63 protein-coding genes and 1 pseudogene (1 of these 64 cut by a window edge) are annotated in these 55,642 nt (G+C 47.3%); 39 read left to right on the top strand and 25 right to left on the bottom strand.

All coding sequences use genetic code 11. The features are described 5' to 3' along the window. On the bottom strand, nt 1–112 hold the 5' portion of the coding sequence (locus ACMHKJ_RS05670) for a hypothetical protein (RefSeq protein WP_067366504.1). The gene continues 71 nt to the left of window position 1, outside the view; the window shows 112 of its 183 coding nt (coding positions 1–112); its start codon is at nt 110–112; its stop codon lies beyond the left edge, outside the window. A 118-nt stretch (nt 113–230) separates the two neighbouring features. Between ACMHKJ_RS05670 and ACMHKJ_RS05665 the strand changes: the two genes are divergently transcribed. Both ACMHKJ_RS05665 and ACMHKJ_RS05660 read left to right on the top strand, forming a co-directional pair. Further along, entirely contained in the window at nt 231–686 is a 456-nt protein-coding gene (locus tag ACMHKJ_RS05665; RefSeq protein ID WP_413492521.1) for a regulatory protein RecX, read from the top strand. 187 nt (nt 687–873) lie between these two features. Then, nucleotides 874–2,151: an APC family permease gene (locus ACMHKJ_RS05660; protein ID WP_413492520.1), complete on the top strand. Its 1,278-nt coding sequence runs from the start codon at nt 874–876 to the stop codon at nt 2,149–2,151. A 107-nt stretch (nt 2,152–2,258) separates the two neighbouring features. On the opposite strand, the gene pgtP is transcribed toward ACMHKJ_RS05660, so the two are convergent. After that, entirely contained in the window at nt 2,259–3,653 is a 1,395-nt protein-coding gene (pgtP, locus tag ACMHKJ_RS05655) for a phosphoglycerate transporter PgtP (RefSeq protein WP_413492519.1), read from the bottom strand. A 528-nt stretch (nt 3,654–4,181) separates the two neighbouring features. On the opposite strand from pgtP, the gene ACMHKJ_RS05650 reads away from it, so the two are divergent. The 10 genes from ACMHKJ_RS05650 to ACMHKJ_RS05605 all read left to right on the top strand — a co-directional run bounded on the left by ACMHKJ_RS05650 (nt 4,182) and on the right by ACMHKJ_RS05605 (nt 18,165). Next, nucleotides 4,182–5,441, top strand: a complete 1,260-nt coding sequence (locus ACMHKJ_RS05650) for an ABC transporter substrate-binding protein (protein WP_413492517.1) — start codon at nt 4,182–4,184, stop codon at nt 5,439–5,441. After that, entirely contained in the window at nt 5,438–7,450 is a 2,013-nt protein-coding gene (gene pgtB / locus ACMHKJ_RS05645) for a two-component system sensor histidine kinase PgtB (RefSeq protein WP_413492516.1), read from the top strand. The genes ACMHKJ_RS05650 and pgtB overlap by 4 nt, the downstream gene beginning before the upstream one ends. Continuing rightward, a complete protein-coding gene (gene pgtA / locus ACMHKJ_RS05640) occupies nt 7,443–8,693 on the top strand; it encodes a two-component system response regulator PgtA (RefSeq protein ID WP_413492515.1) in 1,251 nt (416 codons plus the stop codon). Before pgtB ends, pgtA begins: the two co-directional genes overlap by 8 nt. A 405-nt stretch (nt 8,694–9,098) precedes the next feature. Then, nucleotides 9,099–10,256 carry a porin gene (locus tag ACMHKJ_RS05635; protein WP_413492514.1) on the top strand — a complete coding sequence of 386 codons (1,158 nt, stop codon included), beginning with the start codon at nt 9,099–9,101 and terminating at the stop codon, nt 10,254–10,256. 1,943 nt (nt 10,257–12,199) lie between these two features. After that, nucleotides 12,200–12,745 carry a fimbrial protein gene (locus ACMHKJ_RS05630; protein ID WP_413492513.1) on the top strand — a complete coding sequence of 182 codons (546 nt, stop codon included), beginning with the start codon at nt 12,200–12,202 and terminating at the stop codon, nt 12,743–12,745. Nucleotides 12,746–12,885: 140 nt separating this feature from the next. Next, on the top strand, nt 12,886–13,566 hold the full coding sequence (locus ACMHKJ_RS05625) for a fimbrial biogenesis chaperone (protein WP_413492512.1): 681 nt from the start codon (nt 12,886–12,888) through the stop codon (nt 13,564–13,566). 83 nt (nt 13,567–13,649) lie between these two features. Continuing rightward, on the top strand, nt 13,650–16,205 hold the full coding sequence (locus ACMHKJ_RS05620) for a fimbria/pilus outer membrane usher protein (RefSeq protein ID WP_413492511.1): 2,556 nt from the start codon (nt 13,650–13,652) through the stop codon (nt 16,203–16,205). Between the two features lie 22 nt (nt 16,206–16,227). Then, the gene (locus ACMHKJ_RS05615; protein WP_413492510.1) at nt 16,228–17,283 is read left to right on the top strand and encodes a fimbrial protein; all 1,056 of its coding nucleotides are present in this window, start codon (nt 16,228–16,230) and stop codon (nt 17,281–17,283) included. A 14-nt stretch (nt 17,284–17,297) separates the two neighbouring features. Further along, on the top strand, nt 17,298–17,846 hold the full coding sequence (locus ACMHKJ_RS05610; protein ID WP_413492509.1) for a fimbrial protein: 549 nt from the start codon (nt 17,298–17,300) through the stop codon (nt 17,844–17,846). 34 nt (nt 17,847–17,880) lie between these two features. Continuing rightward, nucleotides 17,881–18,165 (top strand): helix-turn-helix domain-containing protein, encoded by a 285-nt coding sequence (locus tag ACMHKJ_RS05605; RefSeq protein WP_413492508.1) that lies wholly within the window; start codon nt 17,881–17,883, stop codon nt 18,163–18,165. A gap of 211 nt (nt 18,166–18,376) precedes the next feature. On the opposite strand, the gene ACMHKJ_RS05600 is transcribed toward ACMHKJ_RS05605, so the two are convergent. Further along, complete coding sequence (locus ACMHKJ_RS05600; protein WP_067366536.1) at nt 18,377–18,940, bottom strand: tyrosine-type DNA invertase; 564 nt, start codon at nt 18,938–18,940, stop codon at nt 18,377–18,379. 654 nt (nt 18,941–19,594) lie between these two features. On the opposite strand from ACMHKJ_RS05600, the gene ACMHKJ_RS05595 reads away from it, so the two are divergent. The 19 genes from ACMHKJ_RS05595 to ACMHKJ_RS05505 all read left to right on the top strand — a co-directional run bounded on the left by ACMHKJ_RS05595 (nt 19,595) and on the right by ACMHKJ_RS05505 (nt 37,207). After that, nucleotides 19,595–20,122 carry a fimbrial protein gene (locus ACMHKJ_RS05595; RefSeq protein WP_413492507.1) on the top strand — a complete coding sequence of 176 codons (528 nt, stop codon included), beginning with the start codon at nt 19,595–19,597 and terminating at the stop codon, nt 20,120–20,122. 68 nt (nt 20,123–20,190) lie between these two features. Continuing rightward, on the top strand, nt 20,191–20,748 hold the full coding sequence (locus ACMHKJ_RS05590; RefSeq protein WP_413492506.1) for a fimbrial protein: 558 nt from the start codon (nt 20,191–20,193) through the stop codon (nt 20,746–20,748). A 21-nt stretch (nt 20,749–20,769) separates the two neighbouring features. Beyond that, the gene (locus ACMHKJ_RS05585; protein ID WP_413492505.1) at nt 20,770–23,412 is read left to right on the top strand and encodes an outer membrane usher protein; all 2,643 of its coding nucleotides are present in this window, start codon (nt 20,770–20,772) and stop codon (nt 23,410–23,412) included. Beyond that, the gene (locus tag ACMHKJ_RS05580) at nt 23,409–24,164 is read left to right on the top strand and encodes a fimbria/pilus periplasmic chaperone (protein WP_413492504.1); all 756 of its coding nucleotides are present in this window, start codon (nt 23,409–23,411) and stop codon (nt 24,162–24,164) included. Before ACMHKJ_RS05585 ends, ACMHKJ_RS05580 begins: the two co-directional genes overlap by 4 nt. A 17-nt stretch (nt 24,165–24,181) precedes the next feature. Then, nucleotides 24,182–24,721 (top strand): fimbrial protein, encoded by a 540-nt coding sequence (locus tag ACMHKJ_RS05575; RefSeq protein WP_413492502.1) that lies wholly within the window; start codon nt 24,182–24,184, stop codon nt 24,719–24,721. 8 nt (nt 24,722–24,729) lie between these two features. Beyond that, nucleotides 24,730–25,236, top strand: coding sequence for a fimbrial protein (locus ACMHKJ_RS05570; RefSeq protein WP_413492501.1), 507 nt, complete (start codon nt 24,730–24,732; stop codon nt 25,234–25,236). Between the two features lie 10 nt (nt 25,237–25,246). Further along, on the top strand, nt 25,247–25,789 hold the full coding sequence (locus ACMHKJ_RS05565) for a fimbrial protein (RefSeq protein ID WP_413492500.1): 543 nt from the start codon (nt 25,247–25,249) through the stop codon (nt 25,787–25,789). A gap of 18 nt (nt 25,790–25,807) precedes the next feature. Further along, nucleotides 25,808–26,623, top strand: a complete 816-nt coding sequence (locus tag ACMHKJ_RS05560) for an MrpH family fimbial adhesin (protein ID WP_413492499.1) — start codon at nt 25,808–25,810, stop codon at nt 26,621–26,623. 140 nt (nt 26,624–26,763) lie between these two features. Then, a complete protein-coding gene (locus ACMHKJ_RS05555) occupies nt 26,764–27,123 on the top strand; it encodes a helix-turn-helix domain-containing protein (RefSeq protein WP_413492497.1) in 360 nt (119 codons plus the stop codon). Further along, nucleotides 27,104–27,664: a tyrosine-type DNA invertase gene (locus ACMHKJ_RS05550; RefSeq protein ID WP_413492496.1), complete on the top strand. Its 561-nt coding sequence runs from the start codon at nt 27,104–27,106 to the stop codon at nt 27,662–27,664. The genes ACMHKJ_RS05555 and ACMHKJ_RS05550 overlap by 20 nt, the downstream gene beginning before the upstream one ends. A 562-nt stretch (nt 27,665–28,226) precedes the next feature. Beyond that, nucleotides 28,227–28,766, top strand: coding sequence for a fimbrial protein (locus ACMHKJ_RS05545; protein WP_413492495.1), 540 nt, complete (start codon nt 28,227–28,229; stop codon nt 28,764–28,766). Nucleotides 28,767–28,829: 63 nt separating this feature from the next. Continuing rightward, a complete protein-coding gene (locus tag ACMHKJ_RS05540) occupies nt 28,830–29,369 on the top strand; it encodes a fimbrial protein (RefSeq protein ID WP_413492494.1) in 540 nt (179 codons plus the stop codon). Beyond that, nucleotides 29,369–31,969 (top strand): outer membrane usher protein, encoded by a 2,601-nt coding sequence (locus ACMHKJ_RS05535; protein ID WP_413492755.1) that lies wholly within the window; start codon nt 29,369–29,371, stop codon nt 31,967–31,969. The genes ACMHKJ_RS05540 and ACMHKJ_RS05535 overlap by 1 nt, the downstream gene beginning before the upstream one ends. 153 nt (nt 31,970–32,122) lie before the next feature. After that, the gene (locus tag ACMHKJ_RS05530; protein ID WP_413492493.1) at nt 32,123–32,881 is read left to right on the top strand and encodes a fimbria/pilus periplasmic chaperone; all 759 of its coding nucleotides are present in this window, start codon (nt 32,123–32,125) and stop codon (nt 32,879–32,881) included. 27 nt (nt 32,882–32,908) lie between these two features. Continuing rightward, nucleotides 32,909–33,433 (top strand): fimbrial protein, encoded by a 525-nt coding sequence (locus ACMHKJ_RS05525; protein ID WP_413492492.1) that lies wholly within the window; start codon nt 32,909–32,911, stop codon nt 33,431–33,433. 34 nt (nt 33,434–33,467) lie between these two features. Continuing rightward, nucleotides 33,468–34,070 (top strand): hypothetical protein, encoded by a 603-nt coding sequence (locus ACMHKJ_RS05520; protein WP_413492491.1) that lies wholly within the window; start codon nt 33,468–33,470, stop codon nt 34,068–34,070. A gap of 11 nt (nt 34,071–34,081) precedes the next feature. After that, complete coding sequence (locus ACMHKJ_RS05515) at nt 34,082–34,597, top strand: fimbrial protein (RefSeq protein WP_413492490.1); 516 nt, start codon at nt 34,082–34,084, stop codon at nt 34,595–34,597. Between the two features lie 9 nt (nt 34,598–34,606). Next, nucleotides 34,607–35,557, top strand: coding sequence for a fimbrial protein (locus tag ACMHKJ_RS05510; RefSeq protein ID WP_413492489.1), 951 nt, complete (start codon nt 34,607–34,609; stop codon nt 35,555–35,557). Between the two features lie 3 nt (nt 35,558–35,560). After that, nucleotides 35,561–37,207 (top strand): O-antigen ligase family protein, encoded by a 1,647-nt coding sequence (locus ACMHKJ_RS05505; RefSeq protein ID WP_413492488.1) that lies wholly within the window; start codon nt 35,561–35,563, stop codon nt 37,205–37,207. A gap of 19 nt (nt 37,208–37,226) precedes the next feature. On the opposite strand, the gene ACMHKJ_RS05500 is transcribed toward ACMHKJ_RS05505, so the two are convergent. After that, nucleotides 37,227–37,778, bottom strand: a complete 552-nt coding sequence (locus tag ACMHKJ_RS05500) for a tyrosine-type recombinase/integrase (RefSeq protein ID WP_413492487.1) — start codon at nt 37,776–37,778, stop codon at nt 37,227–37,229. A gap of 374 nt (nt 37,779–38,152) precedes the next feature. On the opposite strand from ACMHKJ_RS05500, the gene ACMHKJ_RS05495 reads away from it, so the two are divergent. After that, entirely contained in the window at nt 38,153–38,482 is a 330-nt protein-coding gene (locus tag ACMHKJ_RS05495; protein ID WP_413492486.1) for a helix-turn-helix domain-containing protein, read from the top strand. Between the two features lie 102 nt (nt 38,483–38,584). On the opposite strand, the gene ACMHKJ_RS05490 is transcribed toward ACMHKJ_RS05495, so the two are convergent. Next, nucleotides 38,585–38,920 carry a zinc ribbon domain-containing protein YjdM gene (locus ACMHKJ_RS05490; protein WP_413492485.1) on the bottom strand — a complete coding sequence of 112 codons (336 nt, stop codon included), beginning with the start codon at nt 38,918–38,920 and terminating at the stop codon, nt 38,585–38,587. A gap of 23 nt (nt 38,921–38,943) precedes the next feature. Here ACMHKJ_RS05490 and ACMHKJ_RS05485 point away from each other — a divergent pair, with 23 nt between their 5' ends. Next, nucleotides 38,944–39,156: a hypothetical protein gene (locus ACMHKJ_RS05485; RefSeq protein ID WP_413492484.1), complete on the top strand. Its 213-nt coding sequence runs from the start codon at nt 38,944–38,946 to the stop codon at nt 39,154–39,156. A gap of 101 nt (nt 39,157–39,257) precedes the next feature. On the opposite strand, the gene ACMHKJ_RS05480 is transcribed toward ACMHKJ_RS05485, so the two are convergent. Continuing rightward, nucleotides 39,258–39,503, bottom strand: coding sequence for a DUF2543 family protein (locus ACMHKJ_RS05480; RefSeq protein WP_413492483.1), 246 nt, complete (start codon nt 39,501–39,503; stop codon nt 39,258–39,260). Between the two features lie 156 nt (nt 39,504–39,659). Beyond that, nucleotides 39,660–40,242: pseudogene (locus tag ACMHKJ_RS05475) on the bottom strand (transposase); the annotation flags it as partial. A gap of 139 nt (nt 40,243–40,381) precedes the next feature. Between ACMHKJ_RS05475 and ACMHKJ_RS05470 the strand changes: the two are divergent. Next, nucleotides 40,382–40,585: a hypothetical protein gene (locus tag ACMHKJ_RS05470; protein WP_413492482.1), complete on the top strand. Its 204-nt coding sequence runs from the start codon at nt 40,382–40,384 to the stop codon at nt 40,583–40,585. Nucleotides 40,586–40,717: 132 nt separating this feature from the next. Next, nucleotides 40,718–40,852, top strand: a complete 135-nt coding sequence (locus ACMHKJ_RS05465) for an integrase (RefSeq protein ID WP_413492481.1) — start codon at nt 40,718–40,720, stop codon at nt 40,850–40,852. Nucleotides 40,853–41,198: 346 nt separating this feature from the next. On the opposite strand, the gene ACMHKJ_RS05460 is transcribed toward ACMHKJ_RS05465, so the two are convergent. From ACMHKJ_RS05460 to ACMHKJ_RS05380, 17 genes are all read right to left on the bottom strand, one after another. Next, nucleotides 41,199–42,047 (bottom strand): DUF4942 domain-containing protein, encoded by an 849-nt coding sequence (locus tag ACMHKJ_RS05460; RefSeq protein WP_046051758.1) that lies wholly within the window; start codon nt 42,045–42,047, stop codon nt 41,199–41,201. Between the two features lie 79 nt (nt 42,048–42,126). Next, complete coding sequence (locus tag ACMHKJ_RS05455; RefSeq protein WP_046051757.1) at nt 42,127–42,330, bottom strand: DUF957 domain-containing protein; 204 nt, start codon at nt 42,328–42,330, stop codon at nt 42,127–42,129. 29 nt (nt 42,331–42,359) lie between these two features. Next, nucleotides 42,360–42,851 carry a DUF5983 family protein gene (locus ACMHKJ_RS05450; RefSeq protein ID WP_046051756.1) on the bottom strand — a complete coding sequence of 164 codons (492 nt, stop codon included), beginning with the start codon at nt 42,849–42,851 and terminating at the stop codon, nt 42,360–42,362. Then, nucleotides 42,848–43,225: a TA system toxin CbtA family protein gene (locus ACMHKJ_RS05445; protein WP_046051755.1), complete on the bottom strand. Its 378-nt coding sequence runs from the start codon at nt 43,223–43,225 to the stop codon at nt 42,848–42,850. The genes ACMHKJ_RS05450 and ACMHKJ_RS05445 overlap by 4 nt, the downstream gene beginning before the upstream one ends. A 51-nt stretch (nt 43,226–43,276) precedes the next feature. Next, nucleotides 43,277–43,639 (bottom strand): type IV toxin-antitoxin system YeeU family antitoxin, encoded by a 363-nt coding sequence (locus tag ACMHKJ_RS05440; protein WP_046051754.1) that lies wholly within the window; start codon nt 43,637–43,639, stop codon nt 43,277–43,279. Nucleotides 43,640–43,662: 23 nt separating this feature from the next. Further along, entirely contained in the window at nt 43,663–43,884 is a 222-nt protein-coding gene (locus ACMHKJ_RS05435; RefSeq protein WP_046051753.1) for a DUF987 domain-containing protein, read from the bottom strand. 20 nt (nt 43,885–43,904) lie between these two features. Further along, nucleotides 43,905–44,384, bottom strand: coding sequence for a RadC family protein (gene radC, locus ACMHKJ_RS05430; RefSeq protein WP_046051752.1), 480 nt, complete (start codon nt 44,382–44,384; stop codon nt 43,905–43,907). A gap of 11 nt (nt 44,385–44,395) precedes the next feature. Then, on the bottom strand, nt 44,396–44,875 hold the full coding sequence (locus ACMHKJ_RS05425) for an antirestriction protein (protein ID WP_046051751.1): 480 nt from the start codon (nt 44,873–44,875) through the stop codon (nt 44,396–44,398). A gap of 16 nt (nt 44,876–44,891) precedes the next feature. Then, nucleotides 44,892–45,146, bottom strand: a complete 255-nt coding sequence (locus ACMHKJ_RS05420; protein WP_080342193.1) for a hypothetical protein — start codon at nt 45,144–45,146, stop codon at nt 44,892–44,894. Further along, complete coding sequence (locus ACMHKJ_RS05415) at nt 45,146–45,964, bottom strand: DUF932 domain-containing protein (RefSeq protein WP_046051750.1); 819 nt, start codon at nt 45,962–45,964, stop codon at nt 45,146–45,148. Before ACMHKJ_RS05415 ends, ACMHKJ_RS05420 begins: the two co-directional genes overlap by 1 nt. Nucleotides 45,965–46,053: 89 nt before the next feature. Beyond that, complete coding sequence (locus ACMHKJ_RS05410; RefSeq protein ID WP_046051749.1) at nt 46,054–46,587, bottom strand: DUF4234 domain-containing protein; 534 nt, start codon at nt 46,585–46,587, stop codon at nt 46,054–46,056. A gap of 60 nt (nt 46,588–46,647) precedes the next feature. After that, nucleotides 46,648–47,004: a hypothetical protein gene (locus tag ACMHKJ_RS05405; protein WP_231854914.1), complete on the bottom strand. Its 357-nt coding sequence runs from the start codon at nt 47,002–47,004 to the stop codon at nt 46,648–46,650. A gap of 81 nt (nt 47,005–47,085) precedes the next feature. Continuing rightward, nucleotides 47,086–47,397: a hypothetical protein gene (locus ACMHKJ_RS05400; protein WP_046051747.1), complete on the bottom strand. Its 312-nt coding sequence runs from the start codon at nt 47,395–47,397 to the stop codon at nt 47,086–47,088. 12 nt (nt 47,398–47,409) lie between these two features. Beyond that, entirely contained in the window at nt 47,410–47,676 is a 267-nt protein-coding gene (locus ACMHKJ_RS05395; protein WP_080342192.1) for a hypothetical protein, read from the bottom strand. A 55-nt stretch (nt 47,677–47,731) separates the two neighbouring features. Continuing rightward, nucleotides 47,732–48,235 (bottom strand): hypothetical protein, encoded by a 504-nt coding sequence (locus ACMHKJ_RS05390; protein ID WP_231854913.1) that lies wholly within the window; start codon nt 48,233–48,235, stop codon nt 47,732–47,734. Further along, entirely contained in the window at nt 48,232–48,960 is a 729-nt protein-coding gene (locus ACMHKJ_RS05385; RefSeq protein ID WP_046051746.1) for a helix-turn-helix transcriptional regulator, read from the bottom strand. The genes ACMHKJ_RS05390 and ACMHKJ_RS05385 overlap by 4 nt, the downstream gene beginning before the upstream one ends. Before the next feature lie 449 nt (nt 48,961–49,409). Continuing rightward, nucleotides 49,410–50,294 carry a GTPase family protein gene (locus tag ACMHKJ_RS05380; protein ID WP_046051745.1) on the bottom strand — a complete coding sequence of 295 codons (885 nt, stop codon included), beginning with the start codon at nt 50,292–50,294 and terminating at the stop codon, nt 49,410–49,412. Between the two features lie 572 nt (nt 50,295–50,866). Between ACMHKJ_RS05380 and ACMHKJ_RS05375 the strand changes: the two genes are divergently transcribed. Together ACMHKJ_RS05375 and ACMHKJ_RS05370 are read left to right on the top strand one after the other, a co-directional pair. Next, nucleotides 50,867–51,496, top strand: a complete 630-nt coding sequence (locus ACMHKJ_RS05375) for an inovirus Gp2 family protein (protein WP_046051744.1) — start codon at nt 50,867–50,869, stop codon at nt 51,494–51,496. 121 nt (nt 51,497–51,617) lie between these two features. After that, entirely contained in the window at nt 51,618–51,830 is a 213-nt protein-coding gene (locus ACMHKJ_RS05370; RefSeq protein WP_080342191.1) for a helix-turn-helix transcriptional regulator, read from the top strand. A 611-nt stretch (nt 51,831–52,441) separates the two neighbouring features. Here the strand turns inward: ACMHKJ_RS05370 and ACMHKJ_RS05365 are convergent. Continuing rightward, the gene (locus ACMHKJ_RS05365; RefSeq protein WP_413492480.1) at nt 52,442–54,202 is read right to left on the bottom strand and encodes a YfjI family protein; all 1,761 of its coding nucleotides are present in this window, start codon (nt 54,200–54,202) and stop codon (nt 52,442–52,444) included. A 40-nt stretch (nt 54,203–54,242) separates the two neighbouring features. Between ACMHKJ_RS05365 and ACMHKJ_RS05360 the strand changes: the two genes are divergently transcribed. Next, nucleotides 54,243–54,791: an inovirus-type Gp2 protein gene (locus tag ACMHKJ_RS05360; RefSeq protein ID WP_046051742.1), complete on the top strand. Its 549-nt coding sequence runs from the start codon at nt 54,243–54,245 to the stop codon at nt 54,789–54,791. A 102-nt stretch (nt 54,792–54,893) separates the two neighbouring features. Continuing rightward, nucleotides 54,894–55,508 (top strand): DUF2913 family protein, encoded by a 615-nt coding sequence (locus tag ACMHKJ_RS05355; protein ID WP_314732606.1) that lies wholly within the window; start codon nt 54,894–54,896, stop codon nt 55,506–55,508. Nucleotides 55,509–55,642 lie beyond the last annotated feature (134 nt).

The following is a 55,642-nucleotide window of genomic DNA, read 5'->3' as shown; positions in this document are numbered from 1 at the left end:
GAATTTTTTCATCCAGCTGATGCACCAGAAATTCATCACTGTTCATATTATCCATCCGCTGCATTGCGAGATTATCGACATACATTTTTTCTTCGGGTGTAAGGTTTGTCATGGTTTTTGTCTCTCTGTATCGGAGGTCCGCCGGCAGGCTGGTTCGCCGGAGTATCAGTAATAATGGTATTATAAAGGTATGTTAGCACGATTTTAACGGATAACACGCAGGAGTCATTATGGATGAAAAACAACTTTATCAGTATGCGGTATGGCTGCTGGGACGGCGTGAATATGCCGGTGCTGAACTGTCACGGAAGCTGAAACGAAAAATTTCAGAAAAACAGGAAACATCGCCGACAGATGAAACCGTTCTGCCCCGGGTTATGGTTCGACTGACCGAATCTCAGTATCTGGATGATTCGCGCAGTATTTCACTTTTCTTTCAGGCGGGTGTACGTAAATTACACGGCCCGGTGCGTGTCCGCCAGGAATTACGGCAGAGAGGGTTTGCCGGTGAGCTGATTGACTCGGTTTTTGTCGCGCAGGCAGTGGATTGGTTTGAGCTGGCACAACAGGCAAAAATAAAAAAATTTGGTGAATCCGTTCCGGCGGATTATAAAGAAAAGCAAAAACAGATGCGTTATCTGCTTTACCGTGGATTTACCTCGGATCAGATTTACGAATTATATTGAATGACGTTGGGTATACACGGAAACATAAATCCGGCTGATGTCTGAATTCAATCCGGAAACCGGCGGTAAATAGCCGGTTGTTCAGAAAAAAGACATAATCGGTTGCGTGTCATTACTTATAATAGTGATAAGTGGTATTTTTATGTTCACCCGTAATCGCGGCTATATGCCGGACAGGTATCTTCCCATGAAATCTGTGTCATCTGAAAAACCGTTAACATTATTACAGGTAGTTGCATTAGGAATAGGGGCAATGGTCGGGGCGGGGATCTTTGCTCTGCTGGGACAAACTGCGCTTATCATGCAATCTGCGACATGGCTGGCATTTTCCTGCGGGGGCGTTATTGCCTTGTTCGCCGGATATGCTTATGCCAGGCTGGCCGCCCGTTACCCAACGCAGGGCGGAATTATTGATTTCTTCCGTTTGTCATTACCTTCCGTTCTGACTATCGCACTCTCATTATTGTATCTGGTGACGCTTATCCTGACGATCGCAATGGTCGCGCGGGCGTTCGGTGCATATGCGGTTCAACTTTTTCATCAGGGGAGCGGGCATCCTCTGTTACCGGAGATGTATACGGCCCTTGTTATTATTGCTATCGGGCTGCTCAATATTGTCAGCAGTCATGCGGTTGGTAAAATTGAAGTGCTGCTGGTGGGGATTAAGCTGACTATTATTATAGTTCTGATAATCACGGGGCTGATTACGATGGATGCCAGCAAACTGGAAATACATACTTTTTCCGGTGATGCGCTGTTTTCTGCTGTTGGACTGACTTTTTTTGCCTATGCAGGGTTTGGCATGATGGCGAATGCCTCAGACAAAGTGGCAGAGCCTGAACGGGTGATGCCGAAAGCATTTATGATAGCCATTTTATTTACCATTGTGCTTTATATCAGTTTGTCTCTGGTACTGCTCGGTAATTTGTCCCCGGCTGTTTTAGCCCGCTATGCAGATACGGCTGTGGCACAGGTGGCTTACCCGATTTTCGGGCAGACCGGATTTACCATTGTGGCAATCGGGGCCTTGCTGGCGACAGCTTCGGCAATTAATGCGACCTGTTTTTCTGCATTTAATATCCTCGACAGCATGAGTCGTTCCGGATTACTTCCCCGTACATGGGGGAACGTGGTGTGCGGTCAGGGAACCCGTAGCAATATCCTGATGATCCTGATAACACTGGTATTCTCGCTGATGCTGAATCTCAGTGACCTGGCGAATGTTGCCAGTTTTACCTTTCTTTTATGTTATCTGATGGTTCTGGTGGTTGCATGGCGGTTAAGCCGGATTATCCGTGCCTCAAAAATCATTATTGGCTTAGGTATCATGGTGATCCTGGCCGTATTAACCGGGTTTGTAGTGACATTGTTTAATCAGGGGATTATTGCTGTCGGTATTATTTCCGGTGCACTGATTGTCTGTCTGGCGATTGGCTGTCAGCGGCGGCGGAGTCTGGCGGAGTAACCGGGCTCCTCTGCAAACAATGCAATAAAAAACCCCCGGAACCAGTCCGGGGGTTTGCTTATTTTCCTGATGTCAGCACATGAGTGCTAAAAAAATACAGAGTGAAATTAGTTTGCCGCAGTAGATTTATTGTCTGTTGCTTCGTCTGACAGTATTTTTTGACGGTTACGTTCCAGCTCCAGCGCACCGAAGTGAGAGAGAATACAGAAGATGATGCAGCAGACGATACCGCCTAACAGAAGGTAGAATCCGCCGTGCCAGCCCATACGGTCAACAATGAAACCGAACAGCGTGGTACCCAGGGTAGCACCCAGAATGTAGCTCATGAAACCACGCAGACCAACCGCAGAACCTACCGCAAAGCTTGGTACGATTTCCATGGTCTGAACTGATGCCAGGAACTGAGGGACATAAATCAGGCAACCAACAATGGCGGCGAAGAAGGTGACCATCGCCAGTGACTGACTCTGCCAGTAACCAATCAGACAGAAGAAAATCAGTGTCATACATACGATCGCCAGCGGCATTCTGCGGCCTTTGAACAGTTTGTCTGTCAGCCAGCCTGCCAGCAATGTTGACGGAATCGCTGCCCATTCGAAGAACAGGAATGCGACACCCATCTGATCTTTGGTAAAGTGTTTTTCGGTCAGCAGGTAAATCGGCAGCCAGCTGATGATCCCGAAACGAACCATGTAAACGAAAACATCAACAAAAGAGATATACCAGGCATTTTTGTTTTTCAGTACATACGTACAGAAAATCTGGAATGCGGTCATATTTTCCGGAGACTGCTCTTTCTGAGCGGCGGTTAAAATAACTTTCTCTTCAGGCATCATTTCAGCAAGAGACGGCAGACCTTCCTGTGCAGGCGATCCTTTACCCAGGAACAGAACAACAACCGCAAAAACAACTGCGATAACAGCCGGAACAGCATAGCTTGCAGCCTGCCAGTGCTCTGTGCCGAGGACGGCAAAAGCGGCACCCACGATAGGAGCGACAATACCGCCGCCGACGTTATGGGAGATATTCCAGAACGCCCCGATACGACCACGCTCACGGCGCGGGAACCAGTTTGCAATGGTAATAAAAGAAGGACCGACACCCATACCCTGGAATAAACCGTTCAGTGCAACGAAGCCGACGAATAACCAGAAGGCGCTGCTGAAACCCATACCGAGGTTAACAACGGCGCAGAGAATAAGACCAAAGGCCATAAAGGCTTTCGGGCTGGCTTTATCGGCCAGGGTACTCATAATTCCTTTACTGATGCCGTAAGTGATCAGCATGCAGCTGGTTAATAACCCGATTTGTGTTGTGGTCAGATCCAGGTTTTCTTTCAGATACGGTGTGGAGAGCGTAAAGTTATTACGAACAATATAATAAGCTAAATAGCCAAGAAATACGCTGAGCAGTGCCTGAACACGATAACGTTTGTAGGTTTCAGGTACTTTCTCAGGCGCGATTTTATTTTTTGCCATAGCAGGCTTTAAAAATGACAGCATAATTTCACCTGTAGAAATGTATTTTTAAAATAGGATTACTGTATGTAGTCGTCGTTTTTTTTCTGACAGCGTTATCATGTTCCGCCTGAATAAATATCTCAACATGATGGAATTGAGTCATTTTTGACGCAATATCAAAAACAAATGACATAAACTGACACAAACAGGTTTGTTTGTATGGCTGATGTGTATCATTATGAAATTTAAGAAAAATAATTAATGTATATTGATGAGCAAAAATGAATTAATAGCTTTTATATTGAACTGTAAGGATTTTATACTTATTTTGTCGTTGAGATAATTTATTGCTATTATTACTTCCTGCAATGTTATCGTCTATTTCCGGTGACGCTCTGATTTTTTACATACATTTCCATTCCCTTTTGTTATTTCCCTGAATACCTGCGACGCGGATGCCGGTAAACAAACGGGTAAAATTTGCCCCAAACGGGCTTTTACGACAAACTGAAGAAAATATCATTTTTTTGATGTGAGTCACATCCGGTGAATAAATACAGAAGTCTGCCTATGTCACGAATCCGAATCTGCCGTTTAGCGGCATCTCTTATTACTGTAATGACTGTGCTGGTTCTGAGCCTGTCTGCTGCGGCAAAACAGGATGAACTGGTGATTGCCACCACGCTCTCCCCGGAAGCGACTGCCCATATTATCAGCAGTTGGCAGCAGCAGCCGGGTGCGGTTCGTGTCCGGACAATCAACCGCACCAGTGCGGCACTTGAGCGTTTGCTGGATACACCGGCACTGGAAAATGTCGATCTGGTGGTGACCTCGTCGCCGATGCTGTTACAGCATTTACAGGAGCATGACCGCCTGGCTGAGTTACCGGGACTGCCGGATGTTTCTCTGAGACTGGTTCCGTTGCGCCTGAGAGATAATGTGGCGGCGGTGGCATTTTCCGGTTATGGCGTGCTGGTGAACAAGCGGCGGATGACAGAGAACAATCTGCCGGTGCCCGCATCCTGGGATGCGCTGGCAGACAGCCGTTATCAGGGATTACTGCTGATGAGCAGCCCGTCGCGCTCTGATACTTATCATCTGATGGTTGAATCACTGTTGCAGCAGCGGGGCTGGGATGAGGGCTGGCGTCTGCTGCTGAATATCTCAGGTAATTTAGCCACTATTTCCTCACGCAGTTTCGGGGTGGCAGATAAAATCAAAGCCGGACTGGGTGGCGCGGCACCGATTATTGATAACTATGCCTGGTTGTTGCTGAGTGACCCGGAGCTGGCATTTAATTATTTACCGGACTCCGCAACCTCCCCGACATTTGTGGCGATTATCAGCCACAGCCTGAATAAAGAGAATGCCCGCGCATTTATCCGCTTCCTGCTCAGTGAGCAGGGGCAGTTAGTTCTGGCTGACAGCAATACCGGAAAATACCCTGTCACACCTCTGCCGGCGGATAATCCCAGAGAGCCGGAGCAGCGCCGTTTGCTGAATTCCCCGCAGCCGATGGATGAAAACCTTGTGCTGAAACGCCAGCGCATGGTGCAGCAACTTTTTGATACCGCGATTACATTCCGCTTAACGGAATCAAAAGATGCATGGCGTGCGCTTTATACAGCAGAAGCCCGCGTTAAGCGCCCGCTGCCGCATGTCCGTGCATTACTCACCGCAATGCCGGTTTCCGCACAGGAAAGTGTGGACCCGGTATATTACACGCGTTTTGAAGACAACCGGAAAGCAGAAGAAGAATATATCCGCTGGCAGCGATTTTTTCAGGAGCAGCAGCGTAAAGCCATTGCTGAGCTGGAAAAAGTCAGATGAAACAAAGAATTGCTCACTATATCGGTCGTTTCAGTATCAGCGGAATACTACGCGCTGCCTTTATTGTCGGGACATTGATGACGCTGATCGTCAGTTGTGTCAGTTTCTATGCCTGGCAGGCACAAAACAGGCAGATCCGTTATGCACTGGGGGATTATTTTCCCCGTATTCAGGCTTCGTTTCTGATTGAAGGCCAGCTGAACGGGATAGTGGATGAACTGAACGAGTTCCTGAAAGCTCCGGATACCGTAGCCCGTTTGCAGTTGCGTAACCGGATTACCACACATCTGGCGCAGATTGACACTATTAACCAGAAATTGACCGGGCAGGATCAGTCGCAGATAACCGCCATTGTGAAACAAGGAAAGATATTACTGCAACGCCTTGATAATTCACTTTATACCTTATTTTTGGCACGGGAAAATGTTAATACACTGTCAGCGCGGATAGCCTGGTTACATGATGATTTTAATACAGAGCTGAGTTCGCTCTCACAGGATATCAGCTGGCAACAGGGATCGCTGCTGGATCAGATAGAGCAGGACCCGTCGCGGGCGACCGCGTTGCAGGGCAGCCTGCGTAAAGTTCAGGGAGAGTTACAGCTGATCTACACCCTGGCGCGTCTGGAAGGGCAGATAATGGATGACCTGACCGGGCGGCTGCGTGATGAACAAAACGACAGCAGCAGCACTAACAGCAATCATGACCCGCGCAGTTATGTCCGCTACCTCAACTATCTGAAGTCCGGCGTACAGGCGAATGAAACGGTGCAGGATATGTACCCGAGTACAGTGACATTGCGCCAGACTATTGATGAGCTGCTTGATATCGGCTTGTCTGACAGCAAAATGCCGGGCGTTCTGAACAATTACCGGGCAGCAAGGGCAGAACTGGCGGCAGCAACGACGGAAAAAGATCGCATCCTTGAGCGGTTTCGCACTCAGCTGGATGTCCAGCTTGATAACAGCCACAGTCAGTTGCAGACACTGAATCATCATCTGTCCAATATCATGAGCTACAGCGGAACTATCATTATTATTACGGCGCTGCTGGCATTATTACTGGCGGTACTGTTTAACCACTATTTTATCCGTTCGCGGCTGGTGAAGCGTTTTACCGCACTGAATAAAGCGGTCGCGCGGATTGGACACGGTGATTTGACGGCAGAAATACCGGTCGACGGGCGGGATGAAATTGCCCGCGTCGCCACACTGTTGCGCCAGACTCTTAATCAGATTAACCGGCAAAAAATTCAGCTGGAACAAGAGATTACTGACAGAAAAGGCATTGAGGATAATCTGCGGGCGACTCAAAATGAGCTTATCCAGACTGCCAAACTCGCGGTTGTCGGGCAGACAATGACGACACTGGCACATGAAATCAATCAGCCGCTGAATGCGTTATCGATGCACCTTTATATGGCAAAACGGGCGCTGGCAGCTGACGAAAATAATACAACAGCCGTTAATGCACTGAGTAAATCCACCCAATTGGTCACCCGGATAGACGGGATAATCCGTTCTTTGCGCCAGTTTGCCCGCCGCCGGGATGACGGGGCTCAGCTTCAGCCGATTGATTTACATCAGAGTATTCAGGACGCCTGGGATATTCTGGCATTACAGAATAAGATGCGGGATGTGACATTGCATCAGCCGGACAGGCTGCCGCTGGTGCAGGGGGATGCTATCGGCATCCAGCAGGTTTTGGTCAATCTGCTGGCGAATGCGCTGGATGCCTCACCGGCAGCGGCAGATATCACCATTGATTACACGGAGTCCGGTGATGATATCACCCTCTTTATCAGTGATAACGGCTGCGGCTGGCCTCTGGCTCTGGCTGATTCACTGATGAAACCGTTCACTACCAGTAAAGAAATCGGTCTGGGGATCGGGCTGTCTGTCAGCAGTTCTATTATGCAGCAGTTAGGGGGCGGGCTGCGCATTGCCTCCACGCTGACCCGTAACGGATGTGTGATTCTGAGTTTTAAAAAGGTAACTGAACATGCTTGATGACCATTACGATGTTTTATTAATTGATGATGACACGGATGTCCTGGAAGCGTATTGCCTGCTGTTGGAACAGGCAGGATATCGTGTGTATGCCTGTCATGACCCGCTGGTGGCAAAAAATCTGGTTCACCGCGACTGGTGCGGCATCGTATTGAGTGATGTTTGCATGCCGGGCTGCTCCGGAATGGATTTGATGGCGCTTTTCCTGGAAAAAGATAAATATCTGCCGGTTCTTCTGATCACCGGTCACGGTGATGTGCCGATGGCAGTCGAAGCGGTGAAGCAGGGCGCATGGGATTTTTTACAAAAACCGGTGGACCCGGAACACCTGCTTGATCTGGTGGACAACGCACTGGCTGCGCGTAAACAGCGGGTTATTCAGCGGCGCTGGAGCAGTGAACAACTGACCCTGAATTTTGTCGGACAAAGTGAATGGACTGAGCATGTCCGCCGGCAGCTTCAGGGATTATCAGAAACACATGCAGGCGTCTTTCTGCACGGAGAGCTGGGCAGCGGGCGCACTTACCTTGCCCGCTATCTGCATCAGATAAGTAATAACAAACGCTCACCGCTGGTTATCAAAACACTGTTTAATGATAAAGAGGATATTCCGCTGGATGCCTGGCTGGATGAAGTGGCAGACGGCACATTAGTGATAAAGAACATTGACCTGATGCCACTGAATCAGCAGCGCTGGCTGGTACAGCATATCCGTCAGGAGCAGCGGACATTTCGTCTTGCCGGTATCTCTGATACTCCGCTTATCATGCTGACAAAGCAGCAAAAAATTATTGCAGAGCTCTATTATTGTTTCTCCATGACCCAAATTGCCTGTCTGCCATTGGCACAGCGCAAAGCGGATATTGCACCACTGTTTCATCACTATCTGGATCAGGCCTGTCAGCGGCTGAATCTCCCGTCACCGACGCTTGCGGAACCTCTGATAAAAAAACTGACCCGCCGCCACTGGCCGGGAAATGTCAGTGAACTGGCTAATGCCGCAGAACTGTATGCTGTCGGGATTATGCCTATGGGTGATACAGCTAATCCGTTGCTGCCGTCCGTTGTCCCGACCGCACTGGATCAGCGCGTGGAAAGCTATGAGCGGCAGATTATTACGGAAGCGCTGAATATTCATCAGGGCCGGATTAATGATGTTTCAGAATATCTGCAAATTCCGCGTAAAAAGCTCTATTTACGGATGCGAAAATATGGGCTGGATAAGCATCATTACCGTATATAACATTAATGTTGTTTAATCATTCACATGTGTTTTTTCCGGTTCCTGTTAATAGAAAAAGAAACCGGTTTCTTTATTTGGCCATGGTTTTTTTATTAAATAATTTGAATGATTTATTTAATGCATTTAAAATACTATTTTTATAATATATTATCCATTATCACTATCCAGCTAATTGAGATTAGCTATTTGTGCTACATTTTTGTCTTGTTTTTAACTAAAAGTGCGGTAGTCCTGAAACTATTTGTAATGTTTATCATGCAATAAATGCGTTTTTTGACATATCTTGCTATCAGAGTAGTCCCGGGGCTGTTTAAGTGTTGTAATATGCGTTATCAGGGTGAATAATCTAAAAGATTTTATATCAATAAAGTCAGAGAGTAGTGGTTAATATAATAGGAATATAAAATGAAAAAGACATTATTAGCTGTATTAGTCCCGCTGGTTGCATTAAGCGGCGCTGCAAGCGCGGCAGAAGTTTATAACAAAGACGGCAATAAACTGGACCTGTACGGTAAAGTTGATGTTCGTCATTTATTCAGTAGCAATGACAATAACAGTAATGCCGGCAGCCAGGACGGTGATGACTCCCGTTTCCGTATCGGTATCAAAGGTGAAACTCAAATCACTGATCAGTTAACCGGTTTTGGTCGTTTCGAAAACGAAATTAAAACTAACGGCACTGAAGGCGAAAACGACAATAAAGTTCGTTTAGCTTACGCAGGTCTGAAATTCGCTGAGTTCGGTTCACTGGACTACGGCCGTAACTACGGTGTTATTTATGACACCAACGCATGGACCGATGTTCTGCCAATCTTTGGTAATGATACCATGACGCAGACTGACGTTTACATGACTGGCCGTGCAGCAAACCTGCTGACTTACCGTAATACTGATTTCTTCGGTTACGTTGATGGTCTGAACTTCGCATTACAGTATCAGGGTGCGAATGATGATAACTCTATCGCAAACCGTGGTACTCATGACACATTCAATGATACTTACAGCTACGACAACACCGCAAACGGTGACGGTTTCGGTTTCTCCACAGCGTATGATCTCGGCTGGGGCGTAAGCGTTGGTGGTGCATACTCAAGTTCTGCACGTCCGCAGGGTCAGAAAGATAACCTGGCAAGCGGCGCCTTGGGTGACCGTGCAGAAGCATGGAACGTCGGTGCGAAATTTGATGCTGACAACCTGTACCTGGCAGCAGTTTACGGTGAAACCCGTAACATGACTCACTATGGTAACAATGACAGTGACGAAGCCCGTACTGCAAACAAAACTCAGAACATCGAGTTAGTGGCTCAGTATCAGTTCGACTTCGGTCTGCGTCCGTCCATCGCTTACCTGCAATCTAAAGGTAAGAGCCTGAACAATAGTGGTTTCGGCGATGACCAGGACCTGGTTAAATATGTTGATTTAGGTGCGTACTACTACTTCAACAAAAATATGTCAGCTCTGATCGACTATAAAATTAACCTGTTAGACGAAAACGACTTCACCCGCAGTGCCGGTATCAATACTGACAACGTGGTTGGCTTAGGTTTAGTTTACCAGTTCTGATTTTATTTCAGACCGTATTCAGACAGTAAAAAAGGAGGCGAAAGCCTCCTTTTTTTATATCTTAATAACCTGAAATAACTAATATCGAAAACGTGTTATTTCACGCGGGTATTATATGGTTTTTTTTCAGATGGTAAAAAAGGAGGCGGCTGCCTCCTTTTTTGGCTTATTGCTTGTAATTTGAATCGACACAGACAAATCACCAATAAGAATTCGTTCGAACACCATTATAATAGCTGATGTAGAAATAAAAGATTTAACGTTTCATGTGATTTACCTGTTTTATTTCATTTTTTTTAGTGCGAAAAACTATTTTTTGTCAAAATGTAATATGAAGAAAATAATTGTTTTAATAAATATTTTTGTCTTGTTGTTTTCAAGTGATAAATTAAGCTTTTTAATGAATTGTAAGGTGTTTACGAAAGCCGGTTCGACAGGGGCAGGGGCTGAACAGTACGCGACACCTTGCTTTCCTGCGTGACCGCCCCGCACATCTGAATCGCCTCTTTTACATTGTCTGCAATCTGTGGTGCAGGAGAGCGCTGTTACTTTATTTGTCAGCCCGTCAGCCGGAGCGGGATCATTATATTAAGCGGACATGCATTATCATGATGGCTCCGGCTATTGGCTGTGTACTGTGCCAATGATTGAATGTGGGATCGTTAATGTCGGGGATGTGATTGTTTGACCCTGTAAATAATTTTGCGTCTGATTACCCAAAACGACTGTCACTCTCCATCATTTCATCCCGGAATTGCTGTAAGCGGCAGTTGCGTGATGACATCATCATGTGCGGAATTGCTGTCAGTCATCATTTTTCCTGCCCGTTTTTCTATTTTTTTGTCCGTATAAATGAATAAATCCCGGCAAGTTGCTGTTCATGTAATACCGGGTGAGCCGGAAAACCCACAAATTTCGTGAAAATTGGATCTTAAACGGAAATAAAACAGTTACATTTAGGTGTCATGAAATGATTAGTTTAGTTTCTCATTATAATTGTTACTGATGTCACCTCTCCGAAACAATACAAGTTATCTAATGATAAAGTTAATTGTATTTGATTGAAATTACTGAATATTAATTTTATTGCATAGAATAATCATAATAGTTGTATTTTTATTAATAAATATAATTGATTTTTCCACTTGTGGCCGACTGCTTTTTCATTGGGTATTTATTGTTTAATAACAGCGTGTTAAGTTATATTGTTGATTTTTTTTGTTTATTTCACATATTGACATATTATTCGTTCAATAATCAATCAATATAACGTATTGATTTTGTTGTTTTTTATAAATTAAACCTTATTGTATTATTGAGTTAATTTATTAATGTATTTTTAATTAATTGAAATTAAAGAAATTAATTTTGTATAAATTATGTTACTTTCTTTTTTAAGGGTATATGAAGTATTTTTGTGTTTTATTTTGTTACACTCATGAGTTTGTGGAGTTATATTTAACAAAATGACTTTTATTCATTGTGTTTAATCTTAATTTATTATCATAATATGAGTTTTAAAGAATATCCAGCTGCCATTCGCTATTTTGAGTGAAATGGCGATTAATGTAACCCATTGATTTTTAAGTGTATAGATTTTGTCATTAAGGAAGTAACAATTACAAAAAAAGACATTTATCAAAATCTGATTAATTGACAGTTAACAGAGTCAAATCGATAATAATTGCCATCAGGACATGAGCGACATTAAATATAAACGTTAGATTACCGGATAAATAAACAAAAAATTATCTCAGGTGAAAATGTTGCCTGAATAATATTAATTATTTTTTCAAGTAATATATGAAAATGGTTTATTAATGGTTTAGGTTCATGTTTATACATGATACACACATTAGTGCATTAAATTTATCAGCCCCTATTGAATAATAGCATTATTAAACGATGTTATTTACGGGCAAAACTCACTTTAAGGATTAATTATGAAACTCAATAATATCTTACTGGCATCATCTGTTGTGACTGCACTGTCTTTATCTTCATTTGCTAATGCAGGTCCGTTAAGTGATACCGCAAATATTAAATTCAGCGGTTCTTTTCAGGATGAAACTTGTACTATTGAAGTCGATGGATATGATGCAGAAAAAGCAACAGCGAATGTCTTATTAGGTAGTCACAAAGGTTCCGATATGAAAGATGTTTCTTCTGTAACGCCGGCGGTTAAGTTTTCTATGAATTTTGCAGCATGTGGTGGTATTTCTGTTGCACAGGTGAAATTTGTCGGCGGACAAAGCACTGCAGGTATTTTCGATGTGGCAGATAAAAATAAATCTGTCGTTGGTATCGGATTAAGTAAAACTGCAGATAGTGTTGATTATTTCCAGACGGGTTCTGTTGTTGACCGTGTAGATATTAAAGACGGTTCAGCGATGAAGGATTATTTTGCCCGTTTCGTAAAACTCTCTGATGCAGAGATTGAAGACGGTAATACCAGTGCAACTGTTCAGGTTGATGTGACCTACGGCTGATATACCCTTATTCATTCAAACTACAGGTTCGTTGGCGGAACTATGCCTGCCTGAATCTTGAATGACGTTGGGTATACACCACATAAGATGAGGGGGCTAATCACCGTTAGCCTCATCCTTTCTCTCATAAGGCGAAGATAATGCGTAAATTATTTCCTGTTTTACTGACGGCTATGTTCTCATTTATTTCAGTGTCATCTCATGCAGGCGTAACACTGAGCGGTACCCGTATGGTATATGACGGCAAACAAAAAGAATCTTCCGTCACAGTGAATAACCCGGATAAAACACCTTATCTGATTCAGTCATGGATTACGGATGCCGGTAAAGAGCAGGCAGCTCCGGAGTTTGTTATCACGCCGCCGTTATTTCGCCTCGATGGTGAGAAAAAAAATGCATTACGGGTTGTGCTGACGAAAGACACATTAGCGCAGGACCGCGAAACACTGTATTGGTTAAATGTAAAAGCCATTCCGGCATCTGATCCCAATGCCAAAGATTCATTATTAATTTCAATTAACAGCCGGATTAAACTGTTTTACCGTCCTGCGGGATTAAAGGATTCAGATGCAGAAAGTGCCTATAAAGAGGTTACATTTTCTGTTCAGGGTAATCAGTTAACCGCAAAAAATCCGACACCTTTTTATATTAATCTGGCAGAGCTGAAAATCGGAAATAAAGAGATTGAAGACGCAGGTGTTATTGCCCCTTTCAGTACTGAAAACTGGACGTTATCCGGTCATGCAAAATCAGGCGCAGTAACCTGGAAAGCGATTAATGATTTCGGCGGAAAAACTGAATCAAAAAGTGTGACACTATAAATACAGTATACATTCTGTATTAATAAAAATATTAATCACTCCGTTACGTTATCCATTAATTTAGTCAGATTGAAATAAATAAAATGAAAAAACAATTAATGACATTACCGGAAAATAAAACCCGGATGGGTAGCGTGCCGGGTAAAGCACGGTTCTTATTAAACCCGGTGGCCCGTTTTATTACTGTGACTATTGCAGTGCTGATCACCACAACGCACTTCGCACAGGCAGATGACTATTTTAATCCGGCGGCATTAAATAATGTCAGTGATGAGAATGTTGCTGATCTTGTCAGCCTGGAGCAGTTTTCTCAGTCAGGAACACAATTGCCCGGTGATTATTACGTCACGATTGTAGTAAATAACCAAAATATGGGCAGTACCACAGTTCGCTTTATTCAGAATGAACAAACGCAGGTATTAGTGCCGGTCGTGACGAAAGCAATGTTAAAAGAGTGGGGCGTGAAAACAGATGTTCTGCCCGCATTTAAAGAATTATCCGATGATGAAGAAATTTCGGATACGGATACCCGTATTCCGCAGTCACAGGCGCATTTCGTCTTTGAGCAGCAGCGCTTAAACCTGAGCATTCCGCAGGCGGCGATGAGTCAGGAAGCCCGCGGGTTTACCGATGAATCACAGTGGGATCAGGGCTTACCGGCATTTTTGCTCAACTATACTGTTAATGGCGCGAAAACCTGGTATTCCCGTAGTAACAAATCGCAGGAAAACCAGTTTGTCAGCCTGCAAAGCGGCGTCAATCTTGGCGCATGGCGTGTCCGTAATTTCTCGACATACAGCCGTAACGGCGGAGAGAGTAACTGGTCGAATGTGAAAAACTATGTTGAGCGCAATGTTGAGTCTCTGCATTCCCGCCTGACCCTGGGTGATACGGCAACATCCGGTGATGTGTTCGAATCTGTCCCTTTCCGCGGAATACGGATGTCATCTGATGATGCGATGCTGCCGGCCGGTCAGCGTGGTTTTGCCCCGGTTGTCCGTGGTATCGCGCAGAGCAGCGCGCAGGTCACTATCCGTCAGAATGGCTATGTTATTTATCAGACCTATGTGGCTCCCGGTCCGTTTGAAATTGCAGATCTGTATCCGTCTTCATACAGCGGTAATCTGGATGTGACAATTGAAGAAGAAGATGGTCGTGAGCGCACATTTGTGGTGCCGTTCTCTTCATTAGCCATGATGCAACGTGAGGGCAGCCTGAAATATTCCCTGAATCTCGGTGAGTACCGCACCGGTACGGAAAATACCAAAGAGCCGATCTTTTTTGAAGGCTCAGCTGCATATGGTATGCCGCTTAACACCACATTGTACGGCGGCACGATTTATTCGACTGATTATCAGGCGTATTCCCTGGGCGCCGGTCTGAATTTAGGTCGCTTCGGTGCATTATCTGTCGATGCGACTCACGCTGTTACCACCCAGACAGCGCGTGATGAAAAAGAAAAAGGGCAGTCATACCGCTTTCAGTACTCGAAAAGTATGATGCAAACCGGCACAACGCTGGCACTGGCGGGATATCGCTACTCAACGCAAGGGTATTACGACTTTGCAGAAGCGAATGAAAATAATGGATTAAGTGCCCGTTATAACAAGCGCACCCGTATTCAGGCCGATGTCAGCCAATCCCTGGGTGATGCAGCCGGCAGCCTGTATTTCTCTGCATACCAGCAGAATTTCTGGGGGCAGGACGGGGAAGAGCGCACGATTAACACAGGTTACAGCAATTCATTCCGCCGGGTGAATTACAGCGTTGCATACACCTATACAGATACACCGGCAACGGATAAAGCGGACCATCAGTTTGCCGTGAATATCAGTATTCCGTTGGGTGGCAGCAATAATTATTCGCTTATCAGCAGTATGACAACGTCCCGCGATGGCGGAACCACTGCGATGGCAGGTTTCAGCGGCAGCGCACTTGAAAATAATGCACTGAGCTACTCGGTTCAGCAGGGTTATGACTTCCGTCAGCACAATAACAGCGGAAATGCCGGGGTCTCTTATCGCGGAGAAAAGGGTTTTATGAATGCCGGTTATAACTACGGAGACAACAGTCAGCGGGTTAATTACGGTGTGCAGGGCGGTGTGGTGGCTCATCCGTACGGCGTGACACTCTCTCAGCCACTGGGTGAAACCATTGCTCTGGTCCGGGCACCGGGCGCTGCGGGTGTTGCTGTTCAGAATAAAAATGGTGTTAAAACAGACTTCCGTGGCTATGCGGTTATCCCGTCAGTTACTGCCTATACAAAGAATGATGTTGCATTAAATATTAACGGAATGGATGAGAACGTTGAACTGCTGAATAACAGTACAACAGTTGTCCCGACACGCGGTGCGGTTGTATTAGCGGATATGCAGACCCGTATCGGCTCACGCCTCCTGCTGAAACTGACGCGTCAGGGAAATATGTTGCCTTTCGGTGCGATAGCTTCAGATGCAGGCAGTGATAACAGCGGCATTGTGGATGAAAACGGTGTTGTTTACCTCAGTGGTATGCCGGACAGCGGTAAGGTTACTGTGAAATGGGGGGCGCGTCCCGATGAGCAATGTACGGCGGATTATGTATTGCCTGCCGATCAGGCGGCACAGGTTGTTAAGCAAGTCCCGGCGCAGTGCCGGTAATTCTGAAACAGGAAAAACACAGATGAAAGCAATGCGTAATAACAGAATAACAACTCTGCTGCTGGCCGCCGCCGTTATGATGACAGGCGCGGGAACCGGGGCGTTTGCGGCAGGACAATCAGTGACACTGAATCTCGGAAACTACACATTTGAAGCCGGTGATGTCGGTAATTTACAGAACCGTTTTTTAACCGACTGGGCAGAAGGCGGAACCGATACTAATATCTGCACGACTGACGGACAATATCAGAAACCTATTCAGGCCAGATTTAAGCGGGCTGATAACGCAGGAACAATCGCTGATCCGGTAACCGGTAAAACACATACTATTCAGAAAACAAATATTGATGGGATCGGGCTGATTGCCTTTACCGATGCGGCGTATGGCGCGGGTAACCGCAGCAGCCGGACGAATTCACCGGTAGGCAGTGCCTGGACGGATATCAGTAGTGTACAAAATGGCGCAGAAGCTAAAGAGGGTTCACTGACCCGCTGGGGTTATCGTCTGGTGACAATTCCGGGGAAAGCAAAACTCGGCACATACAGCCTGAACCGTGATTTTAGTGAAGTTGCTGTTGCCTGTAACGGCTCTCAGGGAACGGATACCGGCACTGTTCAGCTATCAGGCAAAGTCACTGTCCGTGCGCCGACTTGTACGTTTCCTCATATTTGGGGCAGTACTGATGTGAGAATGAAAGAAGTTGACTGGGAAGAAGCGAATAAAACAGGAATCAACGGAACCTTTGCTCCCAGGGATGAGACCTGGATAATTAACTGTGATTCGGAGGCTCTGCCTAAAGTGACATTTACGGATAAAAATAAGCCCGGTAACCGAAGTAATGTTATTACGTTGACAAATCCGACGGCATCAACGACGGCAAAGGGCATAGGCTATCAGGTCGGTCTGCAAGGCGGGTATTTCGCCTACGAGATGGGAAAATCTGTCAATGTCGCCGGTTCACCAAACCCGCAGGGTAATCATGTCATGCCGTTAACATTCCGATATATAAAAACGGCAAGTGAAATCACGCCGGGAGCAGCTAATGCGATTCTTGATATGACGGTAACTTATCAGTGAAAGGGAGAAGCAGGGTGACGGTTATAAAAAAAATAAGCATATTATTCATTCTATTTTTTGTCGTGGTATATACCGTAGCCAAAAGCCGGGCAGAAACAGTTGAAGTCCGGATCAATGGTCGGCTCACCATTAATACCTGTGAGCTGAAAACACCGGATACTCATGTTCAGCTGGGGCATTGGTTTACACATAGTCAGAGCGGGATTGGCAGCGGTATTGATTCTGTTTCACCGGCAGTCCCTTTTGCACTGGAATTCAGTTGTCCTTCCGGCGCTGGTGTGAAAGCAAAACTGGACGGAAACCGCTATTCGTCTGCAAGTCCTTATTATATCGGATTAGACAAAGGTGAAAACTCAGCAAAAGGAGTCGTTATTGAAGTTCATCATGAAAAATCACCGGGAAGCTGGCAGTCAATTCATTACGACTCGGCGGTATCCCTGATAAGTAAAAGTTCTTCAGGAACAAATAAAGCCGGGATGAAGGCGTTTTATCGCCAGGTTGCTCCTCAGATTACCGGCGGAAGCGGCAACTCCTCAGTCACAATGACACTGGAATACCAGTAAAATACAATCTTAAAAAATAACATTGGTTAATATTATGATGAATAACACAACACCAAATGAACTCTATACAAATATACTGGCAGGGGAACTGCTCAGACAGCACCGCCGGACTGCCGGTTTGACCGGCTGTGAACTGGCAGCCCGTTGTGGCATCAGTCAGCAGCAGGTTTCCCGCTATGAGCGGGGTATTACTCAAATTACAGTTGAAGCTTTTTTGATGTTTTGTGCAGCACTAAAAATTGAACCTGGTTTATTTTTTCAGACATTGCAACAGCTTAGTACGACAGATAATCAACTGGTCAAATACATGAAAAAATAACAGTTTATTTAATGAACAGTTATGAATAATATCGATCGGTGGTAAAACCATAACCAATCAATATTAATCATTGCTCAGAGTTATGGTTTAAGAGAAAATATATAAAAAAAGATAAGTGAATAAATAACCGGATAGCTATTCTGTGCTTATTTGTGAATAAGTCATCTTGATTGGTACTGAAAATAATAGACTTGTTTATTTTATCGGCAGATTATCCACGGAGAGGATCCCAGATTTGCTGAAACCGTTTTGAATTGCTTGCGGTATAAATAACCGTGTGCGAAATATTACGATGCCCCAAATAATCCTGTATTAACCGGGTGTCCCGTCCTAAATCTGCCAGTGAATATCCGCAGGCATGACGCAGCATATGTGGATGAGGTTCGACAGATATACGTGCATCTTTTCCGTATTTCTTTAACAGAGTATGCACCTGCTGCCGGGAAATAGCTCCGGTTTTCTGCGATAAAAATACCCATTCTAATTCCTGATTACGCCAGGTTTCTCTTTTAGCCAGCCAGGCTGTCAGCGCATCATATTCAATATCGATAAGTGGTTGCGTGGTAGATAATCCTCCTTTCAGACGCCGGACATAAATAAGGCGGCTCTCTAAATCAATATCAGAAAGAGAAAGATTACATAATTCGCTGACGCGGAAGCCATGCAGGTAACACATTAAAATCATACAATAATTTCGTTCGGCGTAACGACTTTTTTTTGCTTGTTCCAGGATGGCATTAACTTCAGAACGGGTAAGAAACTTACGTTTATTCATGATCATTCCTGCTTATTGTCCGATAAAATTATAAAAACCAGAGCTATCACTATAGCAAGTAATAAATATGAATAAAGACAACAGACAGGATGATAATGGCTACATGATGTTTACATATTGACAATATATTCATAAAGATTAGTCGGAAATTTGTCTTTTTAGCCTGATAAATTGATTTTTTCAGGCAATAAGTCAGACGTTAATACCACCTATTTATAAAAAGACAAAATACATCAAACTGTTTGTAATTATTACTAAAGGCTTCCCCTTAGTCAAATATTGATGCTCCCGCCTGATTTGTGGTGTATAAGTCATTAATTTTTAAAAGAATGATATTTTATTCTGCAATCTGATAACGTCAAGTTCAGAGGCAGATAATTATTTTGACATCATTCAAGAACTCAGATAGGTAGAAATACGTTATTAGTCTGTTTATTCATTCAAATAAGAGTTATTAACTATTATTTTCTTTATTTTTAGCTGTTAACTCCTAATGGAACAATTTGATGTATTTTGTTCCGTTTTGATTCATTTCATAACGGCACAAATATATTCATCAAATAACAATAATGTGGCTGCGGGTTCTCTATTGGCTCATATATATGGCGTACTACGCATTATTTTTAAAAATAAATTGTAATTATAGGAAATAACATGACTTTTAATAAATTGGCATTAATTCTGGGCTTTGGTTTATCTGTGGTTGCCGGCTCTGCATCTGCGGCTGATCAGGGTCACGGGACTGTCAAATTTACCGGCTCAATTATTGATGCACCTTGCTCAATTACGCCTGATACAGAAAATCAGACCGTTCCGTTAGGTCAGATTTCTACTGCGGCATTAAAAGATGGCGGCCGCAGTAATTCCCGTGATTTTAAAATCGGGTTAGAAAATTGCACAACTGAAACCTATAAAACGGTACAAACCACATTTACCGGTTCTGAAGCGGCGGATATTTTAGCCGGTTCCCTGGGTATTGAAGGCATCGCAAAAAATGCAGCGGTTGTTATTACCGATGCGGGCGGCAAGCAAATCAAATTAGGTACAGCAAGTGCGGCACAGGCACTGCGTGATGGTAACAATGACCTGAATTTTGCGGCTTACCTGCTGGGTTCTTCCGCTGTAGCTGCGGTTCCGGGTGATTTCTCTGCTATCGCTACTTTCGCTCTGACTTACCAGTAATCAATTCCTGCACAGATCACGGAAGATCTGTGCAGGTTTTTAATTGTGCGCTTTTAGCGGAGACGGAAATGGGTAGCAACATAATGCCCCGGGGGCTGCTGATAATTATTGTGTGTTTTTCTGCTCAGGTACCGGCGGGTGAAACCAAACAAGATGCAAAAACCAGCCTGCGGTTCGGCGCAGTTCAGATGCAGGGCTCAATTCTGGAGCCGGTTTGTACTATCTCAACAGCCAGCCGTGAGCAAGTGGTGATGTTATCTGATGTCTCTGTGCCGATGCTGCGTGATGAGGGACAAGGGCCTGCGGATCATTTTTGGATCCGGCTGGCGGAATGCACAGTCCTGCCGGTGAAAGGACAGAATACTGAAAGTTCCCGGTTTCTGGTGACCTTTGAGGGAGCGGAACAGGATGGCCATTTTCAGCTGACCGGTTCAGGTAAAGGGGCGTCGTTATCTGTTTCGGATCTTAACGGACATGAAGTTGTTCCGGGTCAACCCTTACCACCCGCAGATATTGATCCCAATAATATGGCGCTGCGCTATCAGGCGCGTCTGGTCAAAAACAGTGATGAACTTCAGTCCGGTTATTTCCGGGCAATATTGGGTTTCAAGCTGGAATATTATTAAACCGAGCTGATTGGATCCATTATGGTAATTCCGCTGAGTACCGGCCCGCGCCGGAGACTGACAGTTTTAATTTCATTTATTCTGGCCGGATTTATGCCGGCGGCTTATCCGGATAATCAGGATATCGACTTTAATACTGATATTCTGGATGTAAATGATAAACAGAATATCGATCTTTCTGATTTTTCCCGTGCGGGTTATATCATGCCCGGGACTTATGATTTTTTTATCAGGGTAAATAACAGTGAATTACCGGATATTTATCCGGTGCCTTATATCGTTCCGCCGGACGACCCTAAAGGGAGCGTTGCCTGCCTTTCACCTGCGCTGGTTGCTCAAACAGGGCTGAAACCGGCATGGACAGAACGTCTGCGTTGGTGGAATAACGGTCAGTGTCTGGATACCGCATCACTGCCCGGCATGTCTTTATCACCGAAACTGAGTGACAGTGTTCTGATCCTGACAGTGCCGCAGGCGTATCTTGAATATACGGCGGCAAACTGGGATCCGCCGTCACGCTGGGATGAGGGTATTTCCGGTGTGATGTTTGATTACAATCTTAATGCCGGTGTTAATGACCCGGCGCAGGGTAAGCAAACTCAGCAAGTTACCGGCAACGGGACTCTCGGTGTGAATTTAGGCGTCTGGCGCGCCCGTGCCGACTGGCAGGGAAATTTCCGTCACAGCACCGGAACCGGTGAGCGCTCTGAGCGCAACTGGACATGGAGCCAGACCTATATTTATCGCGCCATTGCGCCATTACAGGCGAAACTGACGATGGGAGAGACATTCTCCCGCTCAGATATTTTTGATAATTTCCGTTACATCGGTATCAACCTGATGACCGATGACAATATGCTGCCGCCGAATCTGCGCGGCTATGCGCCGGAAGTCACCGGTGTGGCAAAGACGAATGCCAAAATTACTGTCAGCCAGCAGGGACGGGTTATCTATGAAACCCAGGTCGCTCCGGGACCCTTTCGTATTCAGGATATCAATGATGCGGTCAGCGGTAAGCTGGATGTCAGAGTCGAAGAACAGGACGGCTCCGTTCAGTCATTTCAGATGGATACGGCAAATATTCCGTATCTGACACGTCCGGGGCGTGTGCAATATAAATTGTCTGCCGGGCAGCCTTCTGAGATCGGACGTCATGCAAAAGGGCCGGTCTTCGGGATGGGCGAATTTTCACTCGGGGTCAGTAACGGCTGGTCTATATATGGCGGTTCGCTGGTCGCCGGCGATTATAATGCGGCTTCTCTTGGTGTGGGTCGTGATTTGATGGCCTTCGGGGCCATCTCTTTTGATGCAACACACTCATTTGCGCGTCTTCCCAATGAAGACAAACAGTACCGCGGCGGCTCATACCGACTGAGTTATTCCAAACGCTTTGAAGAACTGGACAGCCAGGTCACATTCGCCGGTTATCGTTTTTCCGAACGCGACTTTATGAGTATGAATCAGTTCCTGGACAGGCGTTACCACGATAATAGTGCGGATAATAATAAAGAGCTTTACACCATCATGCTCAGTAAGCAGTTCCCCGATATCGGGCTGAGTACCTACCTGAATTACAGCCACCAGACTTACTGGAATCGTCCGGATAATGACAACTATAACCTGTCACTGGCCAAATATATGGATATCGGTAGCTACAAAAATATCAATATCAGCCTGTCTGCGTACCGTAATAAATTTCAGAGCAAAAATGATGATGGTATGTACCTCAATATCAGTATGCCGTGGGGCGATCGCGCCACCGTCAGTTACAACAGTGTTATTAACCGTGGCGGAAACTCTCATAACGTCAGTTATTTTGATCGACCGGATGATAACAACAGTTACCGCCTCGGCGCGGGGCTGAGCAGCAACGGCAAAGCATCTGCTGACGGGTATTACATGCGGTATGCCGACAGCGCACTGGTAACTGCCAGCGCAAGCCATATCGACGGGGAATATACCTCAGCCTCTGTTTCTCTTCAGGGCGGGGTAACTATGACACCTCAGGGTGGCGCACTCCACCGGATCAACATGCCGGGCAGCGCACGGCTGCTGGTGGATACATCAGGCGTTGCCGGAGTTCCGGTAAGAAGTACCGGCGCACTCAGTTACACCAACCGCTTCGGTAAGGCGGTACTTCCGGATATGAATAATTACTTCCGGAACAGTGCCGGGATCGACATCAATAAATTACCTGAAAATGCAGAAGCACGCCGCTCGGTTCAGCAAGTAACCCTGACTGAAGGCGCAATCGGCTACCGTCGGTTTGATGTGCTGTCAGGGCAGAAGGCGATGGCGACCGTTCGTTTGTCTGACGGCAGCACGCCACCGTTTGGTGCGGTAATTATGTCAGAAGATAAGCGCGAACTGGGAATAATTAATGATGGCGGACAGGTCTATCTCAGCGGTATTAACAGCGCAGATGTACTGACGCTGCGCCGTGGCAGTGAGCCTGAATGCCGGATAACCATTCCTGAACTTCAGCCGGGACAATCACTGTCCGCACTTTTACTGACCTGCAATATACAACCCGCCGCAGTGGCTGAGAAAGTTGAACAACCGTCGCAGCCGGTGTCTCCCGCCCCCGGCGGGAAATGGCTGAATACCGCAGTAAGCCCTGTTTTATCACCACCCACACGTAACGAAATGAGTGATTCACTATGATGTCAGTTAAACAAATCAGTATTACTGTGCTTGCCGCCGCCATGTTGACGACAACGATACAGGCACAGGCTGCGATTGCTCTCGATCGCACCCGTATCATTTTTAACGGCGCGGAAAAATCCGTCAGTCTGAATGTCAGTAATCTGAATAAAGAACTTCCGTATCTGGCACAGGGCTGGATTGAGGATCAGAGCGGTCAGAAAGTCTCAGCGCCGCTGGTTGTCTTACCGCCGGTGCAGCGTATTGAGCCGGGTGATAAAAGCCAGGTGAAAATTCAGGCAATACCGGACATCGCCGCACTACCACAGGACAGGGAAAGTGTTTTCTATTTCAATCTGCGGGAAATTCCCCCGCGCAGCAACCGGCAGAATGTCCTGCAAATCGCACTGCAAACCCGTATCAAGCTGTTCTACCGTCCGCAGGCGATTTACGCCACACAAACGGATCTGACTAATCCGTGGCAGGAAAAAATCACACTGACCCGGAAGGGAAATAATTATGAAGTCAATAATCCCACTGCATATTACGTGACCATTGTCGATGCGCTGACCGGGCTACAGGGCAAAAGTCTGGATGGTTTCACGCCCCTGATGGTTGCACCAAAAAGTCAGGGAACGCTCAGTCTCAGTGCTGCGGCGCTCGGAAATGCACCGGTTCTGACATACATCAATGATTACGGCGGTCGCCCGCAGTTGCAGTTCAGCTGTCAGGGAACACAGTGCAGTGTGGCAAAAACAGCAGCCGGTAACTGAGCCGACAGGAGATAACCATGGATGAGCGGACAAAAATAGAGCGGATCAGGTGGTTTCTCTGCTCCGTCTTCTGTGTCCTTCCGCTGATAGCGTCAGCGGGAGCCTTACCACAGGCAGCAGCGGGTTTGCGGGGTGTCCCCGGGATAACCTACATCACCATCCGCGGCAATGTTATCGCGCCGCCGCCCTGTGTCATTAATAACGGCAATACTATTTTAGTGGATTTCGGTGAGGTGATGAGTACGCGCATTGACGGTGTGCGTTACCGGCAGCCGGTTAATTACAGCGCGGAATGTACAAAGATGCCGACGAATGCCATGACTCTGGCAATAACAGGGAATGCTGCCGGGTTTGATTCGGACGTGCTGCGCACTGAAATCAGCGGATTAGGCGTGCGCCTTCTGTATCAGGGGCGTCAGCTTGGTCTGGGGGAAAAAGTGTCCTTTACCTATCCCGCTTTCCCGGTACTGGAAGCCGTTCCTGTCCGCGACATCAGTGCGGTGCTTACCGGTGGTGATTTTGCGGCGACGGCAACGTTAGAGCTGGACTATCAGTAAGGAGCCTGATGATGACAACAACGAATAACCGGCGATTTCCGGGGTACCTGCTGACCGGACTGCTTTGTATTGCGGCGGGCAATGTCAGCGCGGATACCCCGAATATGAAACTGTTCGGTACGCTGCTGGTTCCGCCACCCTGCACCATCAGTGATAACGGCATGATCGATATCTACTTCGGGGACAACGTCGGGATACACAAAGTTGACGGAATCAATTACAGCCGCCCGGTCAATTACACCCTGGTGTGTGAGGACAATATCAAAGGCTGGGATCTGGGGCTATCTGTTAACGGGCCGGTCAGCGCATTTGATGACGCGGCATTGCAGACCAATATCACAGATTTGGCTATCCGCCTGACGCAGAACGGGCAGCCTTTCACGCTGAACAAGCGCATTGCGGTTTCGCCGGATAATCCGCCGGTTATTCAGGCCGTTCCGGTAAAACGACCGGGCAGTACATTGCCGGAAGGTGCGTTTGATGTAACGGCTACATTACTGGCGGAATATCAGTAGGAGTGAATAAATGAAAACTGACAATCGGCGGTGGCTTATCAGCATGTGTTTCCTGCTGCTGTCGCTGACAGGTACGAACGGGTTGGCGGCAGGCGATAACCTCCATTTTCACGGCATATTAGTGGATGAACCCTGCACCATACATCCGGGTGATGAAACCGTGGAACTGCCGTTCGGCAATATTCCGGACAAAAACTTGTATGCCTATCAGCGCACACCGTCAAAGGCGTTTCAGATACGACTGTCAGAGTGTGATACCTCTATCGGAAAGCGGGTCACTGTTTTGTTTGCCGGTGATGAAAATCCGTTTATCAGCGGAGCGCTGGCAATCAGTCCCGGCAGTCAGGCGGCAGGTATTGCGGTCGGGCTGGAAAATGCAGACGGCAGCCCGTTGGCAGTGAATCAGGAATCACCTCAGATAGCCCTGAATGACGGGCTGACATTACTGAATTTCCGTGCGTTTGTTCAGGGAGAGCCTGACGCGCTGGCGAATAAAACCATTAAACGCGGGCCGTTCAGTGCCATTGCGACATTTCATCTTAATTATGACTGACAAGTCACCGGGGTCGTTATGAATTTGCTTCTGAAAGCACTGGCAGCGGGAACGCTGTTCTGGTCGGCATCATCGGGTGCGTCCATCTTTTCTTATATTACGGAGTCTTCAGGAAGCCCGGTTAATGCTGTTTATACCTACATTATTGAGCGCTGGGATCCGGAAGACAGTTCGGCTCCGAATCCCTGCTACGGCTGGTCAACCTGCTGGATCAATATCAACCATAAGCATGATGTTGATGGCTCACCCGGCGCATCCGCAAAATCCATTGTCCGTGTCGAAAAACTGAGAACGTTAGCTGAGGTACGGGAGGCTGTTTTACAAAACATCTCCCTGCCGTATCAGGGTACGGCAAAACATGTCGGTCCGGCTCTGAACTCAAATCAGGAATGTGTGGGGTTGTTCTATGAATCGGCGGCCGGAGGCTGGTCGAATGGTCGTTTGCTGCCCGGTTCACTATGCGGAATAGCCCCGCCGCCGGTTGGTGCCTGCGAAGTGACCAGCGGCTCTGTTATTCTGGATTACGGGGATATTGATGAAGTCAGTTTGCCGGGAGCTACCCGCAATCGGAGCATCTCAGTGACCTGTAACCTGGATATGAACATCCTGGTGATCGCATCCGGATCAGACAGCGGGCGCGTTCCGTTACGGGCGGATAACAGCCTGTATGCGGATCTCTTCCTTAATAACAATCCTGGTGAAAAAGGTGCGCCGATTTATGTTCCTGCCGGAGGGGAAACCCTGGTTGATGTGAAATCAGTCTTGCAGACAAGAGGACGGGTTGCCGCCGGCGCATTTGAAGGTTCCGGCTCTATCATCCTGGTAATGCCGTAGTGCGTCTTTTTATAGTATGACTCTGCCTGAACAGGCAGAGTCATACTCCCTTATTCATTCAAACTGCAGGTTCGTTGGCTGCGGGAAGCCAGCCTGCATCTTGAATGACGTTGGGTATAATCATATTAAGGTACAAAAATATGACTACAGAATATACACAATCTTCCGTTAATGAATTTATCGGATACCGGATTTTTCGCAAACGCAAAGAACAAGGCTGGTCCGGTGAGCGGCTGGCACATCGTCTGGGAATTAGTCAGCAGCAGTTCTCGCGTTATGAGCGGGGGCGCAGTCAGATTAATGTCAGTTTGCTGGTCAAAGCGGCTGAAATATTACAGACGCCGGTCAGCTGGTTTCTGGCTGATTGCTCAGACCGACTCTCATACCGGGAGGAGATCAGGGTAAAGGCGGATATATATGCCGCAGAATCACTGCCGGAGTACGGGATATCAGCCCCGTCCCGGTACAACAGGAGAACACATGAAGGAAAACAAACGTAAACACCTGATGCAGTCAGAAGTGGAGAAAATGATGACTGCTGCAGAAAATGGCCCGGATCCGGAGCGTAATAGTTGTTTGCTGTGGATGTGTTTTGTCCACGGGTTCCGGGTCAGTGAATTGTGTCAGTTAAGTCTGTCTGACATGGATACCGCGTCCGATAATCTCTATATTAAGCGGCTTAAAAACGGACTCTCCACAACACACCCCCTGAGCGGGACAGAAAAAAAACTGCTTACCCGCTGGCTGAACTGCCGTACCCGCTATCCTTCTTCCACTGAAAACCACTGGCTGTTTTTGTCCCACAAAGGCGGGCGTTTGTCCCGTTCCCGTATTTACCGGATTTTTAAAATGCTGGGTGAGCAGGCGCAGTTATCTGTCGCGGTGCATCCGCATATGTTGAGACATGCCTGTGGTTACGCATTGGCAGATAAAGGAGCGGATACAAGGCTGATTCAGGATTATCTGGGGCACCGCAATATTCAGCATACGGTGCTGTACACGGCGGCAAATTCAGGTCGTTTTCGCGGATTGTGGGACTAGATTAATGTAACATAATAAACCAAAGTGTCGCTATGTTATTCCGTAGCATTTTCTTTATCAATATTTAAATCTAATTCAGATCAAAATAAGTTCAAAATATCAACCAATTGGTATTGTGATTTTTTTTTGAACATAATTTGTGTGTTTTTTGACATTCTTTTGCTTATTTTTCGTTCTTTACGGATATTTCTTAACGATTCGTGCTGGTACCATTTTATTAAACATTTCCGATCGATACCTCTCTTATGTGAAATATCTTCCCCTGATTCTGTTCCCGCCTTGCTAAATCAATTTTTCCCGTTTGATTATCTTCTTAATTTCAATGTGATACGCAAAATGCAACATTTTGGTTTATTTGGTTGCGTTCTGTGTATGAAAAATACCCGTCAGGATATGTCCTGAGCACTAAGTAAGCCGGATGGCCGGACGATTAATTCGCCTGCTGCTGATTCAGGTGTACAGACCATTGTGGACCTGCACCCGGAATAAAAAAGCAAGATATAGCTTATAAATTAGATAGATAAGCACTTTAATTAAAATTAATGAACTAGGAATGTTTGATATGAGTATGAAAAAAATTGTTCTCGCACTGGCTGTTTCTTCTGTTGTGGCAATGACTGCGCAGGCTGCTAGCCAGGGTGGCGGTAAAGTTAATTTTCATGGTGAAGTGGTTGACGCGGCATGTTCTATCGATGCAAACAGCCTGAAGCAAACTGTTGAGCTGGGTAGCGTGGCAAAAGTTGCATTGTATAAAGGCGGGAAATCAACACCGGTTGATTTTGCAATTCAGCTGCGCAACTGCGATATCTCAGATAAAACAACAACGACTGTCGAGTTTAAAGGTATCGCAGGTGCATCAGCGGAAGGTCTGGATAAGGCCTTTGCAGTGAGCGGTGCTGCTGCCGGTGCTCTGGGTGTTGTGGTAACGGACGCGGGCGGTAATGTTATTGCTCCGGGGGCTAAGTCATCTGCATTTACCTTAAATGACGGTGATAACGAACTGAACTTTAAAGCTTATATGCAGGGTGCATCAAATGCATCCTCTGCAATTGCACCGGGTTCATTCACAGCAACTGCTGATTTCGTGATGGACTATCAGTAATCGCTGAATAGTGTTTGCTCCGTACCTGTTTTCCGGTACGGAGCTCCGGTACGGAGAGCAAAAGTGAAGGTGAACAAACTCAGTATTATTCTGTTTGGATTGTTGGCGGTCTGTCTGACGGCATCCGCTGTAGAGAGTAACCGGCAGACAGGGCAGGTGAATTTACAGGGATTTGTGATGGATTCATCCTGCACTATCAATATGCAGGATCAGTATCAACGGATTGAGATACCACAGATTGCAGCAACCGAGCTATATCAGCGTGGATATAGTTCAGCATTTGCTTTTGCTATCCGCCTGGAAAATTGCCTGCTTTATGAAGGTGAGACAGAGAGTGGTAATTCCGGATATCTGCATATGACATTTAATGGTCCGGTGGATAACAGCGGCTTATTTGCTGTCACCGGAGAAGCCGAAGGTGTCGGAATTCAGCTCAGTCATGCCGATGGTGCGGTGATAACGCCCGGTAAACCGATAGCAGTCAATTCCCCGCAAGTGAAAGATATAATACTTCATTACCGGTTACGGCTGATAGCAGATCGCACGTCCCTGAAAACAGGGGCATACCGGACGACTGTTCATTTTAATCTGGATTATCTGTGATGAAAGCCGATGTCAACTTTTTGCGTGGCGGGGTAATACGCCCGGTTATGCGGTTAAAACCTCTGACGGTCATTATTTTATTTTCGCTGTTATCTGCCACGACAGCTCAGGCAGAAGAGGTAACAGAGTTCAATACCGAAGTATTGGATCTCAACGAACGCGGGCAGATTGATTTATCACAGTTTTCTCAGGCCGGTTATGTGATGCCCGGTGCTTATACATTAGGTCTGAAGGTGAATAACAGTACATTGGCGGAACGAAAAATCCGCTTTCTGGCACCGGATGGTGATCCCGCCGGAAGTATGGCCTGTATTTCACCTGAGATGAGCGAAGAGCTGGGATTAACATCATCAGCTAAAAAACAACTGACCTGGTGGCATAACGGGGAGTGTGTTGATCCCGCATCACTGCCGGGTATGACGCTGCGCGGTGACTTCGGAAAAGGTGCGCTGCGTATCAATTTACCGCAGGCGTATCTTGAATATACCGCAGATAACTGGGATCCACCGTCCCGTTGGGATGAAGGGATTACCGGGTTTATTCTCGATTACAACCTGAATACACAACTGACAAAACAGCGTGAAGCAGGAAAAAGTAACCGGCAGGATCTCAGCGGAAACGGAACCGCAGGTCTTAATGCAGGAGCCTGGCGCCTGAGAGCTGACTGGCAGGGACGCTATTCGCGAACCAATAATGAAACCAACCAAAAGTGGGACTGGAACCGTTTTTATGCCTACCGTGCGATACCTTCGTTGCGGTCAAAACTAACGCTGGGGGAAAATTATCTTACCTCCGGTATGTTTGACAGTTTCCGCTATACCGGTCTGGCGCTGGATACGGACGATATGATGCTGCCGCCGAATTTACGTGGTTATGCACCAGAAGTCTCCGGGGTGGCGAAAACCAATGCCAGGGTCACTGTAAAACAGCAGGGACGGGTAATTTATGAAACTACTGTTGCAGCAGGACCGTTTCAGATCCGTGATTTAAGCAATGCGCTGTCCGGAAAACTGGATGTGGAAGTGACAGAGCAGGATGGCTCGGTTCAGACTTTTCAGGTTGATGCCGCGAGTGTGCCTTATCTCACCCGCCCGGGTCTGGTGCGCTACAAAGTCGCACTTGGTAAACCGTCTGAATATGATCACCGGGTAAAAGGTTCTGAATTTATCAGCAGTGAATTTTCCTGGGGTGTCAGTAACGGCTGGTCACTGTACGGCGGTGGATTATTTGCCGGAAAATACACCTCTCTTTCAGCGGGTATCGGACGTGACTTGCTGATGCTGGGCGCACTATCTGCGGATGTTACCCAATCACGGGCAAGTTTGCCGCAAGGCGAAACTAAAAAAGGCGGTTCATACCGGCTGAGCTATTCCAAGCGGTTTGATGCAACTGACAGCCAGGTGACATTTGCCGGATATCGCTTCTCAGAGCGCGATTTTATGACGATGTCGCAATACCTGAGTGCCCGCTACCACAACACCGCAGCAGCCGGTAATGGCAAAGAAATGTACACCATGACATTCAGCCAGGCGCTTAGCTCACTGAATACCAATGTGTATCTGAATTTTAACCATCAGACCTATTGGGATCGCCCGGCGAGTGATAACTGGAATATCTCCACGTCTCACTATTTTGATATCGGGCAGGTGAAAAATATCAGCCTGAACTTGTCGGCTTACCGCAACAGTCATGAGAATGGCCGCGATGACGGAATGTATGTCGGCTTGTCTCTGCCATGGGGTGAGAGCGGCAGTATTGGTTACAGCGGGCAGTTCAGTAAAGGACAAAACAGTCACTCGGCGGATTACAGTGACCGGATTAATGACCGGAGCAATTACCGCGTTACCGCGGGTATGAGCAGTGATCACAGGACTATCGGCAACGGCTATCTCAATTACCGCGGGGATAAAGCTGAAGTAACGGCTACCGCAGGTTTTGAAGGTGATCGCTACAGTTCAGCGGGTCTTTCTGTCCGTGGCGGTTTCACTGCCACACCGGAAGGTGCTGCATTGCACCGCAGTGGTGTGATGGGCGGAACCCGGATGTTGGTGGATACCGGCGGAGTGGCTGATGTTCCGGTCAGAGGCGGGGGCGCAGAAACGACGACAAATTACTTCGGTAAAGCCGTTGTCAGTGATGTCAGTAACTATTACCGCAGCACTGTAAATGTGGATCTGAATAAGCTGGGTGAAAACGCAGAAGCAACCCGTTCAGTGGTGCAGGGCACGCTGACGGAAGGCGCGATAGGCTTTCGCCGGTTCGGTATTGTCTCCGGGCAGAAAGCGATGGCAGTGCTCAGCCTGAATGAAAGTGATGTTCCGCCGTTTGGTGCGGTGGTTCAGAACAAGGATCATGCACAGACCGGGATGGTCAGTGAAGACGGCATGGTCTGGCTTTCCGGTATTAATCCGGGTGAAAAAATGCAGGTGCTGTGGAGCGGGGAAATACAATGTGAAATCCGCTTCCCGCAAGAGATACCTGCCGGAAATCTGCTGTTACCTTGCGAGCCTGTCGCCGCATCCGCAGAAAAAAAACCGGTCAGTTCATCACCTGAGAAAGTCATTATACCCAACGTCATTCAAGATGCAGGCAGGCGGTAAGCGCCGACCGCCGGGGAGCATACACAAGTATGTGACCCGGCTGGCTTCATGCCGCCAACGAACCTGCAGTTTGAATGAATAAGGGTATATAACCGAAAAAACACCGCGCTGGTTGTTAACCGCTGACGCGGAGAATACAAAAGAGAGTAATAAATGAAGACGAAATCCGGCAATTTAATATCACGCTATCTTCCGGTACTGATTCTGGCAGGTGTGTTCGCCGCACCAATAGGACACGCGGCAATAGCACTGGACAGAACCCGCGTTATTTTAAACGGCAATGAACACGCTGAAAGTATTGAAATATCTAACCAAAATAAAGAATTGCCATATCTGGCGCAGGCATGGATTGAAGATGCACAGGGCAATAAAATCAAAGATCCTCTGGTGGCGCTGCCGCCGATCCAGCGGGTGGAAGCCGGTGAAAAAAGTCAGGTGAAAATTCAGCCAACGGCGGGGATGAACCTGCTGGCACAGGACAGAGAGAGTCTGTATTACTTCAATTTACGGGAAATTCCGCCGAAAACAGACACACCAAACACCCTGCAAATTGCATTACAGACGCGGATAAAATTGTTCTATCGTCCGGTTGCGCTGGTGGCGGAGCAAAATGCAAAACCGTGGCAGGAGAGCATCACACTGACGCGTCAGAATGATAAATACACGGTGAATAATCCTACTCCTTACTATGTCACGATTTCATCGGCATCTTCTGTGCATAAAGGAAAGGATGTCAGCGGGTTCAGCGCGGTCATGATCGCACCGAAAAGCAGTGAAACACTTGGTGGCAGCGCTTCTGCACTGGGAAGCGCGCCGGTACTGGGTTACATCAATGACTACGGTGGTCGCCCGAAATTGGTATTTACCTGCCAGAGCAATAGCTGTCAGGTAAAAGACGTCAAACCGGGCTGATGCAGGGATGCAGATCAGGAGCAAAAAATGAAAATATTGATTAAATATGCATCTGTGCTGTGTTCCGGTCTGCTGACGTGTTCAGCGGCACACAGTACGGATGTTGAAATCAAAGGACGACTGGTGTTTGAGCCATGCACGCTGTCTGCGAAGAGTGAAAATATCTCCCTGTCATTCGGCACAATAGTAAAAAATTATTTTTATACGGCAGACAGAACACCGCCTGAGCCGTTCAGTATTGAGCTGGAAAATTGCGATACAACAATCGGCAAAGAGGCGTTTGTTACTTTTCGCGGCACTGAAAGTATCGGGTTACCCGGTTTGTTAGTGCCGGATAATGGCACACTCCCGGGGCTTGCTGTTGGTATTGAAACGACGGAAGGAAAACCGTTACCACTGAATAAAACCAGCCCGGCGTATGCCCTGAGCGATGGAGCAACCACGCTGAATTTTCAGAGTTATGTACAGGCTGAGCCGGATGCGATTAAGGACAAAACACTTGTAACAGGTGATTTGTCAGCAACGGCCACATTTGAGATCTCTTATCCGTAGCCCGTTTTGACAGATAGCAGACAGGATATCCGTGATGAATTTAACGTATTTTTTTAACCGACAGTGTGCCCTGCGGTCTCTGTACACTTTATTGCTTGCCGGTGTGTTATCCGGCGCAGTCATTCCGGACGCATTTTCCGTTCCGCGTAAAGCCGGTGATGAAAGCCGGTTGAAAATTAAGATTTCCGGGACGGTGGTTGCCAACGGCAGGTGTGTATTCAGGAATCATGGTTCACCGAATATTGATTTCGGGGATATTCGGTTTTCCTCTGCATCTGGTGTGAATAATATTTCCGGCAGTTATGTAAGACCCCTTGATAGTGATATGACATGTATCGGTGATACAGCCGGAACGACATATTTCAGACTGGATACCATAAATAACGGACCTATAGGCGACAACGGTTATAAATCATTACCGGTCAAGGTCGGCGGTATTATGGCAACAGATTCAAAATTAGCTATCCGTTTGTTAGTTAACGGTAAACAGCAGGATGTAAATACAAATTTCAGTATGGATCTTCAGAATTTACCAAGGCTGGAAGTGGAATTAGTTCAGATCCATCCTGACGATATAAGCTGGGTAAACGGACAAAAAATTTCATCCGAAGCGGTATTAACAATGAGTTTTGATTAGCAGGAGGAACAGTGAATAAGAAAAATAGAATACGGTCTGTATTACCTGCTTTTATTTTACTGACTGCATTGCCATCACAGGCGGGGCAGGGGCAATCGGGTGATAGCAAATCATTTGATTTCACCGGCATATTAAAAGCCATGACGGTTTGTACGATAAATAATAATCAGACGATTACTGCAGATTTTAAAAATGTCGGTATTAATAAGCTGGAGACAGAGGTCTATAGTCTGCCGCTCAATTACACATTAGATTGTCCGGGAATTGATGCTGCCAGCACCTTGCGGATGACGTTTATGACGTCCCGTCCTGTGCCATCGGATACATCTGCTATTGAAAGTGATGTTGCCGGATTACAGGTCAGAGTTCTTAAAGATGGACAACCTATTAAGTTAAATGAATTTTTTAAAATTGATAATACCGCACAACCACCGAAACTGGACGTTCTGCTGGTAAAAGTACCGGGTACGAATTTCACCCGGTCCCCGTTCCGGGCAACCGGTACATTGGTGGCGGAATATCTGTAGGAGTAAAAGATGAAAGTATTAATGATGCGTGGCCTGGCGCTGTTTTTTCTGCTGATGGTATCGCAGAGTGCAAATGCTATTGGCTGGGCGGGTGCCAGTGGTACTTGTGCATCCGGTGGGTATAAAACAATTCAGTATAGCAGTTATTGTGACTGGTACCCGGATACCGGCGCTTATTATGGTAATGGTCAGACTGTGAGTTTTCTGATGTCGCGGGGTGGTAATACGGGAGACAGCAAAGCCTTTGTTCCTCATTCCGGTAATTTTCAGGTAAAACTTTACTGGTGTAATTATCCGGAGAATATGGATACCTGCAGTAAAGCGAGAGGAACAGTATTAATCACAGGGGATATGGTCCGGTTGGAGTCATCCCGTTCGCTTGATGAACAAAAAATATTTAATACTGATCAAACCAGAAAAGTCCCTTCTGCGGGGGGCTATTGCTTCACAATAACTGACTCTGATACTGGTTATGAATACCGCGGCAATATGGGTTATGGCCCTGACGGACGAGGTAAATTTTGCGGAGATGCCCACAAATTACCAGTTAATCCCCCTATATGCACCTTTAACAGCGGTGCCATCCTTGATGTTAAATTAGGTCAGCAGGTGCGTAGTGATATTGCGGTAAAAGCAGGTACATCAACGCCTGTGACTAAAGATATCACAGTAAATTGTGCCGGGAATATTGAATATAACGCCAATATGAAACTGGAATACACCCCGATTTCGGTCAGTAATGACAATGTTGTCAGTACATCGACCAAAGGTCTGGGCGTAGCCGTTCTGTATAAAGGCAAAGCTATTCAGCCCGGTGAAACCTTCCCGCTGAGCTATCAGCCCGGTATCAATACCCTGACACTCGGTTTTGAAGCAGTGCGCGACCCAGCCATGGCATTGGGTGACCTGAAAACCGGTGATTTTACAGCGAATGCTGTTTTGGTATTCACGGAACAGTAACGGATGACTTACTCGCGCGGATTAGTTTTTTTCTTTTTGTTTTGGCTAACCGGCTCATTACTCTTTATTCCGAATTCCGGCGGATACGGACTGAGCCTGCCGCAGAATTGTTTTTCATGGGCAATGATGGGGGGACTGACTTTTGCAGTCAGCCTCTCTCAAATCAGAAAAAAACAGCCATGGATAATCACCCCGGCGTTGCGCTGGTTTGCCGCTGGTGTTGTGATATTGGCGCTGCCGTTACTCTACACCCGCCCGGAATGGTTGTTCAATGGCGGGTTGTATTGGGCGGGTGCAGCAGTCGGGCTGTTATTTTATCTGAGTTGTGTGCAGTTGAACTTAAGCCGGGACGGGGTTTATACACTCATTTTTTTATGGCTGCTGGCGTGTATGGTACATGCGCTGCTTATTTTGTTACAGCTCACTCCTGCGGGGAACTGGATTGCCTGGCCGGTGCTGAATAACCGCCCTTATGGTGTGTTCCAGCAGGTTAATCTACTGGCAACCTTTCTGGCGTGTGGCATCGGGCTGGCACTGTTCCTCTTTCTTGTACCTGAAAATCGGCAAAATAAGTGTAAGGGGTTACTTTCTGCTTTTGCCTTGTTTATTTTCCCTTGCGTACTGGTGCTGATCCAGTCACGTATTGGCTGGCTGAGTGCGATTATCACTGTGATGATTATGCTGATTTTGATGGGCTCAGTGAACGCAAAATGTCAGTCAGTGATCTTTTTACTCTGCGGTACAGCGGCTGGCTGGTGGCTAAAAAACTATACATTGATTGGTGATATCAGCCATTCAGATTCAAACGGTGCCAGGCTTGAAATGATAGGAACTGCATGGGAAATGCTGAAACAATGCCCATGGACCGGCTGGGGGGCTGGTGGGTTTGAATATACATTTCAGTTCTTCCGTGTATTACAGGGTAAATCAACAGAAGGTGTAGGTGTTGTTGTTCATCCGCACAATGAATTTCTGTTTTGGGGAGTGGAAGGCGGCGCTGTTGCTCTGGGTGGATTGCTGTTGATTATTATTGGCGGAATAAAAATTGTTATTCCGGCGTGGCATCGTTATCGCCGTGAGCACAATCCGCTGCCATTGGCGCTGTGTATTATTATACTACCGGTATTATTACATGCTCAGACAGAATACCCGTTTGGTCTTTCCGCATTGCATTTCGCGTTGTGTTTATTATTACTGGCACAGGCAGATAAATTAAGTGACATGTCTGCCCGGAATATACCGGTATCACGTCCTGCGGTTAATTTTGTATCCATTATAATAATAGCGGTTTCTTCAGCGGTAATATTGTGGATGTGCAGTGCTTTCTGGTTGGGTCTTATCCTTACGGATATCGAACACCGTGGGATGCAGGATATTCAGCCCCTGACATCCGTACCGGAAATTGTGTTGATTACACAACATGAACGGGCTGAGTTTAACCGTAACATGAACAGGTTAATGCGTTATAACCAAACCCATAATCCGCAGTTATTAGCGTATTATCGGGTGTGGGCTGAAAAATATCTGAAAACACATACAGATGAAAATGTGTATTCTTCTTTGATTATGATCCTGCATTATCAGGGAAATAAAGAAGACGAAAATTATTATTTATCACAAAATGAAAAATTATTTCCGCAGAGAAAATAATTCTCTCGGTGAATATAAGTTATAACTTTATACTTCGAAATCGGGCTACATTACTGGCGGTATAAATCACCGTGTGCTGAATATTGCGGTGCCCGAGATAATCCTGAATTAAGCGGGTATCGGTTCCCCGGTCTGCGAGCGCGTAACCACAGGCGTGGCGCAGCATGTGAGGGTGCGCGGCAATATTAAGGTGCGCGGATAATCCACCGTCACGAATAATACGAAATATCTGCTGGCGGGATAATCGCCCGCCTTTACGGGAAAGAAAAATCCAGGGAGCAATATTTCCGCATAATTCTTCCCGTTGTTTCAGCCATTTTTTTAATAAACGAAATTCAAGATCCTGTAATGGCTGATTAGTGCTTAATCCATTTTTCAACCGTTTGATATGAATGATTTTTTCATCAATGTTAATATCACTGAGAACTAAACTGGTCAATTCACTGGCGCGCAACCCATGACTAAAACAAACCGCTATCATACATTGATTACGGAGGTGGTTAATTGAATCAGGTAATGATGATATCAGGGAATGAACCTCCTGTTCACTCAGGTATTTTCTTTCTTGCATAAGTTATTCCGGAGTTGGCTATTATTTAAATATAATGGATATCGTGTTTTTACCTTATCACAAAAAAATAGAGTTACTCATTTTTGTTGTAATATTAACGGGAGTTATTATTTTTACCCGTTGTCATTTTATATTGGTATTTTTTGTATTTAATATATTTTTGTGTTGTTGTTTTTAATTTTTTATGTTTGTTTTTTGTTTTTTATTGTTCATTTGTTTTCTTTTGTTTGTATAAAAATAACTGAATGTATTTTTTGCCCTCTATTTTTATTAACATATTTTTTTACTGAATTATTCATATGATGAATATCATGATGCTTATTCATTTATATCAATAATATTTCATTCAACAGTGTATTTTAATGGTAAGAGTAATGACAGTTATAATTGAAAATCCGACTAATGCTTCCATTAATGAATCCGTAGGATACCGGGTCTCCCGGAAACGGAAAGAACTGGGCTATTCCGGTCAGCAGGTAGCCGATCGTCTGGGGATCAGCCAGCAACAGTTATCCCGTTATGAGCGCGGACGCAGTCAGATTAGTGTTGGTTTGCTGGTGAGGATAGCGGAGCTTTTGCAAACACCTGTAGGCTGGTTTTTTGCAGATTATTCAGGGGTATTTGCATGCGCTGATAACCTCAGTATGAAGTCAGATATACTCACAGCGGAGTGTATGACCGATGGCAGGAAATATAAATTCTGAGCGGGTATTACGGCTCCGCTGGTGAGCGGAGCCTCAGATTGTTGGCAAAGTCCTTGAAAAAACAGGCCGGGATTTTGTCAGCAATCTTTTCAGGGAAGAGAATCAGTTCTTTTTCACAAATTCAGATTTCAGTTTCATCTGACCAAAGCCATCGATTTTACAATCGATATTATGATCACCTTCCACTAAACGAATGCTTTTGACTTTTGTGCCGATTTTCAGCATAGAGGAACTGCCTTTGACTTTCAGATCTTTAATCACCGTCACGGCATCGCCGTCTGCCAGTAAATTACCGTTGGCATCTTTGACAATAAGCTCGTCGTTGTCTGCTGCTGGTTCGGCATCATTCCACTCGTGGGCGCATTCAGGGCATACATACATTGCACCATCTTCATAAGTGTATTCAGAATTACATTTCGGGCATGAAGGTAATGACATAATGAGACTCTCAGATTTTTACAATGGGGAGTAGCAAACTGTCACGTCATGGCGTGATATTTGCCTGTGATTATCCGCACGGTCTTCAGTACGGCCGCCAGTATAGCGGGATCGGCACTATTTTTCAGCTTTTACCGGATAAAGGGTGTGGTTATCAGGTTTTATCTGAACATCTGCATCCGGCTGCTGATTTTTCAGGGGAATGCGGATCGGTTCCGTTCAGTAACAGGCATTGATAGCTTTATTAATAATATCAGCCAGTTTATGTCCTGCAATGTCAGCAAAAAGTTTGCAATACCGGTGGTGTAAATAAAGGGACGTCCGGTAGCAGGAGGTTTTAATCATTACCCCAGCGGTTAAGAAATTCAGCAATATCATCAATTCGCTGTTTATTGATACCCGTCTCAGACGCCATCTTTTTCTGTGCTTCCTCACTGATTTCTTCATTGTTCACCAGGCCGGTTATCAGCAACTGAAAATAGTGCGCCAGTGCATCGTACTCCTGCTCTTCCACCGGTACTTCCGATTCCAGTGCATACTCATCTGCCATGTCATAATATTTATCAGCGACTATATTTTCCATAAATCCCTCCCGGGGTTAACGCTGCGGTCAGCAGCTGTTTGTATTGCCAGGGCCGGATAGCACCGTACCGGCAGGAAACTGCCCGGATATCAGGGCGTGTATTACGCTATTGTATCTGATTCTGCCGTTTTTTCGCACCTTACTCCCGGCGCCGGCGTTATTCGGTTGCCGGCAACTGACCAGCCCCAGCTCAACCATCAGTTTTGCTGCCAGCCAGCGCCCCATTTTTATACCATCATTGGCAGCCATTGACGCAATACTGCGCGCGCCGGCTGAACCATGACTGGTATTATGATATTCCGGCACCTGACTGTGCAGAAATATTCGTTCTGCGTCTGGTCCGGCAGGACGTTTCTGCTGATACTGGTCGCTGCTGCGGTGAACCCCGAACACGTGGCAAAGAGCTGACACAGGATAACGCGCTCTGAGTTTCCCGATTACCGAGAATTGTTCAGGGAGTCTGACATTAAGAGCGCGGTAGCCTTTTTTAGAATATCGTTTTTATTTCAATACGTTGTACTTTTTTCTTTAGCTCACGTATCCCAATTTTCTCCGGTGCTACGGGAGATGCTTTCGGTGTTTTGCCCGCCCGTTCATCTCGTAACTGCTTTACCCATCGGGTCATAGTGGAAAGCCCGACATTCATGGCTTTTGCCGCATCAGCAACCGTATAGTTTTGGTCAACAACCAACTGAGCTGATTCCCGTTTAAATTCTGCACTGAAACTTCGTTTTCTCATCAGATCACCGATGATGTTTTGAGGTGAGCATATCACCTCTGTTCAGGTGGCTAAATTCATTAAACCACTACAGTACGCAGTAGAGGCAGATCCCGCCGGGTGAGGATAATACAACGTATGGAAAAGGACAGCTATCCGGATGGAGCAGTTGCTTCATATCCGCCTGTGTGATGTAAATCTGGAAGAGCGTTGGATCGATCTGAGTGCGGACGGGTCGAAAAATCACAATGAGCACCGGGTTCCGGTTGTTACGGCGCTGTATCCGTCACTGGCACATCTGTTGGAAAGAGCGGTAGAGGAGGGCATGGAGCCGGAGCGTGGGCTGGTTCGACCCGGGACGTAAACGTAAGTATCCGGAAGTTATGGATGAGAGACCGCTGAGAGCGTTCTTCAGGCGTTTATCCCGTGAGTGCCGGTTTACTGTCACACCACACCGGTTCAGACACACCGTCGCCACTCATATGACGCCACTCATATGATGAAATCCCCTGAGCGTAACCTGTATGTGGTGAAGCGTCTGCTGGGGCACGTCAGTCTGGCGTCTACGATGGAATACATTGATGAAAGCGTTGATAATCTGCGGGATATTCTGGAAACAGAGCTGATGTAGCGCTTAAAGGAGGAATGAACAGACTAAGTTTGACTTTAACGGGGAAGATCTGTAAAACTCGCACGCATAAAAAAACAGACTTGCTGCAAACAAGTCTGTTTTCTTGAGAGCTTTTATTTAAACGCGGTTAACAATGTTAGATACGTTTTGTTTTGCTCTTTTTCGCACCTGTCAGGATAACATCATGTTTAACTGACAAGCCGGTTCTGAATTAATTGGTGCCCGGACTCGGAATCGATGTATTGAGTTAATTTATTAAATTTTATGATTTATTTTTGGTTTGATTGTTTTTGTACCCTCAATTGTACCCTCTGTCCTTTTTGGTGCTGGATCGGGGGATTCAAACTCAGGAACGAGCGGGTAACATCGAAGGAAAATGCTTCGCTACAATGTCGTTCATTTTATCAAGCAGTTCTGGCCTTTTGAAGCTGATATGCGCAGTACCCTTCTGAAAATATTTGATCGCAAACATCTCATCCTCATAACGATTGCTGTGCCTGTTTTCATGGATATGATCGCCGAGACGACGGGTAACATCGGCGCGGTTGTCGGGAAAGGGTTGGCCGTCGAGGAGCATCAGCATACGCTCCAGGTCAGCCAGCCTGTCACGCTGCCACCCCCAGTTCAGACCAAATCCCCACCGGTCACATTTGACCAGCCCCGTGACGATGATTTTCCTGCCAAATTTACAGGGTGAGTTCGTCTTAAAATCCCACGATAAGCTTTTAAATACGTTGATGACGCCACGTTCAAATACCTCACCCTTGCTCTGATGCAGTAGCTCAAAGGTACTGAGAACATTCGCTTCGCTTACAACAGGAATGTCGTCCCCTTCAAGGTTTCGGTACCATTCATCACGGGCCTGAGCGTCCATGAGCGACAGCATCCCGGACTTTTTCATCAGATCCCGCCATATGCCGCGATCGAGACTGCGGGTGATAGCCTTCATTGCCGTTTCTGGTTTCTCCATCAGCCAGCAGCCGCAGCGAAAATCCTGCTTCATGGCCCAGTCCAGGGCCGTTTTACCGCCGATACTGCGGGTCAGCGACGAGATATCATTAAGTTGCTGGATCAGCGCTTCAATTTGCGCCAGCGCAGCGTTACGTCCGGTGACAATACGTTCGATACTGGTCGAGCAAATGACGTCAGTGTGCCTGGTTAAGACGTCGGGTTCAGTAGTAGCCTGTCCGGTCATTATTTTTTCCTTATATAAAGCAAAATGCCAGCCGGTGAGGGCTGGCGCTTATGAGTAAGTGATGAGTACGGTTCGGTGGTCAATCTGTACTGGCCTGTTGCAAAAGCTGAAGATGGTGGAGATCGCGAACGTTCTGTAATGCCTGTTCAACTCGGGGCAACAACTTTGCTGAATCGGTGTTGTCTTCGTCGTTGTCGAAGATAATCTCGCTGCCACAATCGATGTTGTCCTGCAGCCAGTCGATCAGAATGTTGAGAGCCGCTTCGGTGGTTAATTCCGGCATGTGAAAACCTTATGGAGATTGAGGTTGCGCTACCAGTCAAACGTAGCGAAGCCCGGCAGTACTTCGCCAAAGGCATCCAGATGAATGATGCCAGCGGAATAGCGACGGATAAGCGTCACCACCAGGCGACGACAGGCTTTCGACAGACCGAGACGTTTGAGGCGTAATACCGGAAACGACCACGCGCCCAGGTTGAGCAGATAACCCGAACCGGTGTACGAAATCCATTCAGACTCACCAAAGTCTTCATACTGGTGTGAAAGAGTAAACAGCAGAGCATTGTCTTCCTCCGTGATATGTGCGGTGCTGCACTGAATGCCGTTAACGCGGGCGACAGGCGAAAGTGGATCTTCAACAATCAGTCTTCCTGGCTCGTCAGCAACGCGAAGTAAATATCCGTTATCGCAGACCACATTAATCAGGTCGGCCAGTTCAATACCGTCAATATCCACGGCGATCCGGCCCGAATTCAGGGCCAAAACGTTAATGGTGTCGGCTTCTACTGTGAGGGACAGTCTCATTGCTGCCCCCCGGAAGAGCGTCCACTGATGGCGCAAGTCACTGCTTTATAGCCGGTACGTTGCATCAGGCCGGTGACCTTTCTGGCCCGGAGTATGTCAATAGCGCTGATGAACTGAGACTGATGCTGAATGGAGAAACCGGGGAGATCAATTCGTACCAGCTCAGATTTTTCAACGAGAAAATTGAGTGCATCTGCCAGTGAAATCCCGGCATCAATATGCTGCTGAATCACATTGCCATCACCAAACTGTGTGTCTTGAAGCAAAAGGCCGTAATGTCTTTCCAGCAGATATATAAGAAGTTGCTGCCAGATTTCAACGGGCGTCGGACGTGACGAAGCCTCCTGCGTGGAGGATAGTGGTTGGGTTTGCATAGTGGGATCTCTTTGTTGATGGGTTAAAACGAGGGAAAGTAGTGCGAAGGTTTACGCGGTTGCTTCAGATGGTGTTGGGTAAATCGCCACGTACACGTATCCATGCGAGCCGAGGCTGTCCGCCTCGCAGGTCAGCCCTTTTGCGTATAACGTGACACAGTGCTGATGGCGTGGAGTGAGTTCATCACTTGTGAGCATCAGTTCAAGTTGTTTCAACAGCAGCGGGAATGCCTGGTCAAGATGGCGTAAATCCGCGTCGCTGAACTGTCCGGTGATACTGGCACGGTCAGCGAGATAGTGCAGCCGGTTGTTCTCCTGCACCAGGCGAGCGCCAAAACAGGGCGTGATACTGCGTTTAAGCCCCCACCAGGGTTCAGCGATATCGTGGTTTGCTGCCGGTATTTTATTCGACAATTTTAGCCTTCCTTAAACGTGTGTTAATTCAGCGTGACGCTGCGTAATACGACATAGGGGCCGTTGCGGTCCTGACGACGTTCTGCGAAGACCGCGAGTACACCGCTGATATCCTGCACTTCCCGACCGGCGTAGTGGCAGACGCTGCCGGACCACGTGTATTTCCCGGTACAGAAGCGAAACAGTCGGGACTTAGGGTGCTGGCGGTATATCGCCATTGCCTGACGTTTACTGATAATTTTCATCGGGTTATTTTCCTGTTGTGCTACAGCCAGCCTTTCTCGGCAAACGAGGTGATTTCCATACCGCCGACCACCAGGTGATCCAGCAGACGGATATCCACCAGTTCCAGCGCCTGCTGAATACGTATAGTGACCTGCCGATCTGCATTGCTGGGGTCAGCAAGTCCTGACGGATGGCAATGAGCGACAATGACAGCGGCGCAGTTATGCTTCAGACCTGATTTCACCACTTCACGGGGATGGACCTGTGTATGGTTGATGGTACCGGTGAAGAGCGTTTCATGGGCTATCAGTCGATGCTGGTTATCGAGAAAGAGTACGGTAAACTCTTCCCGCTCCAGTGAGGCGAGCTGCAGACGAAGCCAGTCGCGGACAGCATGGCTGGAAGTAAATGACGCGCCGGGTTCACGTAGCTGACACTCCAGCAGGGTTAAGGCTTCCCTGACCGTCTGCTGGTCGGCAGGGGCTAATTCACGGGCAAACAACGGTAACTGTTGTTCCATCGCGGCTGACCTCAGTCGATGATGTGCATGATGGCGTTGCATTCCGCGTGGCTGAGCGCGTAGTCCCGCAGTCGGTAGTAGTGCGCCGTCATGGCATCGCATTCGGTACGGCACGCGTGGTGGCTGTAGGAGATAAGGCAAACCGCAATCCCAGCGGCTTCAGCGCTGAGTTCACCGCCGTTACCGTTCAGGGTATTGAACAGCGTCCTGGGTTCATTGTTCTCCGATTCCGGGGCCATAAACGCACCGCCGTTACTCAGTGTGTAAAACTGCCAGATGCCGCCGTTGTAGTCTGCACAGAAGCGGTCCATCCAGGCGAAGACGGTCGGTTCGAGGATTATCCACTGCGGTATGCTGCCGAAGTGCTGCGGCCAGAACCCCACGCGCTGCTCGTCCTGCACGAGGGTGGCGGTCAGCGAGGGTGAAGAACAGATACCGGCAGGTTGTGGTTGTAACGGGAGGGTATTGTTAAGGTTAATAATATCGGTCATGTTAGTTTTTCCTTGTTTATTTATCGGGTTGGGGATGTTGGTTAAGCCGGAGTGACGGGCAGGACTGCGCATAGCCATCCTCATCACAGCGGGAGGGCCAGTGACCTTCAGTGATGCTTAAGCTGCACAGGCTGAGTTCACCGGGACGATAAAGAAGATGCGAACACCATGCGCAGAGGTCGTCATCGGAGATGGAGCGGCAGCAGGGATTGTTCTCCAGGGAGTGCGGATAAGAGGGGGGCTGGCGGGCGTTATCGGGCAGCGGTGGCATCAGCTCAGCGCCTGCTGCAGTTCTTCCGCCATTACCCAGAGCGCCCGGTTGAGCTTAACGTCGCCGTCTATGCCTTTAACTGCGCGCGTCTGACTGCGTTTGCCTTTGGCGGTCCGTCCAGGCAGTCCCCCTTTCAGCAGGTTCTCCTGGCAACGATTGAAAACTGACCACAGGTCGTCCTGACGGTCTTCATAGCGTCGGGGCGTCAGTATCTGGGATGCCGTCACCGGCTGGTGCTCTTCACCAAAGCGGTACGTCAGCGCGGCTTTTGCAAAAGCCTGCTGTGCCGGTGGGGGAAGTAAAAGCGACTGCATGACATCCCGTTTTTCTTCAACCCTGTCAAATATCCCCAGCACCTCATAAGCCCCTTCAATGACTTTCTCCACCACATTGCCCTTATGCGGCACGCGCACCTCACCAAAGGTTTCGCCGCAGACAAGCCCGTTCTGGCAGACAAAGCGAAACAACCCCGGCAGCATCTGGTAGGAGCTGGAGCCGTCGTGACTGTTAAGCAGGATGATTTCGGGGACCTGTTTGCCGGTGATTTGCCCCTCACGCCTGAGGCGCAGCATGTGCTTTGTGTGGTCGCGTTTATTCAGGTCGCGCACGCGTGTCTGGCAGGCAAAGAACGGCTGGAAGCCTTCCCGCTGCAGGTTATCCAGCAGGGTGATGGTCGGGATGTACGTGTAACGCTCGCTGCGGGATGCATGTTTTTCTTCGCTGAAGACGCTGGGCACATAGTGCGCCAGTTCATCGCGGGTTAACGGACGGTCGCGGCGCACGAGGCTGGCAGCGCCAAAACGGCTGGCTAAGCGCATGGAAATTTCCTTTCTGAGAGACAAAAGAAAACGCCCCGCTCGGATGAGCAGGGTGTCGGTGGTGTGTAATACCTGTGTTGTGGCAGTCGTCAGGACGGGTTCGTCTGTTCTGCCCTGGCCGGAGCGGGTTCATTCGATGTTGCGGGAGTGCCGTGAATAATCTGGTGCTTCGCCAGCGCCTGCTGCATGTCATTGATGCAGTACGTGATGTAGAAGACGTTAAACAGCACGGTATAAAAGGCGTTCATCTTCAGGTCAAAGCGAAACGTGTTCAGCGCATAGTGACGCAGAGCCGTTCTCGCCTTAAAGGCCCAGACCACATACATCACTCCACTGGCCACTGAGAGCAGCCCGCTGATGGCCAGCAGGATATCGCCGGTTGAGTCATAGCCGTACGGGTCAGGCGCTGCCATAGCACCCAGCTGGCGGCTGAGCCCGAAACAGACGGTGAGCCATATAACAAACAAATTGCCGTAAAACGGATAACCCGTAGTTTCGCTGATGATATCCTGCTTTTTGTAGAGCCAGAGCAGCGGCCAGACGCCGCAGGTGGCCATGCTGAGCAGGACAAAATGCAGCGTACGGGTATTCAGCCGCTGGCTTAGGGTAATGATGTCGGTCATGGGATAATTTCCTTATCAGATAATGGCTTCAGATATTGAGTGCAGAAAAAGCGGTTGCCCTTACTGCCAGTTAAAGGTGTATGGTCCCTTGCTGGTCTGGACTGTCAGCTCCAGTGGGCGACACTGGGTGAAGTTACTGTTACTCGGTGTGGTGAAAGAGAACGTCTGCCCGTAGCCCAGACGTTTGTTCATATTCTTACCCCGGCCTGCGATGGAAATCAGGCAGATGCCCCGGTTGAGCGTGAGTGACTTAATGGTGATGTCGTTTTCCAGGCTGGTCAGGGTGAGCTGCCAGACGGGGAGATTCGGATTATTAATCAGATACGTTCCCTGTGAATTCACGGACAGAGGCGCAGTGTCAGCCAGGGCAGAGGCGCTTATGATGAGCAGCGTGGCAGTCAGTACATGTTTAAACATGAGGGTCTTTCCTTTCTGAAAGATATTTAAATTTATTGCCATTCTTGTATGGTGTAGGGGTGAATTTCTTCGAGTAAGGCACTACATCAGCTGTTTACCCACCGTCATCAGACCGGCCAGCCAGCCGATACACTGAGGACCCGCAAGCCAGAACAGCCGGGGTTTTAACAGGCCGCCCATTCCGCCAGTGGTATAGATGCTGTCCGGCATCAGCCACTGGCGCAGGAACGCGCCGATGGTCATACCGGCACCGGGACCGAGCGTCATCCAGAACAGATACCCCATCCCCTGCCCGAAACTGCGGATTTCGCCCGTGTTCCCGAATACGTTAAACAGGACGACAACAAGCGCGATGCCGAAGGCAATTGCGAAATATTTAATAACTAGCGGCATTCTGTTCAGTCCTTATTTTCTGCACTGCTTAGCGGCGCTCAGCATGTTGTCCATAAAACGCGAGGGTACATAGCCGTACTGCTGGTTCATTTTCTCCAGTTCTCCGTGGGTATATTTCGTCTTCAGCTCTTCCCAGATACAGCCGCAGACCGCGGTTGTCCCGCCACCGGACTTACAGCCCCGGATAAACTCACGTTCGTTTTTGTCACCACAGCCGCTCAGGGCCAGCGCTGACAGCAGCGTGACGGCCAGTAATACGCTCCTGGAAGCCATCGTCATTTTTAATTGCCTGTTAATCATTGTGTGAATAGTCCATTCGTTAAAACGCCTCTGCTCAGAGGTTGTCTGATTGCGCCACGCCTTCCTGTTCAAGTGCATGGCTGATGTTGTTCACCACCGTATCCGGGTCGAGCCGGATTTCCGCCAGATGCTTACCCGTCTCAGGTGTTCCCTTGTAAACGTCCAGGGACGCGAACGGTCTGCCTTCATCGTTTGTCCCGGCAGATACCTGGTATGAGGTATTACCGTTCCGGACCGTGAATTCCTGCAGACTGATTACCTGATTGCTCTGGTATGCATACGTGGTGGTGTTTGCCGGTACGGTAATGTCCATTTCCTTATGTTCTGCGCCGGTCTTACCGAATGAGTACGATACCGACGGGGAGATGATGCAAATTTCAACCTCCTTTTTATGGTTAGCGGTCTGCGCATAGAAGACGGGTTTGCCGCAGCGCTGGTGGTGTGCCTGTATAAGTGCGTCGGGTGTAGCGGCATTTACGGCCGAAAGCGATGCCAGCATCATTCCTGCGCTCAGCAACAGGGCTTTACCGTGTTTCATGTTTTAACTCCTTTTGGTCTGGTGTGAGGTTCGGGAGAATGCTCCCGGAAGGTATGAATGACGTTGCTGATAAAGTGAAAATGCGGAAGAGCGTTGATAAAGTCCTCCATGGCGATTAGTGCATTAGTCTCGTTGCGATGTCTGAAATGCTGCTCTGAAAGCGAGACGGAGATAATCTCGTGAAGCGAGAAAACGTGAATGGCTCCCTGCCGGCAGGCCACTAGAAACCAGCATGCCTGTGAGAAAATCAGCCGGTAGGGCTCGAGGTGGTCGTGACGGATGCCCTTAACCAGCAGGCTGACCATCCGGTGGTGGTAAATCGCCTCAGCAAGCCGCTGAAAGCAGTCCGGGAGGATCCCCGCAGGCTGATGTACATGACCTATCAGACACGGCGATGTGCCGTTTTCATCCATCAACAGCTGCATTAACTGACGGCTCTGTGAGGGAATGAGGCGGGCTATTCCGGTGTTGCGGGCAAACGCCAGCGCACCAGGAGTATGATCACGCATCGGATTTGTCCGTAACCGCCAGCAGCCGTTATCGCCGGTCAGATCCAGATGAAGCAGACGCTGAGAAAAATCCCGGCGCAGGGTGCGTTCAGATACGCCAAATTCACCGGACAGCGCTTTCAGTGAAAGAGATTCACCGGCAAGAAGCCGGCTGATAATAACTGACAGCCTGAGGGCCAGCCTGTCGTGTCGGTACGCAGAGTCCGTCGCGCGCATATACCCTCCGTGAATGGAAAATACTGAGATAACTCATGCGGTTATTATGCAGGATAGGGTGGACAGGTTATGACCAGTGATGAGAGCGAGCGGCAGAAAAGATGAAATTTTTTTCCCACGTTAACTGACTGAATATACGTGGATAATTTCACATTGTTCAGTGAGTGAGCTGCAGGTGGTCATACCCTGTCATAAAGCCGGTCAGCAGGACGCGTTGTCAGGGCTGAAGGTGGCTGTAGTATGGCGTTTTATTAATCTCGATCTGAGCAAACGCAGTAAGAGGCGAAACAGAATGACGAGGGCACAACGTACGCTTTGGATCTCTTTCTCTGGCCAGCCTGCGCGCCGGCAGTAATCCAGGATCCGGGTTACAATCTGTCTCCGGATATAGCGCAGCAGCATGCGCAACAGGAGCCGTGTCAGCTTCCTGAGTATCATTTTCCACCTCCTCAAAAAAGTAAGTGCCACAGCGCAGAAGCAGCATTCACAATGCCGTCGCGGATTGTTCCCAGCGCTTCACGGACCGGCTTTGGCAGCGGAATGGCATCCACTATCCGGCTGAACAGCTCACCCAGCAGATCGCCAAAATCCTGTCGGGCGGTACTCTCTGCCTCCGCAGATCGGTGCTCTTCCCTGACCTGACGAAACACGCCGCTGCTGGCTTCCGGTGGCAGGGCAAATATCATGGTTTCAACCAGACGGGCCAGGTTGTAGCCGGTTTTTGCTGACACTGCGTGCACCGGATAAGGACAGGAAAACTGCCGTGAGATGGCTGCGCTTCGGGCGGTCAGCGTCAGCAACTGGCCGGTGGAGGGCTGACGCGCTTCTCTGTCCCATTCCAGCGAGGGTTCCGCCTTGTCGGCCTGGTTAATGACGAAGACAATGCTGCCTGGTGAGACACCGCACTTGAGCAGGAACCGGTGAAATGCTTCATCGGTCGCGCAGGCCCGGTCATCCGCTTTCATCACCCAGAGAATAAGATCCAGCGTCGGTAGCTGCTCTTTATACAGCTGCCGGTATTCACGGTCATAGTCCAGAGATTCGCCTGCACCGGGCAAATCGACCAGCGTCATGCGGCGCCCGCCGATATCGAGCGTGAAGCGAAGCGGTTCGCGGGTACAACCCTGGACATCGCTGACCGGACTAAGGGGCTGCTGAAAGAGGGCATTGCAGAGCGAACTTTTGCCACTCCCTGTTTTACCCATGATGCCGATGACTGGCTCATAATGGATATGCTGGCGGATGCGGTTCAGTATTGTGCGGGAGAGTGTTTCGGGCAGGAGAGACAGCTGTTGCTTCAGGGTATCAAGACCCTGTTCGGTTTTATCGGACACATTAACCTCCGTGAGTGAAATAATAAAATGGCAGCATTTCTGCTGCCGTTCTCACCCTGGTAATATAGGTCTGAAATTTTTTTGAATGTAATTTTTTAGGGAGGTGAACTGTTCCTGTTGAAAGGACAGTTTAGGGTATGACAGAGCAGGTTCAATAGACCCGTTATTATGCTGGCTATTATATGTGACAGGAGTGCTAACTTGAGAGTAAAAACAAGCAGTTATCTGATGTGAAAATACGGTTTTTAAGTGTTTCCTTCTTCTATTGTATTTTCTTATAAAAATACGTTAATGCTTGTCGGGTTGGTAATATATTAATATAGATACACTCGTTGGTGTTTGTATGATTATATCAATAAGTGTATCAGACAGAGTAACGGTTATATAAGCAATTCCAGATAACAAACCAATTCAATAAATATGATCAATCAACAAAACTATACCTGTCGTGGTACCAGTAACACACATTCGCACTTAATCACTTCCTGGTATTACTCTGCAGAACAGAAAGTAATTTATTACTGACGGTGTATATCCTATTGAACAAACTCACTAACACAAGGTCTTTCATAATGAGCATTAATACCGACAGCTACGGTACATTGAACCAGAACTATGTTAAGCGTATTCAGGAGACTATCACTAAAGCCCTGAATGAGTATCCGCGTGTAATGGTCCTGAGGGTAGACCTTCGTTTGCCTGAGATTGAAACCGGTTCATATAAGTCTGACTCAGGAATAGTCACCCGTTTCGTTGTTTCCCTTAAAGCACAGATTGAAGCTGATTTACTGAAAAAATGTAATGCAGGTAAACGAGTTCATTCCTGTCATGTTCGTCATATCTGGGCAAGGGAGTTTAATGAGTACGGTAAAAAGCATTATCACGTGGCCCTGCTCTTTAATCGAGAAGCGTATGCCTATCCAGGAAGCTATACCAGTACGGATGGAGAATACACTCACAATCTGGCCATGATGATTATGGAGGCCTGGGTACGGGCGCTGGGACTGAATACTGTGGTTAATCATCAGCAATATTACCCCCTAGTAGAGTTTCCTGCCAGTTGTTACTACCACCTGAGTAAAAACCATAATGGCTTTACTGCCCAGTTATCAAATGTCACTGACAGGCTTAACTATCTGGCCAAGGACTACAGCAAAGATAATTCAGACAGCCAGCGTAACTTTGGCTGCAGTCAGTACTGATTAGGTCATAAGTATTTTTCTACTGGCGAAAGGAATGTTATGGCGGAGTACCAGGTTAACGATAAATCAATCATTCCTAGTGCTCCTGTCTTTCATTTCCTTAAGACAGAGAGAAATCGTCATGACAGATATAACAACCCGCAGCCTGCTCAGTGATAAAATGGTCGATATGGCATTCATTACGGAATTTACCGGGTGCAGCGATAAATGGTTTTACAAGTTGATTCAGGAAGGTTTATTCCCAAAGCCGATTAAGCTGGGGCGTAGTTCGCGCTGGCTTAAAAGTGAGGTTGAGGAATGGGTTCAGAAACGTATTGCTGAGTCCCGTGCATAATGCATCCTGATGTGCGAGCCGTATACCCCCCATAAACTCTCCTGTGGATCTTAAATATTTATGTAACCCTGTTTGTTATCTGGGTTGTTTAAATATTACAGATAGGCATGCGCTAATTATTCTTGTGTATTTATAATGAGAGCCTGTGCGAATGTTTTATGTGCACCTTGCAGGTCTCTCGTTTACAGCTTTTTGGAATAAACTAAACTGAATTTCGAGAATAAATGACGGAGCATGTTAACTCAGCGGTGATAGTGAGTTAAATAATCACCGGTCCAATACTGTAGATAAAAAGCACTTAACTAACCAGTGGTTCCTCACGATTCCTTGTAATAATTTCATAGCAATCTGGCGTGGTATAACAGTCACTGAAGCCAACGTTGACGTAATGCGTTGTGGTTTACTATTGTGTGAATTCTGTACGCATGATGTGCGTTTTTTTATAAGAGCGCCGCTAAATCTGCTAAAAAAGAAAATTTTAGCAGCTTTGGCAGGCTGTAATGAAAACTCTCATCTCTTTTCTTGGCTGACTTCTGGCTATCAGCAGAATCCCACCGGACAGATGAACTCCACATACGACACTAATGTTTTGTAAAACATTTCGATAACAATTATTGCCATTGCAGTCTGTTGGAATCGTATCCACTCAGTGGTTGAGTGGCATTATTTCTGTAGCCCACAAGGTTGTATTGAGGGAAAAAATTATTCAGGGCAACTATATTACCATACGCATCGGTACCTGCCATCGAGATATAAAGCGCACGTTGTGGTGGGTAGCATATTGTGACAATCAGTCCCAGTTGAATGAGTTGATTCAGTACCGGTATTAAACGTTCAGCTTTTCTCAATCTAGCGGGGCCGTGAGTCTCAAGTTCATTTCTTAAAAATGGCTGCCACTGCTTCAGGTTTACATCCTGAAAGCCTCCGTAATAACTGGTGGCAACTTTCATTGTTCCTTTGGGATTGTTAAATCTGTTTTTTATCCAGTCAAACAACTCATACACATCTTGCTGTAACTGATACTGCTCGCTCAGTATGTAAAAATACTTGTCGGCCTGATTAATGTGCCATTCAGTAATCGTGAAGGCATCCCTCAGAGTACTTTCAGGGATGCCTTCTATTGAGCTGAAGCTAAATAAAGCGGCAATGCGTATTGCATGGCTGCCTGCTTTAGATACAAACTCTGCAATATGTTCCCGTGGTTGATTTTCACCAATACTTAATTGATACTGGTTTATCCTTTCTTCAAATAGCATTTTTGCGTTATCCGACAACGCTAAAGTTTGCTTCTGAATTGTGTCATCATAAAACCGTTCTTTTTGTTTCTGGAGGAAATGGTTAAATCGGGTAAACAAAGCATCAAGGGCGTTTCTGGATTTTTCCTGATTCAGGTTTATTCGTCGTTGCCCGATAGTGCTCGCGGTGTTCGTAAAAAGAAATCGTGCCAGAAAACCACTTGAAACAGCGCGCTTGCCATTTTTCTCTAAATACTCTTCAAATATTTCAGGTTGCACCATAAGTAAAAAGGTCAGGTAAGCATTGAGCCGTATACTGCCTTCTTTCTTTCGGGAAAGTGACAGTGGTTCGTTTTTCCATATTTTGTTCAGCAGGCCAAGGTTGTTTTTCAGGTGGCCGGTAAAGAAGGTAATGGCTTCATCAGCGAATACACCGGCATAGGGATATTCTTTTAATCCCTGAATAATCCCTTCGGGCGTGGCATCTTCATAGAACATTTCAAATGCCCTGGGTTTTGTCGGCTCTGCAGCCTGGTGTTCGCGAAGCAATAATTCTTCAACGTCACTGTCTCCACCATGTTTAGAGGCTTTCTGAAAATTGCGGTTTAACGCTTTTTCCTTCGAGGACCAGATAGCATGGTCTTTTTTATAAGCATCAAAGAGTGCTTCATATTCGGCATGCATCTCTGCTGCAAAAGTCTCGAAGGGCTCCATCATACATTCGCGCACCGGGCTCTTCCCTTCTCCTGATTTCGCCAATGTCAGAAAATACAATGAGCAGGGTTCTGGCTTCTTATTACCGAAGGGGGAAGCAACATCGATCAGCGGTTGCCGAGCTAGGGCGACAGCGGCCAGGACTGTGCTGCCAATCATTTCGACAGGGATCAGGGTGTCTTCATGAAACGCCGTTATCGCGTCACGTAAAACGGGCGGAAAAGCTTCAACAGGGTAGTTATTAACGTTATTCATTGTTATTGCCCACACGGCTAATCTGGATTCTATCTTCAGCAGGATAAAGCAAATCGGGCACCAAAAGCGAGTGAGCGAGTATTTTGCTTGTCGTGATCGCTCTGGTGCGGAGCCACTTCTGACCCACAATAACCCATCGATTAAACCTTCTGTGCCGCTATAAATCAATCCTCTGATCCTTGCTGGCGCAACGTTGAGAGTCTCTCATATGAATCATTATTTACCCGCTACAACCGCTAGTAATGCTACAGATGTAGCGAATACATGTGCTTTTCTGCAGCAGGCTGTTGACCATTACCCGCGACTGGTGGCATTCAGCTTTACGCTGAAATTGCCGTATCGTGAAACCATGAGCGATTACCGGTCATTGATTTTGCGTTTTCACACCGAAGTCTGGCAGCGGACCGGCCAATATTCGCGCCAGTGTCAGCAGGCACGCCATCATTCACCTCCCACAGTACTGCGCTGGCTGTGGGAGTCTGTCAGTGCACCAGAGTGTAAAATGGCGCTGCTGATGAATCTTGATACGCTGGGGGCCTGGCGCGATGAGGTCGTACAGCAGGAGATGAGCGTGATACTCAGAGAGGCATGGCGCACTGTGACGGGTACTGATAGCAACGTCACCAGTATGGCGTCTTTCATTATCAGTCGCACAGAAAGATGTTCATTTTCACAGCCATTCAGTCAGCTACAGACCAGGGTGAATGAAATGGTATCTCCCGTGATGACAGCCAGAACGGGTGTGGTTTGTCCGTGAAAGTAATGGTCTCTGTAAACAAAGGAGATGACAGTTAATTCAGGTCTGAAAATACGCACCTTATCCCGGACTTCCCCGATCTCTGCTGCGCCGATATAATTCCTGAATGAAGAAAACCCACGATATCCTCCCCCGGAACAAACCGTCACGGCACTGGAACATTTTGCATGGTGTGCGCTTGTCGCCTTACGTACCGCGCAGCAGGATGGTCATGCGTTGTCGCCACTCAGCACGCACGCATTTTTACTGCGCTGGTTAACGGTGGCGTATAAGCAAAAACGGTTTACGCGTTCAATCGCATCCGATATTGAGAGTCTGGTGGTGCTGGGGCGCCAGAAAGGTCTTGCCGCAAGCTTATTCAGTCGTCTGGAATATCTCTGGTCTTCGTGTGCCGGACCTGTGTCTGCAAAGTCGGATTTGTACCGGCTGACGTACGCAATTGAACAGCTTAAATCGCAGGGCTGGGTCAATGCAGCGGTGAGTGACGAAGACTGGGACAATGAAGCTCTTTTAGTTCAGGAATACATCGATACGAATGCACTGCTGGTAAGGAAGTCGGCTCTGACCTGTGGATTTTCGGAAGAGGACAAACTGGTTACACCGGTGGAATTTCTAGTGACGGGCAACCTGTCAGCATGTAGAGAGGTTTTTCAGGCCCATGTCCTACCGTCGGTCATGGTGGAGTTGAACCGGATCTCATTACAACCTGAGCAATAGGACAAATATTCTCAACGCATCAGTTAATCTGAAACTCTCTGAATGGCAGGTATCCTGATCGTGCTCACCTCCTGGTATTGAGGGATGTGTAAAGGGCTGTCGTGAAATTTCCTTTCTTCTGAAGAATACAAATA

Source organism: Morganella psychrotolerans (genome assembly GCF_965118875.1).
GTDB lineage: Bacteria > Pseudomonadota > Gammaproteobacteria > Enterobacterales > Enterobacteriaceae > Morganella > Morganella psychrotolerans_C.
The sequence above is the reverse complement of the archived record's forward strand: the minus strand, read 5'-3'. Positions and strand labels throughout refer to the sequence as shown.

What these genes read in the sequence shown, in the direction of transcription:
- ACMHKJ_RS05650 (WP_413492517.1), top strand. Translation starts at nt 4,182, where the DNA reads ATGTCACGAATCCGAATCTGCCGTTTAGCGGCATCTCTTATTACTGTA.
- ACMHKJ_RS05530 (WP_413492493.1), top strand. Translation starts at nt 32,123, where the DNA reads ATGAAGACGAAATCCGGCAATTTAATATCACGCTATCTTCCGGTACTG.
- ACMHKJ_RS05580 (WP_413492504.1), top strand. Translation starts at nt 23,409, where the DNA reads ATGATGTCAGTTAAACAAATCAGTATTACTGTGCTTGCCGCCGCCATG.
- ACMHKJ_RS05360 (WP_046051742.1), top strand. Translation starts at nt 54,243, where the DNA reads ATGAATCATTATTTACCCGCTACAACCGCTAGTAATGCTACAGATGTA.
- ACMHKJ_RS05625 (WP_413492512.1), top strand. Translation starts at nt 12,886, where the DNA reads ATGCGTAAATTATTTCCTGTTTTACTGACGGCTATGTTCTCATTTATT.
- ACMHKJ_RS05425 (WP_046051751.1), bottom strand. Translation starts at nt 44,875, where the DNA reads ATGACCGATATTATTAACCTTAACAATACCCTCCCGTTACAACCACAA.
- ACMHKJ_RS05455 (WP_046051757.1), bottom strand. Translation starts at nt 42,330, where the DNA reads ATGCCGGAATTAACCACCGAAGCGGCTCTCAACATTCTGATCGACTGG.
- ACMHKJ_RS05585 (WP_413492505.1), top strand. Translation starts at nt 20,770, where the DNA reads ATGGTAATTCCGCTGAGTACCGGCCCGCGCCGGAGACTGACAGTTTTA.
- ACMHKJ_RS05570 (WP_413492501.1), top strand. Translation starts at nt 24,730, where the DNA reads ATGATGACAACAACGAATAACCGGCGATTTCCGGGGTACCTGCTGACC.
- ACMHKJ_RS05405 (WP_231854914.1), bottom strand. Translation starts at nt 47,004, where the DNA reads ATGTTTAAACATGTACTGACTGCCACGCTGCTCATCATAAGCGCCTCT.
- ACMHKJ_RS05575 (WP_413492502.1), top strand. Translation starts at nt 24,182, where the DNA reads ATGGATGAGCGGACAAAAATAGAGCGGATCAGGTGGTTTCTCTGCTCC.
- ACMHKJ_RS05535 (WP_413492755.1), top strand. Translation starts at nt 29,369, where the DNA reads ATGAAAGCCGATGTCAACTTTTTGCGTGGCGGGGTAATACGCCCGGTT.
- ACMHKJ_RS05400 (WP_046051747.1), bottom strand. Translation starts at nt 47,397, where the DNA reads ATGCCGCTAGTTATTAAATATTTCGCAATTGCCTTCGGCATCGCGCTT.
- ACMHKJ_RS05565 (WP_413492500.1), top strand. Translation starts at nt 25,247, where the DNA reads ATGAAAACTGACAATCGGCGGTGGCTTATCAGCATGTGTTTCCTGCTG.
- ACMHKJ_RS05505 (WP_413492488.1), top strand. Translation starts at nt 35,561, where the DNA reads ATGACTTACTCGCGCGGATTAGTTTTTTTCTTTTTGTTTTGGCTAACC.
- ACMHKJ_RS05605 (WP_413492508.1), top strand. Translation starts at nt 17,881, where the DNA reads ATGATGAATAACACAACACCAAATGAACTCTATACAAATATACTGGCA.
- pgtP (WP_413492519.1), bottom strand. Translation starts at nt 3,653, where the DNA reads ATGCTGTCATTTTTAAAGCCTGCTATGGCAAAAAATAAAATCGCGCCT.
- ACMHKJ_RS05390 (WP_231854913.1), bottom strand. Translation starts at nt 48,235, where the DNA reads ATGAAACACGGTAAAGCCCTGTTGCTGAGCGCAGGAATGATGCTGGCA.
- ACMHKJ_RS05550 (WP_413492496.1), top strand. Translation starts at nt 27,104, where the DNA reads ATGAAGGAAAACAAACGTAAACACCTGATGCAGTCAGAAGTGGAGAAA.
- ACMHKJ_RS05630 (WP_413492513.1), top strand. Translation starts at nt 12,200, where the DNA reads ATGAAACTCAATAATATCTTACTGGCATCATCTGTTGTGACTGCACTG.
- ACMHKJ_RS05510 (WP_413492489.1), top strand. Translation starts at nt 34,607, where the DNA reads ATGAAAGTATTAATGATGCGTGGCCTGGCGCTGTTTTTTCTGCTGATG.
- ACMHKJ_RS05450 (WP_046051756.1), bottom strand. Translation starts at nt 42,851, where the DNA reads ATGAGACTGTCCCTCACAGTAGAAGCCGACACCATTAACGTTTTGGCC.
- ACMHKJ_RS05395 (WP_080342192.1), bottom strand. Translation starts at nt 47,676, where the DNA reads ATGACGATGGCTTCCAGGAGCGTATTACTGGCCGTCACGCTGCTGTCA.
- ACMHKJ_RS05660 (WP_413492520.1), top strand. Translation starts at nt 874, where the DNA reads ATGAAATCTGTGTCATCTGAAAAACCGTTAACATTATTACAGGTAGTT.
- ACMHKJ_RS05500 (WP_413492487.1), bottom strand. Translation starts at nt 37,778, where the DNA reads ATGCAAGAAAGAAAATACCTGAGTGAACAGGAGGTTCATTCCCTGATA.
- ACMHKJ_RS05420 (WP_080342193.1), bottom strand. Translation starts at nt 45,146, where the DNA reads ATGCCACCGCTGCCCGATAACGCCCGCCAGCCCCCCTCTTATCCGCAC.
- ACMHKJ_RS05665 (WP_413492521.1), top strand. Translation starts at nt 231, where the DNA reads ATGGATGAAAAACAACTTTATCAGTATGCGGTATGGCTGCTGGGACGG.
- ACMHKJ_RS05590 (WP_413492506.1), top strand. Translation starts at nt 20,191, where the DNA reads ATGGGTAGCAACATAATGCCCCGGGGGCTGCTGATAATTATTGTGTGT.
- ACMHKJ_RS05545 (WP_413492495.1), top strand. Translation starts at nt 28,227, where the DNA reads ATGAGTATGAAAAAAATTGTTCTCGCACTGGCTGTTTCTTCTGTTGTG.
- ACMHKJ_RS05560 (WP_413492499.1), top strand. Translation starts at nt 25,808, where the DNA reads ATGAATTTGCTTCTGAAAGCACTGGCAGCGGGAACGCTGTTCTGGTCG.
- ACMHKJ_RS05595 (WP_413492507.1), top strand. Translation starts at nt 19,595, where the DNA reads ATGACTTTTAATAAATTGGCATTAATTCTGGGCTTTGGTTTATCTGTG.
- ACMHKJ_RS05410 (WP_046051749.1), bottom strand. Translation starts at nt 46,587, where the DNA reads ATGACCGACATCATTACCCTAAGCCAGCGGCTGAATACCCGTACGCTG.
- ACMHKJ_RS05495 (WP_413492486.1), top strand. Translation starts at nt 38,153, where the DNA reads ATGACAGTTATAATTGAAAATCCGACTAATGCTTCCATTAATGAATCC.
- ACMHKJ_RS05620 (WP_413492511.1), top strand. Translation starts at nt 13,650, where the DNA reads ATGAAAAAACAATTAATGACATTACCGGAAAATAAAACCCGGATGGGT.
- pgtB (WP_413492516.1), top strand. Translation starts at nt 5,438, where the DNA reads ATGAAACAAAGAATTGCTCACTATATCGGTCGTTTCAGTATCAGCGGA.
- ACMHKJ_RS05470 (WP_413492482.1), top strand. Translation starts at nt 40,382, where the DNA reads ATGGAGCAGTTGCTTCATATCCGCCTGTGTGATGTAAATCTGGAAGAG.
- ACMHKJ_RS05480 (WP_413492483.1), bottom strand. Translation starts at nt 39,503, where the DNA reads ATGGAAAATATAGTCGCTGATAAATATTATGACATGGCAGATGAGTAT.
- ACMHKJ_RS05370 (WP_080342191.1), top strand. Translation starts at nt 51,618, where the DNA reads ATGACAGATATAACAACCCGCAGCCTGCTCAGTGATAAAATGGTCGAT.
- ACMHKJ_RS05415 (WP_046051750.1), bottom strand. Translation starts at nt 45,964, where the DNA reads ATGCGCTTAGCCAGCCGTTTTGGCGCTGCCAGCCTCGTGCGCCGCGAC.
- ACMHKJ_RS05615 (WP_413492510.1), top strand. Translation starts at nt 16,228, where the DNA reads ATGAAAGCAATGCGTAATAACAGAATAACAACTCTGCTGCTGGCCGCC.
- ACMHKJ_RS05485 (WP_413492484.1), top strand. Translation starts at nt 38,944, where the DNA reads ATGGGGAGTAGCAAACTGTCACGTCATGGCGTGATATTTGCCTGTGAT.
- ACMHKJ_RS05525 (WP_413492492.1), top strand. Translation starts at nt 32,909, where the DNA reads ATGAAAATATTGATTAAATATGCATCTGTGCTGTGTTCCGGTCTGCTG.
- ACMHKJ_RS05520 (WP_413492491.1), top strand. Translation starts at nt 33,468, where the DNA reads ATGAATTTAACGTATTTTTTTAACCGACAGTGTGCCCTGCGGTCTCTG.
- ACMHKJ_RS05465 (WP_413492481.1), top strand. Translation starts at nt 40,718, where the DNA reads ATGATGAAATCCCCTGAGCGTAACCTGTATGTGGTGAAGCGTCTGCTG.
- ACMHKJ_RS05435 (WP_046051753.1), bottom strand. Translation starts at nt 43,884, where the DNA reads ATGAAAATTATCAGTAAACGTCAGGCAATGGCGATATACCGCCAGCAC.
- ACMHKJ_RS05600 (WP_067366536.1), bottom strand. Translation starts at nt 18,940, where the DNA reads ATGAATAAACGTAAGTTTCTTACCCGTTCTGAAGTTAATGCCATCCTG.
- radC (WP_046051752.1), bottom strand. Translation starts at nt 44,384, where the DNA reads ATGGAACAACAGTTACCGTTGTTTGCCCGTGAATTAGCCCCTGCCGAC.
- ACMHKJ_RS05375 (WP_046051744.1), top strand. Translation starts at nt 50,867, where the DNA reads ATGAGCATTAATACCGACAGCTACGGTACATTGAACCAGAACTATGTT.
- ACMHKJ_RS05385 (WP_046051746.1), bottom strand. Translation starts at nt 48,960, where the DNA reads ATGCGCGCGACGGACTCTGCGTACCGACACGACAGGCTGGCCCTCAGG.
- ACMHKJ_RS05635 (WP_413492514.1), top strand. Translation starts at nt 9,099, where the DNA reads ATGAAAAAGACATTATTAGCTGTATTAGTCCCGCTGGTTGCATTAAGC.
- ACMHKJ_RS05445 (WP_046051755.1), bottom strand. Translation starts at nt 43,225, where the DNA reads ATGCAAACCCAACCACTATCCTCCACGCAGGAGGCTTCGTCACGTCCG.
- ACMHKJ_RS05460 (WP_046051758.1), bottom strand. Translation starts at nt 42,047, where the DNA reads ATGACCGGACAGGCTACTACTGAACCCGACGTCTTAACCAGGCACACT.
- ACMHKJ_RS05555 (WP_413492497.1), top strand. Translation starts at nt 26,764, where the DNA reads ATGACTACAGAATATACACAATCTTCCGTTAATGAATTTATCGGATAC.
- pgtA (WP_413492515.1), top strand. Translation starts at nt 7,443, where the DNA reads ATGCTTGATGACCATTACGATGTTTTATTAATTGATGATGACACGGAT.
- ACMHKJ_RS05490 (WP_413492485.1), bottom strand. Translation starts at nt 38,920, where the DNA reads ATGTCATTACCTTCATGCCCGAAATGTAATTCTGAATACACTTATGAA.